This is a genomic window from Pseudomonas sp. B35(2017) (assembly GCF_002113645.1).
GTDB classification, from domain to species: Bacteria; Pseudomonadota; Gammaproteobacteria; order Pseudomonadales; family Pseudomonadaceae; genus Aquipseudomonas; species Aquipseudomonas ekonensis.
Map to the genome: position 1 here is coordinate 1 of NZ_NEIZ01000015.1, position 57,671 is coordinate 57,671.

The 57,671-nt window shown below is 67.6% G+C and carries 22 protein-coding genes (1 of these 22 running past the window's edge); 12 read left to right on the forward strand and 10 right to left on the reverse strand.

Features of this window, described 5'->3' with window-relative positions; translation table 11 throughout:
- Positions 1-145: 145 nt before the first annotated feature.
- Positions 146-1,279, reverse strand: coding sequence for a cupin-like domain-containing protein (locus CAG41_RS21200; protein ID WP_085577542.1), 1,134 nt, complete (start codon positions 1,277-1,279; stop codon positions 146-148).
- A gap of 138 nt (positions 1,280-1,417) precedes the next feature.
- On the opposite strand from CAG41_RS21200, the gene CAG41_RS21205 reads away from it, so the two are divergent.
- The 4 genes from CAG41_RS21205 (at position 1,418) to CAG41_RS21220 (ending at position 30,888) form a co-directional block, all read left to right on the forward strand.
- Positions 1,418-2,155 (forward strand): thioesterase II family protein, encoded by a 738-nt coding sequence (locus tag CAG41_RS21205; RefSeq protein ID WP_085638158.1) that lies wholly within the window; start codon positions 1,418-1,420, stop codon positions 2,153-2,155.
- 229 nt (positions 2,156-2,384) lie between these two features.
- Positions 2,385-14,795, forward strand: coding sequence for a non-ribosomal peptide synthetase (locus CAG41_RS21210; protein WP_085707447.1), 12,411 nt, complete (start codon positions 2,385-2,387; stop codon positions 14,793-14,795).
- The gene (locus CAG41_RS29035) at positions 14,795-29,866 is read left to right on the forward strand and encodes a non-ribosomal peptide synthetase (protein ID WP_085707448.1); all 15,072 of its coding nucleotides are present in this window, start codon (positions 14,795-14,797) and stop codon (positions 29,864-29,866) included. Before CAG41_RS21210 ends, CAG41_RS29035 begins: the two co-directional genes overlap by 1 nt.
- A gap of 65 nt (positions 29,867-29,931) precedes the next feature.
- A complete protein-coding gene (locus CAG41_RS21220; RefSeq protein WP_085656284.1) occupies positions 29,932-30,888 on the forward strand; it encodes an alpha/beta hydrolase in 957 nt (318 codons plus the stop codon).
- Positions 30,889-31,016: 128 nt separating this feature from the next.
- Here CAG41_RS21220 and CAG41_RS21225 read toward each other — a convergent pair whose 3' ends face one another.
- From CAG41_RS21225 to pvdM, 5 genes are all read right to left on the reverse strand, one after another.
- The gene (locus CAG41_RS21225; RefSeq protein ID WP_085577537.1) at positions 31,017-33,476 is read right to left on the reverse strand and encodes a TonB-dependent siderophore receptor; all 2,460 of its coding nucleotides are present in this window, start codon (positions 33,474-33,476) and stop codon (positions 31,017-31,019) included.
- Positions 33,477-33,593: 117 nt separating this feature from the next.
- On the reverse strand, positions 33,594-35,243 hold the full coding sequence (locus CAG41_RS21230) for a cyclic peptide export ABC transporter (RefSeq protein ID WP_085656283.1): 1,650 nt from the start codon (positions 35,241-35,243) through the stop codon (positions 33,594-33,596).
- Between the two features lie 148 nt (positions 35,244-35,391).
- Entirely contained in the window at positions 35,392-36,300 is a 909-nt protein-coding gene (locus tag CAG41_RS21235) for a formylglycine-generating enzyme family protein (RefSeq protein WP_085577535.1), read from the reverse strand.
- A gap of 51 nt (positions 36,301-36,351) precedes the next feature.
- Complete coding sequence (locus CAG41_RS21240) at positions 36,352-37,641, reverse strand: aminotransferase class V-fold PLP-dependent enzyme (RefSeq protein WP_085656282.1); 1,290 nt, start codon at positions 37,639-37,641, stop codon at positions 36,352-36,354.
- On the reverse strand, positions 37,638-39,008 hold the full coding sequence (gene pvdM / locus CAG41_RS21245) for a pyoverdine-tailoring dipeptidase-like protein PvdM (RefSeq protein ID WP_085638140.1): 1,371 nt from the start codon (positions 39,006-39,008) through the stop codon (positions 37,638-37,640). The genes CAG41_RS21240 and pvdM overlap by 4 nt, the downstream gene beginning before the upstream one ends.
- Positions 39,009-39,323: 315 nt before the next feature.
- On the opposite strand from pvdM, the gene CAG41_RS21250 reads away from it, so the two are divergent.
- Entirely contained in the window at positions 39,324-40,943 is a 1,620-nt protein-coding gene (locus CAG41_RS21250) for a PvdJ/PvdD/PvdP-like protein (RefSeq protein WP_085707449.1), read from the forward strand.
- 395 nt (positions 40,944-41,338) lie between these two features.
- Here CAG41_RS21250 and CAG41_RS21255 read toward each other — a convergent pair whose 3' ends face one another.
- Genes CAG41_RS21255 through CAG41_RS21265 form a run of 3 tightly spaced genes read right to left on the reverse strand, consistent with a single transcriptional unit; the run spans position 41,339 to position 45,887 of the window.
- On the reverse strand, positions 41,339-42,733 hold the full coding sequence (locus CAG41_RS21255) for an efflux transporter outer membrane subunit (RefSeq protein WP_085631410.1): 1,395 nt from the start codon (positions 42,731-42,733) through the stop codon (positions 41,339-41,341).
- Between the two features lie 7 nt (positions 42,734-42,740).
- On the reverse strand, positions 42,741-44,714 hold the full coding sequence (locus CAG41_RS21260) for a MacB family efflux pump subunit (RefSeq protein WP_085577530.1): 1,974 nt from the start codon (positions 44,712-44,714) through the stop codon (positions 42,741-42,743).
- A complete protein-coding gene (locus tag CAG41_RS21265; protein WP_085631412.1) occupies positions 44,715-45,887 on the reverse strand; it encodes an efflux RND transporter periplasmic adaptor subunit in 1,173 nt (390 codons plus the stop codon). It abuts the gene before it with no gap.
- A 323-nt stretch (positions 45,888-46,210) separates the two neighbouring features.
- On the opposite strand from CAG41_RS21265, the gene CAG41_RS21270 reads away from it, so the two are divergent.
- The 7 genes from CAG41_RS21270 to CAG41_RS21300 all read left to right on the forward strand — a co-directional run bounded on the left by CAG41_RS21270 (position 46,211) and on the right by CAG41_RS21300 (position 56,910).
- Complete coding sequence (locus CAG41_RS21270; protein ID WP_085577528.1) at positions 46,211-46,693, forward strand: sigma-70 family RNA polymerase sigma factor; 483 nt, start codon at positions 46,211-46,213, stop codon at positions 46,691-46,693.
- A gap of 133 nt (positions 46,694-46,826) precedes the next feature.
- On the forward strand, positions 46,827-48,164 hold the full coding sequence (locus CAG41_RS21275) for a lysine N(6)-hydroxylase/L-ornithine N(5)-oxygenase family protein (protein ID WP_085577527.1): 1,338 nt from the start codon (positions 46,827-46,829) through the stop codon (positions 48,162-48,164).
- A gap of 589 nt (positions 48,165-48,753) precedes the next feature.
- Positions 48,754-51,453, forward strand: a complete 2,700-nt coding sequence (mgtA, locus tag CAG41_RS21280; protein WP_085638128.1) for a magnesium-translocating P-type ATPase — start codon at positions 48,754-48,756, stop codon at positions 51,451-51,453.
- Positions 51,454-51,682: 229 nt separating this feature from the next.
- On the forward strand, positions 51,683-52,399 hold the full coding sequence (locus CAG41_RS21285; protein WP_085577525.1) for an MgtC/SapB family protein: 717 nt from the start codon (positions 51,683-51,685) through the stop codon (positions 52,397-52,399).
- 129 nt (positions 52,400-52,528) lie between these two features.
- The gene (locus CAG41_RS21290) at positions 52,529-52,921 is read left to right on the forward strand and encodes a hypothetical protein (RefSeq protein WP_085577524.1); all 393 of its coding nucleotides are present in this window, start codon (positions 52,529-52,531) and stop codon (positions 52,919-52,921) included.
- Between the two features lie 145 nt (positions 52,922-53,066).
- Positions 53,067-53,693 (forward strand): response regulator transcription factor, encoded by a 627-nt coding sequence (locus CAG41_RS21295; RefSeq protein ID WP_085577523.1) that lies wholly within the window; start codon positions 53,067-53,069, stop codon positions 53,691-53,693.
- Between the two features lie 10 nt (positions 53,694-53,703).
- Positions 53,704-56,910 (forward strand): ATP-binding protein, encoded by a 3,207-nt coding sequence (locus tag CAG41_RS21300; RefSeq protein WP_085707450.1) that lies wholly within the window; start codon positions 53,704-53,706, stop codon positions 56,908-56,910.
- 4 nt (positions 56,911-56,914) lie between these two features.
- On the opposite strand, the gene dkgB is transcribed toward CAG41_RS21300, so the two are convergent.
- Positions 56,915-57,671, reverse strand: partial view of a 2,5-didehydrogluconate reductase DkgB gene (dkgB, locus tag CAG41_RS21305; RefSeq protein WP_085577521.1) — the 3' portion only. 47 nt of this gene lie beyond the right edge of the window; the window shows 757 of its 804 coding nt (coding positions 48-804); the start codon falls outside the window, past its right edge; its stop codon occupies positions 56,915-56,917.

Consider the following 57,671-nt stretch of genomic DNA (forward strand, 5'->3'; position numbering starts at 1 on the left):
GGCGAAATCTCCCACGGGTCTGTACTGCGTCAACAGTCAGAATCCAGCCTAGTCCCTCCTCCTCCCTTCAAGTACCAGCATACAAGCCAGCCTGCTGGCGATGGCGTCAGCGAGGGCGCCGCCGGGCAGGGGCAAGGCTGCCGCTTCACCAGCCCCGGCCGGAATTCACCCAGAAGTTCACCGACAGCGACGTCGAGACCGACTCCACCTGATGGAACCAGCCCTCAGGCAGGAACAGCAGATCCCCGGCCTCCAGCACCACCCGCAGGAACGTCACGTCGCGGGCGGCGGGGAAGCGCCCGTAGTCCGGCGCGTCCGGGTTGAAGTCGCAGCCGTCCAGGCCGCCTTCCGGCGCGGTGGACCAGGTGCCCAGCGCTTCGCGGTGATGGGGCGCGGCGAGGGTGAACCGCTTCTGGCCCCAGACCTGGGCGAACAGGTTGTCGGTGTCGTCGCGGTGCAGCGGCGTGAGGGTGCCTTTGGGGCCGATCCAGATCCGGGGCGGGATGAACAGCCCGGCGTCGAAGTAGGCCGGCAGGCGGATTTGTTCCATCAGCTTGGCCGGCAGGATGTTGTTGCCCATGTAGGCCGGCGGTTCGCCGTTTTCGCCCTTGACCGCCGGGCTGTCGAGGGAGGCGATGAACTCGGCCATGGACGTGGAGCGAAAGTCCCGCTCCGTGGAGAACGTCTTCTTCACGTAGTCGCCGTGGCGGGTGATGCCTTGCAGCTCGGCGAAGTGCTCCAGCGATTCTTCACGGCTGAGGTTGAACAGCGGCCAGTCGTGCAATGCATTGCTGATCACCACGGGAATGCCCTGGGGCAGGTAGCGGCGCCTGAATTCGTCCACCGGCAATTCGCTGCGCGGGCGCCGTTCGATCTGGGTCTGCACCGGCAGCCCCGCGGTGAGTCGCTCGCTTACGCGCGCCGGCGTCGGGTAACGTTTGTTCATGTCGACCTTTTCGGTCGGGGCGCCGCCGTGCATGGCTTGGTCGATGATTTGCGGCAGCAGCGTGGCCAGGCCCATGTTGCCGCCGATCTTCAGGCGACCGCTGGCGAACAGTTCCTCGACGTTGGCCGTGCCGCCCATGATCCCGAGGAAATCCTGCTGCGCCACCTCGATGGTCACATCGGGGCTGGCATGGCGCCCGGGCCCGGTGCGGCTGGTGGTTCCGACCTCGGCCCAGTACGCCGCCTGCGGGCCGAACACGAATTGGAACACGCCTTCGATGCCGACGGCGCCGGCATTGGCGAACAGTTTGCCCAGAATGCTGTGCAGATCCACGGTGATTCCCCGCTGTGACGTTGTTGTTTTGGTCTGAACGGTTAACGAGCGCTTGTCGGGGGAATTTACCGGGCGCCGACTAATTTGCCGGGCGGGCCATCCGTCCCCCCTCTATAGAGACGTTCATGAGAGGGAAGCGTGGTGACCAAGTTGACCCTGCTGTGCCTGCCGTATTCCGGCGCCAGTGCCATGGTCTACAGCCGCTGGCGGCCCAAGCTGCCGCAATGGCTGCAATTGCAGCCGGTGGAACTGCCGGGGCGCGGCGCCCGGTTCGACGAGCCGCTGCACACCGACATGCGGGGGCTGGCGATGCAGTTGGCCAAAGAATTGCGCCCGACGCTCAAGACCCCGTACGCATTGTTCGGCCACAGCCTGGGCGCGTTGCTGGCCTGCGAACTGGCCCATGCCCTGCGCGCCTTGGGCTGCCCGGAGCCGGTGGCGCTGTTCGCCTCCGGCACGGCGGCGCCGACCCTGCGGGCCGACTACGACCGCGGCTTCGCCGACCCCAAGACCGATGCCGAACTGATCGAGCAGCTGCGCACGCTCAACGGCACCAGCGAAGAAGTGTTGGCCAACAAAGAGTTGATGAGCCTGACCCTGCCGATCCTGCGCGCGGACTTCCTGCTCTGCGGCACCTTCGAGCCTATGCAGCGCCCCTTGCTCAACTGCCCGGTGCACGTGCTGGGCGGCAAGGCCGACCGCGCCACCACCGAACAGCTGATCGGCTGGAGCAAGGAGACCCGCGGCAGCTTCTCGGTGGACATGCTGGCCGGCGGGCACTTCTTCATCCATGAGCACGAGGCCAAGGTGCTGAAGGTGATCAAGGACCAACTGGAGATCCATCACCGGCGGCATGCCCTGGCCGTGAGCGCCTGACATTCCCCTCCAGTCCGGCAGGCGGTGCCCTCACTGAAGCCATCGCCAGCCCGGGCGCCGCCGAGCAAGGCCAAGACAACCCCTCCCACCTTCAAGAATTCCCTCCTGCGCCCCCGCTTTACCTCCCCGCTGACAGTTGTTCTCAATCGCTAATTTTTCAGGTCTGGGTTCGTTTTATAGGGACGACGTGCCTTTGTGCTTCTTGCCTACTGAATCCGGATCCCAAGAAATGAATGCTGATGACTCCTTGAAACTCGCTCGCCGGTTTATCGGGTTGCCGCTGGAAAAGCGCCAGATGTTCCTCGCCGCCCTGCAACGCGAAGGCGTGGACTTTTCAAGGTTTCCGATTCCGGCCGGGGTCGAGGCCGAGGATCGCCAGGCGCTCTCCTACGCCCAGCAGCGCATGTGGTTTCTCTGGCACCTGGATCCGCAGAGCGGCGCCTACAACCTGCCGGCGGCGGTGCGCCTGACCGGGCGCCTGAACCGGCCAGCGCTGGAGCAGGCCTTCGCCAGCCTCATCGAGCGTCACGAGACCCTGCGCACCGTGTTCCGCCAGCAGGCCGACGACAGCCTGCTGCAAGTGCCGCTGCAACAGCCGCTGGAGATCCGCCGCATCGACCTGTCGGCCCTGCCGGCGGACGAGCGTGAGGTACAGGTGGCGGCCGCCGCCCAGGAACAATCGCTGCTGCCGTTCGATCTGGCCAACGGTCCGCTGCTGCGGGTGGTGCTGCTGCAACTGGGCGAGCAGGAACACGTGCTGCTGCTGACCTTGCACCACATCGTGTCCGACGGTTGGTCGATGAACGTGCTGATCGACGAGTTCTGCCGCTTCTACGACGCTCACGACCAGGGCATCGTCGCCGAACTGCCGCCGTTGCCGGTGCAGTACAGCGACTACGCACTGTGGCAGCGCCGCTGGCTGGAGGCCGGCGAGCAGCAGCGCCAGCTCGACTACTGGCTGGCGCAGATGGGCGACGAACACCCGGTGCTGGAACTGCCGCTGGACCGTCCGCGCCCGGTGCTGCCGAGTAACCTGGGCCGGCGCCTGGAGCACGTCGTCGAGGCCGGGCTGGTCGAGCAGTTGCGCGGCGTGGCCCGCCAGCACGGCGTCACCCTGTTCATGCTGTTGCTGGGCACCTTCAATGTGCTGCTGCACCGCTACACCGGGCAGACCGACCTGCGCGTCGGCGTGCCCATCGCCAACCGCAACCGCCGCGAGATCGAAGGGCTGATCGGCTTCTTCGTCAACACCCAGGTGTTGCGTGCGCAACTGGACGGCCAGACCCGCTTCGCCGACCTGCTGCGCGACCTCAAGGAAACCGCCCTCGGCGCCCAGGCCCACCAGGACTTGCCGTTCGAGCGCCTGGTCGAGGCGCTGAAGCTGGAGCGCAGCCTGAGCTACAACCCGCTGTTCCAGGTGATGTACAACCACCAGCCGGAAGTCGCCGACGTCACCGCGCTCAAGGTCGGCAACGGCCTGGAGCTGGGCGTCATCGAGTGGGAAAGCCGCAGCACCCAGTTCGACTTGAGCCTGGACACCTACGAGAAGGGCGGCCAGCTGCACGCGGCGTTCACCTACGCCAGCGACCTGTTCGATGCGCAGACCATTGAACGCATGGCGCGGCACTGGAGCGAGCTGCTGCGCAGCGTCGCCGCCGATCCGCAGCAGCGGGTCGGCGACATCGGCCTGATGCAGGCGCAGGAACACGAGCAGTTGATCCGCCAGTGGGGCCGTCATGACGCCGCATGGCCGAGCGAGCGCCCGGTGCATGAGCTGTTCGAGGCCGAAGTGGCGAAGACGCCGGACGCGGTCGCCCTGATCTTCGACGGCGAGCAACTGACCTATGCCCAGCTCAACGCCCGGGCCAACCGCCTGGCCCGCACGCTGCTGGCCGAAGGGGTCGGCCCGGAGGTGTTGGTGGGCATCGCGGTCGACCGGGGGCTGGAGCTGATCGTCGCCATCCTCGCCGTGCTCAAGGCCGGCGGCGCCTATGTGCCGCTGGATCCGCAATACCCGCGCGACCGCCTGCTGTGCATGATCGAAGACAGCGGCAGCCGCCTGCTGCTGACCCAAAGCCATCTGCTCGGGCGTCTGCCGGTGCCCGAGAACGTCCGGAGCCTGTGCCTGGACCAGGCCGAAGCCTGGCTGCACGACGAGGACGGCAACCCGCAACGCACCGTCTGGGCCGACAACCTGGCCTATGTGATGTTCACCTCCGGCTCCACCGGGCGCCCGAAAGGCGTCGGCATCAGCCATGGCGCCCTGAGCAAGCACGCCTTCGCTTCGCAGCACTACTACGGCCTGAGCGCCGCCGATTGCGCGCTGCAGTTCGCCACGTTCAACTTCGATGCGTTCGGCGAGCAACTGTTCGGCCCGCTGACTTGCGGCGCCCGCGTGCTGCTGCGCGGCAACGAGGTGTGGGACAGCGAAACCCTGTACCGCCAGATCGTCGGGCAGGGCATCACGGTGATGGACCTGACCACCGCCTACTGGAACATGATCGCCAAGGAGTTCGCCGCCGCAGGCCCGCGCGACTACGCCGCGCTGCGCCAGGTGCACAGCGGCGGCGAGGCGATGCCGCCGGAAGGCGTGCAGGCCTGGCGCGAGGCGGGCCTGGGGCACGTGAGGCTGCTCAACACCTACGGCCCGACCGAGGCCACCGTCACCGCCACCACCCTCGATTGCAGCGACTACGTCAGCGGGCAGCAGCCGCTGCCGCTGACGATGCCCATCGGCCGGCCGCTGCCGGGCCGCCATGCCTACCTGCTGGACGCCGAGGGCCAGCCGACCCCGGTCGGCGTGGTCGGCGAACTGATGCTCGGCGGCGAACTGCTGGCGCGGGGTTACTTCCAGCGCGCCGACCTGACCGCCGAGCGCTTCATCCCCGATCCGTTCTCCGCCGATGGCGCGCGCCTGTACCGCACCGGCGACCTGGCGCGCTACAACGCCCTTGGCCAGATCGAGTACGTCGGCCGGGTCGACCATCAAGTGAAGATCCGCGGCTTCCGGATCGAGCTGGGCGAGGTGGAGGCGCGCCTGCTGGCGCTGGACGCGGTCAGCGAGACTGTGGTGCTCGCGGTGCAGGGCGGCAGCAGCCTGCAACTGGTCGCCTACGTGGTGCCGGCGGACGCCGCCGTGGTCGACGCCTCGGCCGACGGCCAGGGCGCAACCCGCGAGGCGATCAAGGCGCAGCTCAAGGACAGCCTGCCGGACTACATGGTGCCGACCCAGATGGTGTTCCTGGCCGCGCTGCCCCTGAGCCCCAACGGCAAGCTCGACCGCAAGGCCTTGCCGGCGCCGGACGCCAGCCAGATGCAGCAGGCGTTCGTCGCGCCGCGCAGCGAGCTGGAACAGAAGATCGCGGCGATCTGGCAGGACGTGCTCAAGCTCGACCAGGTCGGCCTGACCGACAACTTCTTCGAGCTGGGCGGCGACTCGATCATTTCCATTCAGGTGGTCAGCCGCTCGCGTCAGGCCGGGATTCACTTCAGTCCGCGCGACCTGTTCCAGCACCAGACCGTGCAGGCGCTGGCGGCGGTGGCGCAGCAGGGCAGCGGCGGGGTGAGCATCGATCAGGGGCCGGTGACCGGCGAGCTGCCGTTGCTGCCGATCCAGCACACCTTCTTCGAAGACGACATTCCCCAGCGTCACCACTGGAACCAGGCGGTGCTGCTGCGCAGCCATCAGGCCCTGAATGCCGACGCGCTGCTGCAAGCGCTCAACGGGCTGGCGGCGCACCACGACGGCCTGCGTTCGCGCTTCGTCGAGGGCACCGACGGTTGGCGCGCCGACGTGGCGCCGGTGGCGGCCGACCCTGAACTGCTGTGGACGGCGGACGGCCTGACCGATGCCGACCTGCAAGCGCTGTACGGCAAGGCCCAGCAGAGCCTGAGCCTGCAACACGGCCCGCTGCTGCGTGCGGTGCTGGCCACCGTCGCCGACGGCAGCCAGCGCCTGTTGCTGGCGGTGCATCACCTGGCGGTGGACGGCGTGTCGTGGCGGATCCTGCTGGAGGACCTGCAACAGGCCTATCAGCAAGCGGCGCAAGGCACGGGCATCCAGCTGCCGGCCAAGACCAGCCCGTACAAGGCCTGGGGCGAGCATCTGCAGGCCTACGCCGCAACCGACGCGGTGCAGGCCGAACTGGGCTTCTGGCAACGTCAGCTCGACGGCGCCGAGCTGGCGCTGCCGTGCGACAACCCACAGGGCAGCCGCCAGAGCCGTCACGCCAAGGTTGTCCACAGCCGCCTCGACAAGCGCCTCACCCAACAGCTGCTGCAACAGGCCCCGGCGGCCTACCGCACCCAGGTCAACGACCTGCTGCTGACCGCCCTGGCGCGGGTGATCTGCCGCTGGACCGGCCACGCCGACACCCTGATCCAACTGGAAGGCCACGGCCGCGAAGACCTGTTCGACGACATCGACCTGACCCGCACCGTGGGCTGGTTCACCAGCCTGTTCCCGGTGCGCCTGACCCCGGCGCAATCCGTCGCGGCGGCGATCAAGCAGGTCAAGGAACAGCTGCGCGCGATCCCCAACAAAGGCATCGGCTTCGGCGTGCTGCGCCACCTGGGCGAGCCTTCTGTGCAGGCCAGCCTGAAAGCGCTGCCGATGCCGCGCATCACCTTCAACTACCTCGGCCAGTTCGACGGCAGTTTCGATGCCGAAGAGGGCGCGCTGTTCAGCCCGGCCGGCGAGGGCGCCGGCGGCGAGCAGAGCCCGGACGCGCCGCTGGACAACTGGCTGGGCGTAGAAGGCCAGGTCTACGACGGCGAGCTCGACCTGCGCTGGACCTTCAGCCGCGAGCAGTTCAACGAGGCGACCATCGCCCGTCTGGCCGCCGAATACGAAACCGAGCTCCAGGCCCTGATCCGCCACTGCTGCCTGCCGGAATCGATGGGCGTGACGCCGTCGGACTTCCCGCTGGCGCACATCGGCCAGGCGCAGTTGGACGCGATCCCGGTGCCGGCCGCCGCCATCGAAGACCTCTATCCGCTGTCGCCGATGCAGCAGGGCATGTTGTTCCACACCCTGTACGAGCAAGGCACCGGCACCTACATCAACCAGCTGTGCGTGGACGTCGACGGCCTCGACCCCGAGCGCTTCCGCGCCGCGTGGCAGGCGACGATGGATGCCCACGACATCCTGCGCAGCGGCTTCATCTGGCAGGGCGAACTGCAGGAGCAACTGCAGATCATCCACCGCCGCCTCGAACTGCCGTACACGCTGCTCGACTGGCGCGAACGCGACGACGTCGCCCAGGCGCTCAAGGACTTCACCGCCGCCGACCTGGCCCAAGGCTTCGACCTGACCCGGGCCGGGCTGCTGCGCGTGACCCTGATCCGCGTTGCTTTACACCGCCATCACCTGATCTTCACCAACCACCACATCCTGATGGACGGCTGGAGCAGCGCGCAGATGCTCGGCGAGGTGCTGCAGCGTTACGCGGGGCTTGAGCCGGCGCGTCCGGTGAGCCGCTACGCCGATTACATCCAGTGGCTGCAACGTCAGGACGCCGCCGTCAGCGAAGCGTTCTGGCTGGCGCAACTGGCGGACTTCCAGGAGCCGACCGTGCTGGCGCAGGCTGCGGCGGCCGGCGGCGAGGTGCGCACCGTAAGCGGTCATGCCCTCACGCATCACGACCTCGACGCGGCGCGCACCCGGCGCCTGAACGCGTTCGCCCGTGAACAGAAAGTCACTGTCAACACGCTGGTGCAGGCCGCCTGGCTGCTGCTGTTGCAGCGCTACACCGGCAGCGCCTGCGTGGCGTTCGGCACCACCGTGGCCGGGCGTCCGGCGGAGATTGCCGGCATCGAGCAACAGGTGGGCCTGTTCATCAACACCTTGCCGGTGATCGCCGCCAGCCGTCCGGACCAGACTGTGGCCGCGTGGCTGGCCGCCGTGCAGGCGCAGAACCTGGCGCTGCGTGAGTTCGAACACACGCCGCTGGCGAACATCCAGCGCTGGGCCGGGCAGGGCGGCGAGTCGCTGTTCGACACCTTGCTGGTGTTCGAGAACTTCCCGATCTCCGAAGCGCTGCAGCACGGCACCGCCGAAGGTGTGGTGTTCGGTCCTGTGGCCAACCAGGATCAGACCCACTACCCGCTGACCTTGGGCGTCACCCTGGGCGACACCCTGGCGCTGCACATGAGCGTCGACCGGGCGCACTTCAGCGCCGCCACCGTCGAGCGCCTCAGCGCGCAACTGCTGCACCTGCTGGAGCGGTTCGCCGAATCCGGCGAGCGCCGCCTCGGCGAGATCGCCCTGGCCACTGCCGAGGAACACGCCCGGCAACAGGCCGAGAACCGGCCGCAGGCCTACCCGATGGACATCGCCGTGCATCAGCGCTACGCCCGACTGGCGGCGCAGCAGCCTGAACGCACCGCCGTGATCTTCGACGGCCAGCACTACAGCTATGGCGAACTGGATGCCCGGGCCAACCGCCTGGCCCATGAGCTGGTGGCCCGTGGCGTGGGCGCCGAAGTGCGGGTCGGCGTGGCCATGCCGCGCAGCGAAGGCCTGATCGTCGCGCTGCTGGCGGTGCTCAAGGCCGGCGGCGCCTATGTGCCGCTGGACACCAGCTACCCGCGCGAGCGCCTGGCGTACCTGATGCAGGACGCCGGGCTGGCGCTGCTGCTGACCGATTCGCGGGTGTCGGCGCAGCTGCCGGTCGGCGAGGCGCTGAGCGTGCTGGAACTGGACCGCCTCGACCTCAGCGACCGTCCGGCCCAGGCGCCGGACGTGGCGCTGGATCCGGACAACCTCGCCTACGTGATCTACACCTCCGGCTCCACCGGCAACCCCAAAGGCGTGAGCGTCACCCACGGCCCGCTGTCGATGCATTGCCTGGCCATCGGCGAGCGCTACGAGATGCGCGACACCGACTGCGAATTCCACTTCATGTCGTTCGCCTTCGACGGCGCCCACGAACGCTGGCTGACCAGCCTGACCCACGGCGGCTCGCTGCTGATCCGCGACGACAGCCTGTGGACGCCGGAGCAGACCTACAACGCGATGCTCGAACACGGCGTGACCGTGGTCGCGTTCCCGCCGGTGTACCTGCAACAGCTGGCCGAACACGCCGAGCGCGTGGGCAACCCGCCGAAGGTGCGCATCTACTGCTTCGGCGGCGACGCGGTGCCGAACGCCAGCTTCGAACGGGTCAAGCGTGCGCTGAAGCCGGAGTACATCATCAACGGCTACGGCCCGACCGAGACCGTGGTCACCCCGCTGATCTGGAAGGCCGGCCGCGATGAACCGTGCGGCGCCGCCTATGCGCCGATCGGCAGCCGCATCGGCGACCGCAGCGCCTATGTGCTCGACGCCGACCTGAACCTGTTGCCCCAAGGCATGGCCGGCGAGCTGTACCTGGGCGGCAGCGGCGTGGCCCGCGGCTACCTGAACCGGGCGGCGATGACCGCCGAGCGTTTCGTTGCCGACCCGTTCGGCCAGGCCGGCGGCGTGCTGTACCGCACCGGCGACCTGGTGCGCCAGCGCGCCGACGGCACCTTCGACTACCTGCAACGCATCGACAACCAGGTGAAGATCCGCGGCTTCCGCATCGAGCTGGGGGAAATCGAGGCGCGCCTGCAAGCCCTGGAGGGCGTGCGCGAAGCGGTGGTGGTGGCCCAGGAAAGCGGCGGCAGCAAGCGCCTGGTGGCCTACGTGGTCGGCGACGCGCAGCGGGCGGACTTCGCCGAGGGCCTGCGCGAGCAGTTGAAGGCGACGATGCCGGCGCACATGGTGCCGGCCTACGTGCTGACCCTCGAACGCATGCCGCTGACGCCCAACGGCAAGCTCGACCGCAAGAACCTGCCCAAGCCTGACGTCAGCCAATTGCAGCAGGCTTACGTGGCGCCGCAGACGGCGCTGGAGCAGCAACTGGCGACGATCTGGCAGGACGTGCTCAAGCTTGAGCGGGTCGGCCTCGGCGACAACTTCTTCGAACTGGGCGGCGACTCGATCATCTCGATCCAGGTGGTCAGCCGCGCCCGCCAGGCCGGGCTGCGCTTCACGCCCAAAGACCTGTTCCAGCACCAGACCGTCCAGGCGCTGGCGGCCGTGGTGCAGACCGGCGAACCGTTGCAGGCGATCGACCAGCGGCCGGCCAGCGGTGCGACCGCGCTGCTGCCGATCCATCAGTGGTTCTTCGCCCAACCGATCCCGGACCGGCACCACTGGAACCAGTCGGTGATGCTCAAGGCCCGCCAGCCGCTGGACGGGCAGGTGCTGGAGCAAGCGTTGCAGGCCTTGGTGGCGCACCACGACAGCCTGCGCCTGGCATTCACCGAGCAGGCCGACGCCTGGTCGGCGCAGTACCGCAGCGCGCAGGCGCAGGCGGGCGAAGCCATCCTCATCCCGGCCGAGGTCGCTGACCTTGCGGCGCTGGAGGCCTTGGGCAACCAGGCCCAGCGCAGCCTGAAGCTGAACGGCGGCTCGCTGATCCGCGCCGTGCTGGCGGATCTGGCCGACGGCAGCCAGCGCCTGTTGCTGATCGTCCATCACCTAGTGGTCGACGGTGTGTCGTGGCGGATCCTGTTCGAAGACCTGCAAAGCGCTTACCGGCAGATCCTGGCCGGCGCCGCCGTGCAGTTGCCGGCCAGGACCAGCTCGGTCAAGGCCTGGGCCGAAGCGTTGCAGGGCTATGCCGCCAGCGAGCCGTTGCAGGCCGAGCTGGGCTTCTGGCAGCAGCAGTTGCAAGGCGCGTCGGTGGCGCTGCCGTGCGACAACCCTGAGGGCGGCCAGCAGCACTGTCAGGCGCAGGCGATCCGCACGCCGCTGAGCAAAGAGCTGACCCGCCAACTGTTGCAGGAGGCCCCGGCGGCCTACCGCACCCAGGTCAACGACCTGCTGCTGACCGCGCTGGCGCGGGTGATGGTGCGCTGGACCGGCGATGACAGCGTGCTGGTGCAACTGGAAGGGCATGGCCGTGAAGACCTGTTCGACACGGTCGATCTGACCCGCACCGTCGGCTGGTTCACCAGCCTGTTCCCGGCGCGCCTGACGCCGGCCGCAGACCTGGGGGCCTCGCTCAAGCAGATCAAGGAGCAACTGCGGGCGATCCCGAACAAGGGCATCGGCTTCGGCGCCCTCGCGCACCTGGGCGACGACCACGCGCGCCAGACCCTGCAAGCCTTGCCGACGCCACGCCTGACCTTCAACTACCTGGGCCAGTTCGACGGCGGTTTCGAGGCCGAAGGCGATGCGCTGTTCGCGCCGACCGCCGAATCCGGCGGCGAAGAGGTGAACATGCAGGGCCCGCTGGGCAGCCCGCTGGCCCTGGACGGCAAAGTGTTCGGCGGCGAACTGGACCTGAGCTGGACGTTCAGCCGCGAGATGTTCGAGCCGGCGACCATCCAGCGCCTGGCCGACGACTACCTGCAAGAACTGACCGCGCTGATCGCCCATTGCTGCGACAGCTCTAACCGTGGGGTGACGCCGTCGGACTTCCCGCTGGCCTCGCTGACCCAGGCCCAGCTCGACGTGCTGGCGCCGCAGCCGCAGGCCATCGACGACATCTACCCGCTGTCGCCGATGCAGCAGGGCATGCTGTTCCACACCCTGCTCGAACACGGCAACGGCGACTACATCAACCAGATGCGCCTGGACGTCGACGGCGTCGATCCCGAGCGTTTCCGTGCCGCGTGGCAGGCGGCGATGGATGCCCACGACATCCTGCGCACCGGGTTCGTCTGGCAGGGCGACCTGGAACAGCCGGTGCAAGTGGTGCAGCGCCAGGTGGCGGTGCCGTTCCGCGTGCTCGACTGGAACGGCCGGGACGACCTCGACACGGCCCTGCAATCGCTCGCCGACGAAGAGCGTGCCCAAGGCCTCGACCTGACCCGCGCACCGCTGCTGCGTCTGGTGCTGGTGCGCACCGGGGCCGGGCGCCATCACCTGATCTACACCAACCATCACATCCTGATGGACGGCTGGAGCAGCGCGCAGTTGCTCGGCGAAGTGCTGCAGCATTACAGCGGCGACGCGGTGCCGCGTCCGGCGGGCCGTTACCGCGACTACATCGCCTGGCTGCAGCGCCAGGACGCCGCAGCGGCCGAAGCCTGGTGGCGGGCGGCGCTGGACGACCTGCAAGAGCCGACCCGCCTGGCCGATGCCATGGCGCGTCCGGCGGCGGGGTTGCCGGCCACCGGTTACGGCGATCACTACCAGGTGCTGGACGCCGGGCTGACCCAGCGTCTGGGCGAGTTCGCCCGCGCCTCGAAAGTCACCGTCAACACCGTGGTGCAAGCGGCGTGGCTGCTGCTGTTGCAGCGCTACACCGGCAAGGACTGCGTGGCGTTCGGCGCCACGGTCGCCGGGCGTCCGGCGGATCTGCTGGGGGCCGAGCAGCAGATCGGCCTGTTCATCAACAGCCTGCCGGTGATCGCCGCGCCGCGTGCGCAGCAGAGCCTGGCCGATTGGCTGGCCGCCGTGCAGGCGCAGAACCTGGCGCTGCGCGAGTTCGAGCACACGCCGCTGGCGCAGATCCAGCGCTGGGCCGGGCAGGGCGGCGAGGCCCTGTTCGACAGCCTGATGGTGTTCGAGAACTACCCGATCGCCGAGGCGCTGGAGCAGGGCGCGCCCCAGGGCCTGCGGTTCGGCCCGGTGGTCAACCATGAGCAGACCAACTACCCGTTGACCCTGCTGGTGCACCTGGGCAGCGAGCTGTCGGTGCACTTCAGCTACCAGAACGACCGCTTCGCCAGTGCCGGCGTGGCGCAGTTGGGTGCGCACCTGCAGCGTCTGCTCAGCCAGATGACCGATGCGGGCGAGCGCTCGTTGAGCGAACTGACGCTGTGCGATGTCGAGCCTGCGGACAACCGCTTCGTCACCGACCGGTGCATCCACCAGGCCATCGGCCGTCAGGTGGCCGCCACCCCGGACGCGCTGGCCGTGACCTTCGCCGAACGGCAACTGAGCTACGCGGAGTTTGACGCCCGAGCCAACCGCCTGGCGCACAAGCTGATCGAACTGGGCGTCGGCCCGGAAGTGCGGGTGGGCGTGGCGATGCCGCGTTCCGAGCACTTGCTGGTGGCGTTGCTGGCGGTGCTCAAGGCCGGCGGCGCCTACGTGCCGCTGGATCCGGACTACCCGGCCGACCGCGTGGCCTACATGCTCGAAGACAGCCGCGCGCGGGTGCTGCTGACCGAGCGGGACATCGCCGCCACCCTGACCGTGGGCGCCGGCACCGACGTGGTGCTGATGGACGAGGTCGCGCTGGACGGCTATGCCCGGGAGACGCCGCGTACGCAGGTGACGCCGGACAACCTGGCCTACGTGATCTACACCTCCGGCTCCACCGGCAAGCCGAAAGGGGTGGCGATCGCCCACCGCAACGTCATGGCGCTGATCGACTGGTCGGCGCAGGTGTACCGCCGCGAGGACATCCAGGGCGTGCTGGCGTCCACGTCGGTGTGCTTCGACCTGTCGGTGTGGGAGCTGTTCGTGACCCTGGCCAACGGCGGGTCGCTGATCATCGCCCGCAATGCCCTGGAGCTGCCGCACTTGCCGGCGCGGGACCAGGTGCGCCTGATCAACACCGTGCCGTCGGCCATCGCCGCGCTGCAGCGTGCCGGGCAGATCCCGCCGGGCGTGCGGATCGTCAACCTGGCCGGCGAGCCGCTGAAGCAGGCGCTGGTGGAGGCGCTGTACCAAACGCCGGGCATCGAGCACGTCTACGACCTCTACGGGCCGTCGGAAGACACCACCTACTCAACCTGGACCCGCCGCCGCGCCGGTGGCCAGGCGCGCATCGGCCGGGCGCTCGACCATTCCGCCAGCCATCTGCTGGACGCCGATCTGCAAGCGGTGCCCCAGGGCGTGTCGGCGGAACTGTACCTGTCCGGTGCCGGCGTCACCCGGGGCTACCTGGGCCGTGCGGCGATGACCGCCGAGAAGTTCGTGCCCAATCCGTTTGCCGGCGACGGCGAGCGCCTGTACCGCACCGGCGACCTGATCCGCCTGCGCGAGGACGGCGAGCTTGAGTACATGGGCCGGATCGACCACCAAGTGAAAATCCGCGGCTACCGCATCGAGCTGGGCGAAATCGAGGCGCGCCTGCTGGCCCAGCCGGGCGTGCGCGAGGCGGCGGTGCTGGCGGTGGACGGCGAGGGCGGCGCGCAACTGGCGGCGTACGTGGCCGCCGCGCAACTGGATCTGTCCGACGGCGAGGCGCAACGCCGACTGCGCGAGGGACTAAAGACTGGCCTCAAGTCTTCGTTACCTGACTACATGATTCCCGCGCACCTGTTGTTCCTCGAACAGCTGCCCCTGACCCCCAACGGCAAGCTCGACCGCAAGGCGCTGCCGGCGGTGGATGCCAGCCAGATGCAGGCCGCGTACGTCGCGCCGCAGTCGGAGCTTGAGCAGCAGGTCGCGGCGATCTGGCAGCAGGTGCTGTCCGTCGGACGGATCGGTCTGAACGATCACTTCTTCGAACTGGGCGGGCACTCGCTGCTGGCGGTGAATGTCGTGTCGCGAATGGCCCTTGAACTGGGGCTGAGCCTGACTCCGCAACTGCTATTCCAGCACCCCGTCCTGGGCGACTTCGTCGCTCACCTCAATACAGGAGGCGGGGCTATCAATGAACAGAAACTGAGCAAGCTGGAAGCCCTGCTTGACGATATGGAGGAGGTCTGATGGACACGAGTGTTGCTTTGAGGATTGCCAAGCGCTTTATCACTCTGCCGCTGGACAAACGTAAGCTGTACCTGGAAAAGATGCTCGAAGAGGGCGTCTCGCCGGCCAACCTGCCGATTCCGGAAACCCGTACAGGCTTCGAGGCGATCCCGCTGTCCTATGCCCAGGAACGCCAGTTGTTCCTGTGGCAGATGGATCCGCACAGCACCGCGTACCACATCCCCAGCGCCCTGCGCCTGAAGGGCGCGCTGGACGTCGCGGCGCTGGAGCGCAGCTTCAATGTCCTGGTGGCGCGCCACGAGAGCTTGCGCACCACCTTCGTCGAGCACGATGAAAAGACCTGCCAGGTGATCCACCCGCACATGCCGTTGAGCGTGTCGGTGCAGCCGTTGGCGCCGGGGCTGGACGCGGCGGCGGTGGACGCCGCCGTCAAGGCGTTCGTCGAAGGCGAGACCGCGCGCCCGTTCAACCTCCAGCAGGGCCCGCTGCTGCGGGTCGCGCTGCTCAAGGTGGCGGACGACGACCATGTCATGGCGTTGATCCAGCACCACATCATTTCCGATGGCTGGTCGATGCAGGTGCTGGTCGGCGAACTGATCAAGCTGTACGCCGCCGACACCGCCGGCCAACCGCTGACCCTGCCGCCGCTGGCGGTGCAGTACGCCGACTACGCGATCTGGCAACGGCACTGGTTGGAGGCCGGCGAACGTGAGCGGCAACTGGCGTACTGGGTCAAGACCCTGGGCGGCGAGCAGCCGGTGCTGGAACTGCCGATCGACCATCCGCGCCCGGCGGTGCAGAGCTTCCGTGGCGCGCGCCTGGACCTGAACTTGCCGACGGACCTGGCCGACGGGCTCAAGCACCTGGCGCAGCGCGAAGGCGCCAGCCTGTTCATGGTGCTGCTGGCCTCGTTCCAGGCCTTGCTGCACCGCTACAGCGGCCAGCCGCAGATCCGCGTCGGTGTGCCGACCGCCAACCGCAACCGGGTCGAGACCGAAGGCCTGATCGGCTTCTTCGTCAACACCCAGGTGCTCAGCGCCGAGGTGCACGGGCAACTGCCGTTCAACCGTCTGCTGGCCGAGGTCAAGCAAGCGGCGATGGAGGCCCAGGCCCATCAGGATCTGCCGTTCGAGCAACTGATCGAAGCCCTGCAACCGGAGCGCAGCCTCAGCCACAGCCCGGTTTTCCAGGTGATGTACAACCACCAGGCGGTCAACGACCGGGCCCAGCGCCAGAGCCAGGTGCAGCTGCCGCAACTGAGTGTCGAGGACATCGTCTGGGAGGGCCGCACCGCGCAGTTCGACCTGACCCTGGGCACCTACGAATCCAGCGAGGGCGTGGCGGCGGAACTGACCTACGCCACCGACCTGTTCAAGCCTGAAACCATCGAGCGCCTGGCCCGTCACTGGCTCAACCTGTTGCGCGGCATCGTCGCCGCGCCAAACCAGCGTGTCGGCGAACTGCCGCTGCTGGACGACAGCGAACACAAAGTGCTGCTGCAGGACTGGAACCGCGTGGTCGACCACGCCGCGCCGGCGCCGTGCGTGCACCAGCGCATCGCCTTGCAGGCCCGGCAGACGCCTGACGCCGTCGCCCTGATCGTCGGCGACGCGCAGCTGACCTACGCCGAACTGGACAACCGCGCCAACCGCCTCGCGCACAAGCTGATCGAGCTGGGCGTCAGCCCGGACCGGCTGGTGGGCATCGCGGTCGAGCGCAGCGTCGAAATGATCGTCGGCCTGCTGGCGATCCTCAAGGCCGGCGGCGCCTACGTGCCGCTGGACCCGGCCTACCCGGAAGATCGCCTGGCCTACATGATCGAGGACAGCGGCCTTGAGCTGCTGCTGACCCAATCCCACCTGCAGACGCTGCTGCCGATCCCGGCCGGCCTGGCCACCGTGCTGCTGGACGGGCCGCAGGACTGGCTGGCGGATTACCCGACATCGGCCCCTGCCGTGGCGCCGGACGCCGAACACCTGGCCTACACGATCTACACCTCCGGCTCCACCGGCAAACCGAAGGGCGTGATGGTGCGCCACGGCGCCCTGAGCAACTTCGTCGTCAGCATGGTCGGGCAACCGGGGATCGCCGCTGCCGACCGCATGCTGTCGCTGACCACGTTCTCGTTCGACATCTTCGGCCTTGAGATCTACGGCCCGCTGCTGGCCGGCGCCGCCGTGGTGCTGACCGGCAAGGACGTGCACCAGGACCCGCAGGCGGTGCTGGAGCTGATCGCCCGCCACGGCGTGAGCATGCTGCAAGCCACTCCGTCCACCTGGCGCATGCTGCTGGACAACGAACACGCCGCCATCCTCGACGGCCGCACCTTCCTCTGCGGCGGCGAGGCGCTGCCTCAGGAGCTGGCGCAGCGCATGCTGGCGCGCTCGGCGAAGGTCTGGAACCTGTACGGCCCGACCGAAACCACCATCTGGTCGGCGCTGCATCCGCTGAGCCCGGACAGCAGCCGTCCGTTCCTCGGCAAGCCCATCGACAACACCGCGCTGTACATCCTGGGCAGCGACCTGGAACTGAACCCCCTCGGCGCGCCGGGCGAACTGCTGATCGGCGGCGACGGCCTGGCCCGCGGCTACTTCCAGCGTCCGGCCCTGACCGCCGAACGCTTCGTGCCGGATCCGTTCTCCGGCACCGGCGAACGCCTGTACCGCACCGGCGACCTGACCCGCTACCGCGCCGAAGGCGTGATCGAGTACATCGGGCGGATCGACCATCAGGTGAAGATCCGCGGCTTCCGCATCGAACTGGGGGAAATCGAAGCGCGCCTGCTGGCCCTCGATAGCGTGCGCGAAACCGTGGTCGTGGCCCAGGACGGCCCGACCGGCCCGCAACTGGTGGGCTACGTGGTGCCGGCCGACGGCGCAAGCCTGGACGCCGACGGCGAGGCCGCGTTGCGCGCCGCGCTCAAGGCCAGGCTCAAGGCCGAACTGCCGGAGTACATGGTGCCGGCGCATCTGCTGTTCCTCGCGCAACTGCCGCTGACGCCCAACGGCAAGGTGGACCGCAAGGCACTGCCGGCGCCTGACGCCAGCCAACTGCAATCGGCCTACATCGCGCCGCAGACCGCCACCCAGCACACCGTGGCCGGCATCTGGCAAGCGGTGCTGAAGCTTGAGCAAGTGGGCCTTGGCGACAACTTCTTCGAGCTGGGCGGGCACTCGCTGCTGGTGACCCAGGTGGTGTCGCGGGTGCGTCAGGCGCTGAACGTGCAGGTGCCGCTGCGCACCCTGTTCGAGCACAGCACCCTGGCGGACTTCGTCGCCGCGCTCGGGGTCGATCAGGCCCGTCAGGAGCCGCCGATCGTGGCGTTGCCGCGCCTGCAACCGCTGGCGCTGTCCTACGCCCAGGAGCGTCAGTGGTTCCTCTGGCAACTGGAGCCGACCAGCACCGCCTACCACGTGCCGGCGGCGCTGCGCCTGCGCGGCGAGCTGGATCTGGCGGCGTTGCGGCGCAGCTTCGATGCGCTGATCGCCCGCCACGAATCCCTGCGCACCTGCTTTGTGGAGGAGCAGGGCCAGACCCTGCAAGTGATCCAGGCGCAGAGGGCGCTGGAGCTGCCGGTCGAGGTGATCGACGGCGGCCTGGACGACGCCGCGCTGCAAGCGTTGGTCGCCGCCGAGACCCTGCACCTGTTCGATCTGCAGAAGGGCCCGCTGCTGCGGGTCAAGCTGCTGCGCCTGGCCGCCGATGACCATGCGCTGATCATCACCTTGCACCACATCGTCTCCGACGGCTGGTCGATGGGCATCATGGTCGATGAGCTGGTGGCGCTGTACGCCGCCTACAGCCAGGGCCAAAACGTCGAACTGCCGGCGTTGCCGGTGCAGTACGCCGACTACGCCGTTTGGCAACGCCAGTGGATGGACGCCGGCGAACGCGAGCGCCAACTGGACTACTGGACCGCGCAACTGGGCGACGGCGAACAGCCGCTCCTGGAGTTGCCGACCGACCGTCCGCGTCCGCCGGAGCAAAGCCACCGCGGCGCGCGTCAGGACATCCCGCTCAGCGCGGAACTGGCCGCCGGCCTCAAGCAGGTGGCGCAACGGGAGAACGTCACCCTGTTCGCGCTGCTGCTGGCCTCGTTCCAGACCTTGCTGCACCGCTACAGCGGCCAGGCCGACATCCGCGTCGGCGTGCCGGTGGCCAACCGCAACCGGGTCGAGACCGAAGGCCTGATCGGCTTCTTCGTCAACACCCAGGTGCTGAAGGCTGAATTCGACAGCCAGCAGACCTTCCGCAGCCTGCTGCAGCAGGTGAAGAACACCGTGCTCGGCGCCCAGGCCCACCAGGACCTGCCGTTCGAGCAACTGGTGGACGCCCTGCAACCGGAGCGCAGCCTCAGCCACAGCCCGCTGTTCCAGGTGCTGCACAACCACCAGAGCCAGGCCCGCCGCGCCTCGGGTGCCACGCGCCTGGCGAAGGTCGAGATCGAAGGCCTGGGCTGGGCGTCGCACACCGCCCAGTTCGACCTGACCCTGGACACGTTCGAATCGGTGGACAACGTCTGGGCCGAATTGACCTACGCCACCGACCTGTTCGATGCCGCCACCATGGCGCGCTTCGCGCAGCACTGGACGATGCTGCTGCACGGCATCGTCGCCGACTGCGGCCAGCGCATCGCCGACCTGCCGGTGCAGGACGCCGCTGAGCGTCAGACCACCCTGGCGCAATGGAACCCGGCGCTGACCGCGTTCCCGGGCGAGCGCTGCCTGCACCGCCTGATCGAAGACCAGGCCGAGCGGGCCCCGCACGCGGTGGCCGTGACCTGCGACGGACAGGCCCTGACCTACGGCGAGCTCAACGCCCGCGCCAACCCGCTGGCGCACAAGCTGATCGCTAGTGGCGTGGGGCCAGACGTGCGCGTCGGCCTGGCGGTGGAGCGCAGCCTCGACATGCTCGTCGGCCTGCTGGCGATCCTCAAGGCCGGCGGCGCCTACGTGCCGCTCGACCCGACCTATCCGCAGGACCGTCTGGCCTACATGATCGGCGACAGCGGCATCGGCCTGCTGCTGACCCAGAGCCATCTGCTCGGCCGCTTGCCGGTGCCGGAATCGGTGCGCAGCCTGATGCTCGACCAAGAGCGCGACGGCCTGGAAGGCTACAGCGACGCCAACCCGAACGTGGACATGAGCCCGGACAACCTGGCCTACGTGATCTACACCTCCGGCTCCACCGGCCAGCCGAAGGGCACCTTGCTCGCGCACCGCAACGTGCTGCGTCTGTTCGAGGCCACCGACGCCTGGTTCGGCTTCGGTGCCCAGGACGCCTGGAGCCTGTTCCATTCCTACGCCTTCGACTTCTCCGTGTGGGAGATCTTCGGCGCGCTGCTGTACGGCGGCAAACTGGTGGTGGTGCCTTACGAGGTCAGCCGTTCGCCGGAAGACTTCTACGCCTTGCTGTGCCGCGAAGGCATCACCGTGCTCAACCAGACCCCGTCGGCGTTCAAGCAGCTGATGCAAGTGGCGTGCGCCCCGGAACACGCGGCGCTGCAACCGGCGCTGCGCTACGTGGTGTTCGGCGGCGAGGCGCTGGAGGTCAAGAGCCTGCGGCCGTGGTTCGACCGCTTCGGCGACCGCGCTCCGCAACTGATCAACATGTACGGCATCACCGAAACCACGGTGCACGTGACCTACCGGCCGATCTCGTTGGCGGATCTTTCGCGTGACGCCAGCAGCCCGATCGGCGAGCCGATCCCGGATCTGTCGTGGTACTTGCTCGACGGCGACCTCAACCCGGTGGCCAAGGGCTGCATCGGCGAGCTGTACGTGGGTCGAGCGGGCCTGGCCCGGGGCTACCTGAACCGGCCTGACCTGACCACGCTGCGCTTCATTCCCGACCCGTTCGCCGCCGACGGCGGTCGCCTGTACCGCACCGGCGACCTGGCGCGCTACCGCGCCGACGGCGTGATCGAATACATCGGGCGGATCGACCATCAGGTGAAGATCCGCGGCTTCCGCATCGAGCTGGGCGAGATCGAAGCACAACTGCTGGAGCAGGCGGCGATCACCCAGGCCGTGGTGCTGGCGCAGCCAGGCCCGAGCGGCCAGCAACTGGTGGCGTACCTGGTGCCGGCCGATGCCGCGCTGCAGGACGCCGACGCGACGGAGCAAGCTCGCTGGCGTGACGACGTGCGCGCCGCGCTCAAGGAAAACCTGCCGGACCACATGATCCCGGCGCACCTGTTGCTGCTGGCGCAGCTGCCGCTGACCGCCAACGGCAAGCTCAACCGCAGTAGCCTGCCGTCGCCGGACGCGAACCAGGCGCAGCAAGCCTACCAGGCCCCGCAAAGCGAGCTGGAGCGGCGTCTGGCCGACATCTGGCAGGACGTGCTCAAGCTTGAGCAAGTGGGCCTGAACGACAACTTCTTCGAACTGGGCGGCGATTCGATCATCTCGATCCAGGTGGTCAGCCGCGCCCGTCAGGCCGGCATCCGCCTCAACCCCAAAGACCTGTTCCAGCACCAGACCGTGCAGCGTCTGGCCCTGGTGGCGCAGATCGGCGAGGACGTGTCCGGCATCGACCAGCAAGCGGTCACCGGTGCAGCGTCGCTGCTGCCGATCCAGCAGCAGTTCTTCGAGGATGACATCCCCGAGCGTCACCACTGGAACCAGTCGGTGCTGCTCAAGCCGCGTCAGCCGCTTCAGGCCGACAAGGTCGAGCAGGCGCTGCAGGCCCTGGCGGTGCATCACGATGCCCTGCGCCTGAGTTTCCGCCGGGAGGGCGAGGCCTGGCAGGCCGAGCACCTGGCGGTGGAGGCTCTGCCGCAAGCCTTGCTCTGGCAGGAAGACATCGCCGACATCGCGGCGCTCGAAGCCCTGGGCAACCGTGCCCAGCGCAGTCTTGACCTGCAAGACGGCCCGTTGCTGCGCGCGGTGCTGGCCACCCTGGCCGACGGCAGCCAGCGTCTGTTGCTGGTGATCCATCACCTGGCGGTGGACGGCGTGTCGTGGCGGATTCTGTTGGAAGACCTGCAGAACGCCTACCGGCAAGCGGTCGACGGCCAGACGCCGGAACTGCCGGCCAAGACCACGGCGTTCAAGGACTGGAGCGCGCACTTGCAGCGCTACGCCAACGGCCCGGTGCTGCAGCAGGAACTGGCCTACTGGCAGGCCTGCCTCTGCGGCGCCGCCACCGACCTGCCGTGCAAGCGTCTCGACGCCGGCCAGCAGAACCGTCTGGCGCAGACCGTGCAGACCCGCCTCAGCGCCGAGCTGACCCGGCAACTGCTGCAAGAAGCCCCGGCGGCCTACCGCACCCAGGTCAACGACCTGCTGCTGACGGCGCTGGCGCGGGTGATCGGACGCTGGAGCGGCCAGCCGTCGACACTGATCCAGCTGGAAGGCCACGGCCGTGAAGAACTGTTCGACGGCGTCGACCTGACCCGCACCGTGGGCTGGTTCACCAGCCTGTTCCCGGTGCGCCTGACCCCGGCCGAAGGGGCGGGCGAGTCGATCAAGCGCATCAAGGAGCAACTGCGCGCGATCCCGAACAAGGGCATCGGCTTCGGCGCCCTGCGCCACTTGGGCGATGCCCAGGCCCAGGCCAGCCTGCGGGCGCTGCCGAGCCCGCGCATCACCTTCAACTACCTGGGCCAGTTCGACGGCAGCTTCGAGGCCGACGACGGCGCGCTGTTCGCGCCGGCTCCGGACAACGCCGGCCTGGAGCAGAGCCCCGATGCGCCGATGGGCAACTGGCTGACCCTCAACGGTCAGGTGTACGGCGGCGAACTGAGCGTCGGCTGGACCTTCAGCGGCGAGCGCTTCGACAGCGCCACCATCGAACAACTGGCCCAGGACTACGCCGACGAACTCGCCGCGCTGATCGCCCATTGCGTGACGCCGGGCGCCGAAGGCCTGACGCCGTCGGACTTCCCGCTGGCCGGGCTGACCCAGGCGCAGCTCGACAGCCTGCCGTGGCCGGCCCAGCAGATCGCCGACATCTACCCGCTGTCGGCGATGCAGCAAGGCATGCTGTTCCACAGCCTCTACGAGCAAGCGTCCGGCGACTACATCAACCAGGTGCGCCTGGACGTCGAAGGCCTCGACCCGCAACGCTTTTGCCAAGCCTGGCAGGCGGCGGTGGACAGCCACGACATTCTGCGTACCGGGTTTGTCTGGCAGGGCGACCTGGCGCGGCCGGTGCAGGTGGTGCACAAGCAGCTGCCGATGCCGTTCCGCGTGCTCGACTGGCGCGGTCGCGACGACGCCGAAGCCGCGCTCGACGCGCTGGCGGCCGACGAGCAGGCCGAGGGCTTCGACCTCGGCCAAGGGCCGCTGCTGCGCATGGCGGTGGTGCGTCTGGATGACCGGCGCTGCCACCTGATCTACACCAACCATCACATCCTGATGGACGGCTGGAGCAACTCGCAGTTGCTCGGCGAAGTGCTTCAGCGCTACGCCGGCGAAACGCTGCCGGCGCCGACCGGCCGCTACCGCGATTACATCGAATGGCTGCAGCGTCAGGACGCCACGGTCAGCGAACGGTTCTGGACGGCGCAACTGGCCCACCTGCAAGAGCCGACGCGCCTGGCCCAGGCGATCACCGCTCCCCATGGCGACGCGCCGCGCGACGGTCACGGCGAACGCTACGTGTTCATCGACGCCGCGCAGACCCGCCGCCTGGGCGAGTTCGCCCGGCAGCAGAAGGTCACCCTCAACACCTTGATCCAGGCCGCGTGGCTGTTGCTGCTGCAACGCCTGACCGGGCAGGAGAGCGTGGCGTTCGGCGCCACCGTGGCCGGCCGCCCGACCGAGCTCAAGGGCGTCGAGCAGCAGATCGGCCTGTTCATCAACACCTTGCCGGTGATCGCCAGCCCGCGTTCAGAGCACAGCGTCGGCCAGTGGCTGCAGAGCGTGCAGGCGCAGAACATCGCCCTGCGCGAGCACGAGCACACGCCGCTGTTCGACATTCAGCGTTGGGCCGGGCAGAGCGGCGAGGCGCTGTTCGACAACATTCTGGTGTTCGAGAACTACCCGGTGTCCCAGGCGCTGGAGGAGGGCGCACCGCAGGAGCTGCGCTTCGGCGGCGTCGACAACCACGAGCAGACCAACTACCCGCTGACCCTGGCGGTGAACGTCAGCGATGAGCTGTCGCTGCACTACAGCTACCGGCGCGGGTCGTTCACCGATTCGGTGATCGAACGCCTGAGCGCGCAACTGAACAACCTGTTGTCGCAAATGGTGCAGTCGGGGGACGCCCGCCTCGGCGCCCTGGACCTGCTGGACGCCGCCGACCGCCGCTTGATGGTCGAGCAGTGGAACGCCACCGGCATCGACTATCCGCTGGAGCAGGGCGTGCACAGCCTGATCGAAGCCCAGGCTCTGCGCACCCCGGACGCCCCGGCGCTGGTGTTCGCCGGCCAGACCCTGAGCTACGCCCAGCTCAACGCCCGGGCCAACCAGTTGGCCCACGGGCTGATCGCCCGGGGCGTCGGCCCGGACGGGCTGGTGGGCATCGCGGTCGAGCGCAGCCTGGAAATGGTCGTCGGCCTGCTGGCGATCCTCAAGGCCGGTGGCGCCTACGTGCCGCTGGATCCGGAATACCCGCGCGACCGCCTCAGCCACATGATCGGCGACAGCGGCATCGGCCTGTTGCTGACCCAGCCGCATTTGCTGGCCAGCCTGCCGATCCCCGAGGGCGTGCAGACCGTGTGCCTGGAGCCTACGGGCGCGGACTTCGCCGACCTGTCGACCCACAACCCGCAGGTGCCGTACGACGCCGCCAACCTGGCCTATGTGATCTACACCTCCGGTTCCACCGGGATGCCGAAAGGCGCCGGCAACTCGCACCGGGCGCTGACCAACCGCCTGATGTGGATGCAGCAGGCTTATGGCCTGGACGCCGCCGACACCGTGCTGCAAAAGACCCCGTTCAGTTTCGACGTGTCGGTGTGGGAGTTCTTCTGGCCGCTGATGACCGGTGCGCGGCTGGTCGTCGCCGCACCGGGCGACCACCGCGATCCGGCGAAGCTGATCGCGCTGATCAACGCCGAGCGCGTCACCACGCTGCACTTCGTGCCGTCGATGCTCCAGGCCTTCCTGCAGGACGCCGGGGTGTCGAGCTGCACCGGCCTGAGCCGCATCGTGTGCAGCGGTGAAGCGCTGCCGGTGGATGCGCAGGTGCAGGTGTTCGCCAAGCTGCCGCAGGCCGGCCTGTACAACCTGTACGGCCCGACCGAGGCGGCCATCGACGTGACGCACTGGACGTGCCGCGACGAGGGCCGCGACGGTGTGCCGATCGGCCAGCCGATCGCCAACCTGTCGACCTTCATCCTCGACAGCGGGCTCAATCCGCTGCCGGCGGGCGTGGCCGGCGAGCTGTACCTGGGCGGCGTGGGCCTGGCCCGCGGCTACCACCGCCGGCCGGGACTGAGCGCCGAGCGTTTCGTCGCCAGCCCGTTCGGCGCCGGCGAGCGCCTGTACCGCACCGGCGACCTGGCGCGCTACCGCGCCGACGGCGTGATCGAGTACGTCGGCCGGATCGACCATCAGGTCAAGCTGCGCGGCCTGCGCATCGAGCTGGGCGAAATCGAGGCGCGGCTGGTGGAACACACCGCCGTGCGCGAAGCCGTGGTGGTCGCCCGTGACGTGCTGGGCAGCCAGCAACTGGTGGCCTACCTGGTGCCGAGCGATCCGGCGACCGTGGACGCCGCCGAGGCCGTGCGCAACGCGCTGCACGACAGCCTGTCGGACTGGCTGGGCGCGAGCCTGCCGGACTACATGGTGCCGGCGCACCGGGTCTGGCTGGCGCAGATGCCGCTGAGCCCCAACGGCAAGCTGGACCGCAAACGCCTGCCGGCCCTGGAATTCTCGGCGGCGCAGCACCACGTCGAGCCGTCCGGTGCGGTGGAGCAGGCGCTGGTGGACATCTGGAAAGAGGTGCTGGGCCTTGAGCGGGTCAGCACCACCGACAGTTTCTTCGCCTTGGGCGGCGATTCGATCGTCTCGATCCAGGTGGTCAGCCGCGCCCGTCAGCAGGGCATCGAACTGAGCCCGAAAGACCTGTTTCAGCAGCCGACCATTCAGCAACTGGCCCTGCGTGCCCAGGCCGCCGAAGGCACACCTGCGCCGCAGACCGCGCTGGTGGACATGCCGCTGCATGGCCTGAGCGAGGCTCAGGTCGCCGCGCTGCCGTTGCCGCAAGGCCGGCTCGATGGCCTGTACCGGTTGTCGCCGATGCAGCAGGGCATGCTGTTCCTGGGCCTGAACTCGCCGGAAGCCGACCTGTACATCAACCAGGTGAGCATTCCGGTGCAGGGTCTTGAGCCTGCGCGGTTCAAGGCCGCGTGGGAGGCGGTGAGCCGCCGCCACGACATCCTGCGCACCGGTTTCCTCTGGCAGGACATGGCCGAACCGCTGCAGTTCGTGCTGGCCGATCCGCAGTTGCCGGTCAGCCTGCTCGATTGGCGCGACCAGGACCATTCTGAAGCGGCCTTGCAGGCGCTGGCCGCCGACGAGCGGGCCAAGGGCTTCGACCTCGACCGTCCGCCGCTGCAACGCCTGACGCTGGTGCGGGTGGGCGAGGACAGCCATCAGCTGATCTGGACCTATCACCACATCCTGATCGACGGCTGGAGCAGTTCGCAGCTGATCGGCGAGGTGCTGAGCCAGTACTCCGGCCAGCCGCTGGCTGCGGCCGTGCCTTACCGTCGCTACATCAACTGGCTGCAACAGCAGGACGCCAACGTCAGCGAAGGCTTCTGGCGCGGGCACCTGAGCCTGCTCGACGAACCGACGTACCTGGCCGACACCGTGGCGCGCACCGGCGAGGGGCGCGGTCACGAGGCGCTGTACAGCCGACTGGGTGAAGCCCGCACCGAACGGCTCAAGGCATTTGCCCAGGCCCAGCAGGTCACCCTCAACACCCTGGTGCAGGGCGCGTGGCTGATGCTGCTCAGTCGCTACAGCGGCCAGCGCACCGTGACGTTCGGCGCCACCGTGGCCGGACGGCCGGCGAGCCTGCCGGCGTCGGAGTCGATCCTGGGCCTGTTCATCAACACCTTGCCGGTGATCAAGGACGTGCCGGCCGAACAGGCGGTGGGCCCGTGGCTGCGCGATCTGCAGGACTTCAACCTTGAAATGCGCGAGCGCGAGTACACGCCGCTGTCCGACGTCCAGCGTTGGGCCGGGCGCACCGGGCAGTCGCTGTTCGACAGCATCATCGTGTTCGAGAACCATCCGATCGACCAGGCGCTGCGCGAGTGGCGCGACGATTCGCTGACGTTCGGCGAGAGCGACAGCGCCGGCCTGACCAACTTCCCGATGGACCTGATGGTCACGCTCGAAGACGGTCTGGTGATCGAATACATGTTCCTGCGCGAGCACTTCGACCGGGCGACCGTGGAAGGCATCCGCAGCGACATGGAAGGGCTGCTGGAAGCGTTGGCGCATGACGCCGCGCAACCGCTGGGCCGCATCGGTCTGCCGACCGCCCAGGCTGTGGCGCCGGCCGAAGCCGCGCCACAACCGCCGGCACCGGCGGTGCATGAGCGCATCGCGCAGTGGGCGGTCCAGCGCAGCGAGCAGACCGCCGTGGTCTTCAATGACCAGGCCTTCAGCTACGGCCAGATCGAGGCCCGGGCCAACCGCCTGGCCCATGCGCTGATCGCCGAAGGCGTCGGCCCGGAAGTGCGGGTCGGCGTGGCGCTGCCGCGCAGCGAAAACATGATCGTCGCCCTGCTGGCGGTGCTCAAGGCCGGCGGCGCCTATGTGCCGCTGGACGCGACGTACCCGCGTGAGCGCCTGAGCTACCTGATGCGCGATTCGGGCATCGCGTTGCTGCTCAGCGATTCGGGCCTGCGGCAGGTGATGCCGGTGCAGGACGGCCTGCGGGTGCTGGAGCTGGATCGCCTGGCGCTGGGCGACCGGCCGGACCGCGCGCCAAAGGTCGCGGTGCAGCCGGGCAACCTGGCCTACGTGATCTACACCTCCGGCTCCACCGGCCTGCCCAAGGGCGTCGGTGTCGCCCACGGGCCGCTGGCGATGCATTGCCGGGCCATCGGCGAGCGCTACGAGATGAGCGAAGCGGACTGCGAGCTGCACTTCATGTCGTTCGCCTTCGACGGCGCCCATGAGCGCTGGCTGACCACGCTGACCCACGGTGCGCGCCTGCTGATCCGGGACGACAGCCTGTGGACCGCCGAGCAGACCTACAACGCGATGCACCGGCACGGCGTGACCGTGGCGGCGTTCCCGCCGGTCTACCTGCAGCAGTTGGCCGAACACGCCGAGCAGGACGGCAACCCGCCGCCGGTGCGCATCTACTGCTTCGGCGGCGACGCGGTGCCGGTGGCGAGCTTCGAACTGGCCAAGCGCGCGCTCAAGCCGCAGTACATCATCAACGGCTACGGCCCGACCGAAACCGTGGTCACGCCGCTGATCTGGAAGGCCGGCGCGCAGGATGTGTGCGGGGCGGCGTACGCGCCGATCGGCAGCGTGGTCGGTGAGCGCAGCGGGTATGTGCTCGACAGCGACCTCAACCGCTTGCCGGTCGGGGTGGCGGGCGAACTGTACCTGGGCGGCGCGTTGGCCCGGGGTTACCTGGGACGCGCCGGCGGCACCGCCGAGCGCTTCGTGGCCAACCCGTTCAGCGCCGACGGCAGCCGTCTGTACCGCACCGGCGACCTGGTGCGCCAACGGGCGGACGGCACCGTCGACTACCTGGGCCGGATCGACCATCAGGTGAAGATCCGCGGTTTCCGCATCGAGCTGGGTGAGGTCGAGGCGCGGCTCAAGCAACTGCCGGGCGTGCGCGACGCCGCCGTGGTGGCCCGCGAAGGCGCCGGCGGCAAGCAATTGCTCGGCTATGTGCTGGCCGCCGCCGATGCACCGGCGGACGGTTTGTGCGAACGCCTGCGCGAACAGCTCAAGGCCAGCCTGCCGGACTACATGGTGCCTGCGCACCTGATGCTGCTCGAACGCATGCCGCTCACCCCGAACGGCAAGCTCGACCGCAAGGCATTGCCGGATCCTGGCGCCGAACAGCGTCAGGACTACGTGGCGCCGCGCACCGAGCTGGAAAAGGCCTTGGCGGGCATCTGGCAGGACGTGCTGAAGATCGAACGCGTCGGCCTGACCGACAACTTCTTCGAGCTGGGCGGCGATTCGATCCTGAGCCTGCAAGTGGTGGCGCGCAGCCGCGTGCTGAAGGCCCAGGGCCTGAGCCTGAAGCTGCGCGACCTGATGCAGAAGCCGAGCATCGCGGAACTGGTGGCCAGCGTTCAGGGCAGCGCCGAAAAGGCCTCCGGGCTGCTGGCGATGAACGCCGAGGTCAAGGGCGGGGCGCCGCTGTTCTGCATTCACGCAGGCTTCGGCACGGTGTTCGACTACGAGCCGTTGGCCCGTCGTCTGGGCGGTCGGCGCCAGGTGCTGGCGATCCAGTCGCGGATGCTGCTGGACCCGGCCTTCAGCGATGTGTCGCTGGAGCGCATGGCCAGCGACTACGTGGCGCAGATCCGCGCGAAGCAGCCGCAGGGGCCGTATCACCTGTTGGGCTGGTCGCTGGGCGGGACGCTGGCGATGCTGATGGCCGCGCAGTTGGAGCAGGCCGGCCAGCAGGTCGAGTTCGTCGGCCTGGTGGACAGCTTCGTGCCGTCGGCGGCCGTGAACGCCGGGGCGGTGGACGACTGGCAGGCCGACCTGCGCGACTTCCTGCGGGTGACCCTGCCGCAGGCGGCTGCGGGCGCGGCCATCGACGGCGAAGAGTCGGCGCAGGCGGTGCGGGCGGTGTTCGAGGCCGCCCTGGGGGCCGAGCGTGGGGCATCGACCTACGTGGCCCTGGGCGCCGATGAACTGGCCCATGTGTTCAGCGTCGCGCGCCGGCTCAAGCGCTTGTCGCTGGAGCTGGAGCGCTGCCCGCCGCTGGCCGTCTCGCCGGTGTGCTGGTGGACGCTGGGCCGGGAAGAGGAGGCCATGGAGCTGGCGGCGCAACTGCAGCAGCCGGGCATGGGCGGGGAATGGCTCGATTGCGGGCACTTCGAGATCCCGCGCCATGAAACTTTCCTGTCGGAGGCTGAAGAAATGCTCGGCGAGATCGTTGAACCTGTAGTCATGTCCTGAAACCTGTCCTGAAACCGGAAACACCGAACGGGCGCCCATGGCGCCCGTTCGGTTTGGAGAATTGAATGTCGTTGAATCCTGATATCGCCGCGTTCCTGCAACTGGTCGGCAACGGCCGGGCCAGCGGCAAGCGCGTGGGCATGCATGAGCTGACCCCGGAGCAGGCCCGTGAGCAGTTCGATCAATCGTCGCTGCTGATGGACGCCGGCGGCGAAGACCTCGCCGTCGTCGACGAGCTGCGCTTGCCGGTGCGCGACGGCGCGCTGCTGGATGCGCGGATCTACAGCGATAAACCGCTGCAGCCGGCGGCGAAGCGCCCGGCGCTGTTGTACTTCCATGGCGGCGGCTACGTGGTCGGCAGTCTCGATTCCCACGATTCGCTGTGCCGGGCCTTGGCGTCGATGGCCGGTTGCGTGGTGCTGTCGGTGGCTTACCGGCTGGCGCCGGCGTTCCGTTTCCCGACCGCCGCCGACGATGCGCGGGACGCCTGGGACTGGCTGGTGGGCAGCGCCCAGGACCTGGGCATCGACACCGCCCGCCTGGCGATCGCCGGCGACAGCGTCGGCGGCAGCCTGGCGACGGTGCTGGCCGCGCAACTGACCCAGGCGCCGGTGCGGCCCCTGTTGCAGGTGCTGATCTATCCGGTCACCGACGCCAGCCGCAGCACGCCGACCATCGAGCGTTACGCCGAGGGCTATCTGCTGGAGAAGGCGTCCCTGGAGTGGTTCTACAGCCATTACCAGCGCAGCGCCGAAGACCGCCTCGACCCGCGCTTCTCGCCGCTTTTGGGCGAGCCGTCGGCGCAGGTGGCGCCGGTGCTGCTGGTGTTGGCCGAATGCGATCCGCTGCACGACGAGGGCGTGGCGTATGCCCGTCATCTGCAGGCGGCGGGGGTGGCGGTGGAGCTGAAGGTCTACGAGGGCATGACCCACGACTTCATGCGCATGGGCGCGATCGTCGATGAGGCCGAAGAGGCGCAGCAGCACATCGCCGAGCGGTTGAGGGCGGTATTCGGCCTGTAGGCTGCATGTTGAGGGACGGAGAAGGCCGCTGACAGCGGCCTTTTTTGTGGGCGGGGCTTTTGTGGCCGGTGGAATCGCAGACAGCAAAACGCCGGCAGATGCCGGCGTTTTGCATGACGCGGGACGTGTTACCAGTTGTAGGTCACGTCGGCGGTCATGGTGCGGCCTTCGCCGTAGTAGCAGTCCAGCGTGCTGTTGCAGCTGGCGACGTATTTCTCGTCGGTGAGGTTTTCCAGGTTCATCTTCACTTTCACGCCTTTGATGTGCAGCGGCGATTTTTCCAGGTCGTAGGAGACCATGGCGTCATACACGGTGTACGACGGGATCTGGAAGGAGTCCTCTTCGTAGTCCGAGCCGTAGCTGCTGCGCACGTAGCGGGTGCCCAGGCCCATGCCCAGACCGGCCAGCGAGGTGGAGAGGTCGAAGTCGTAGTTGATCCAGGCCGACGCGGTCAGCGGCGGGCTCATGGCCAGGGTGCGGCCTTCGCGGCCGTCGTTCACGCTGCGCCATTTGATCTGGTTGCGCGACACGGACGCCAGCACGCGCACGTTCTGGGTCACGTTGACCTTGCCTTCCAGCTCAACGCCGCGCGAACGCACCGAACCGCTCTGGATGCTGAAGCCAGGGTTGAGCAGGTCGTTGGTGAGCATGTTGTTCTGGTCGATCTGGTACGCCGACAGCTGGATGAAGCCGTCGATGGACTTCGGCTCGTACTTGATGCCGACTTCGTACTGCTTGCCCTCGGTCGGTTCGAACCCGCGGCCGTTGAGGTCGGCGCCGGTCTGCGGCAGGAACGACTCGGCGTAGCTCACGTACGGCGTCATGCCGTTCTCGAATTCGTAGCCGAAGCCGGCGCGGCCGGTGAACTTCTCGTCCTTGATGTTGGAACGGTTGCCGCCCAGCGGCTCCTTGTTGATGGTCTCGGCCCAGTCGTAGCGGCCGCCCAGGGTCAGGAACCACTGGTTCCAGCGCATCTGGTCCTGGGTGTACAGGCCGGTCTGCTTGACGGTGTTGTCCCACTTGTACGGCTGGCGGAAGTTGAACTGGCTGCCGTAGACCGGGTTGTACAGGTCGATGGCGGGGCCGGTGCGGTCGTAGCGGCCGAGGAACTTGGAGTTGAAGTGGTAGTAGTCCACGCCCAGCAGCAGGGTGTGGTCCACGTCGCCGGTCTTGAACTTGGCCTGGGCGATGTTATCGATGCCGTAGACCGTGTTGTGCTGGGCCCAGTCCACGCCGTAGCGGGTCTGGTAGCTGCCGTCATTGATGCCGGTGTTGGGGTTGGGCAGGAACGAGTAGCCGTGCAGCGGCGCGACGTAGCGGTCGTTGAGGTCGGCGTAGCGGGCGTTCTGCTTGAGGGTCCAGACGTCGTTGAGCTCGTGGGCCAGCTCGTAGCCGACCACGAACTGCTCGCGGTCGTACTTGTTCAGGCCCGGCTCGCCGAGGAACAGGCTGCGGCTGATGCGGCCGTTCGCGCTGCGGTGCACGGTGCCGTCGGCCGGCAGGCCTTGCGCCTCGGGGGTGTCGCGGTCTTTCTGGTACTGGCCGTAGACGGTGAGGCTGGTGCTGTCGTTCGGCAGCCAGGTCAGGCTCGGCGCGAGCAGCATGCGGTTCTGGTCGGCGTGGTCGATCTGCGAGTTGCTGTCGTTGATCACGCCGGTGAGGCGGTAGAGGAACTCGCCCTGGTCGTCGATCGGGCCGCCGAGGTCGAAGGCGCCGTATTTGCGGTCATAGCTGCCGCCGCCGATGATCACTTCGTGCAGCGGCGTGGCGGTCGGGCGCTTGCCGACCATGTTGACGATGCCGCCGGGCTGGTTCTGGCCGTACAGCACCGACGCCGGGCCCTTGAGCACTTCGATGCGCTCCAGGGTGTACGGGTCGATCTGCAGCGAGCCGCCGGTGCTGCCGCCGCCGTAGGGCAGGTGCAGGCCGTCGAGGTACAGCGGGGTCGGCGAGAAGCCGCGGGAGGTCGGTTCGTCGAAGATCTTCACCCGGTCGGAGAAGCCGCCGCCGGTCATGCCCGCGGTGTAGCGCAGGGCCTCGGTGACCGACTGCGAGCCGCGCATCTTGATCTCGTCCTGGGTGACGACGTTGATGGTCTGCGGGATCTCGTTGAGCGGAGTGTCGGTCTTGGTGCCGGTGGCGCTGCGCTTGGCCACGATCCCGTCGACCGGGCCCCAGGCCGATTCCTGTGCGGCGGTGATGCTGGTCGGCGCCAGGTCCAGGCTGGCGCCGCTGCTGCGCACGCGCAACGCGACGCTGTTGCCCTGGACGCTGTAGGCGATGTCCGTGCCTTGCAGCAGTTGCGCCATGGCGGCGGTCGGTTCCAGGTTGCCGCTGACGGCGGTGCTGCGCAGGCCGCTGACTTCGTCCGGGCTGTAGAGCACTTGCAGGTTGGTCTGGCGGCCGAATTCCTGCAAGGCGCTTCCCAGCGACTGGGCAGGAATGTCGATCGCCACGGCGGCGGCCTGGGCCATGCCGGCCATCGGCAGGGTCATGGCCAGCGCGCAAAGTGCCGGAAGCGTCGGGCGGAAGGAGCGGCGGATCAGCAGAGCCTTGGCGAGCGGGTGGAGTCCGTGCGGTGCGGGCATTGTTCTTCTACTCTTCAAAGTGTTGACTGAGAACTATTTCTATTAACTGTAAGTAAGACGTTGAGCCTCCGGAAAACCGGAAAGGCTCAACGCACTTTTTTTACGAATGTTTCACAGTCAGGCGGGTTGCGGCTCGGTGGCCACTTTGCCGGCGTTCATGCGCACCAGTTGGTCGGCGATGTCGAAGTAACGGTCGTCGTGGGAGATGACGATGATGGTCTTGCCCAGGCGCTTCAGGTCCGGCAGCAGTTCCGTGTAGAAGATCCGGCGGAAGGTCGGGTCCTGGTCGGCGGCCCACTCGTCGAACACCAGCACCGGACGCTCTTCGAGCCAGGCGTTGATCAGCGCCAGGCGCTTGCGCTGGCCGGTGGACAGGTCGGTGGTGGTGAACGAGCCGTCGCGCACGCTGACCTTGTGGGCGATCTCCAGGCGCTGCAGGTATTTGTTGGCGTCGTCGGGAATGTGCGTGTCGCCCTGCACCACATCGTCGAACAGGTAGTAGTCGGCGAAGATGGTGGTGAACAGTTGGCGGTAGTCGTCGCGGGTGAGGGCGGTGACCGGCTGGCCGTTGAGGCGGATCTCGCCTTGCTGCGGCGCGTACAGGCCCAGCAGCAGCTTGATCAGCGTGGTCTTGCCGCAGCCGTTCTCGCCGACGATGAAGATGATGTCGCCCTGTTCGATCTTCAGGTTCACGGGGCCCAGGCGGAACGGCGCGGCGCCTTCCACGGTGGGGAAGCTGTACGACACGTCGGACAGTTCCAGGCTGTGCACCGGCGTCTTGCGGTTGCCTTGGTCGCTGAGCAGCAGGTGCGGCTCCGGCGAGGAGAACTGCTCGGACAGTTCGGCGATGCGGCGGAACGCGATCTGCGCGCGGCTGACGATCGGCAAGGTGCCGATGATGTGCTCCAGCGGGCCTTTCATGTACAGCAGCACCAGCACGAAGCCGCTCATCACCGCCTTGTCGGCGCTCGGCCACAGCGATTGCAGGGCCAGCGCCAGGCCGATCACCACGAAGAACAGCATCGAGCCCAGGGTCTTGGCGACCACGAAGATGTTCACCGAGCGCACCTGGGTGTCGCAGATGCGGTCGGCGGTGGCCTCGATGCCGGAAACGAACATGCGGTGCCGGCGCGGGCGGTGGATGCGCAGTTCCTTGGCGCCTTCGGCGACGGCGTTGTAGTGCTTCTGCAGCTCGTCCTCGTGGTCGCGGGCCTTCATGAAGCCCTGCATGCCGCGCCCGCGGGCGATGTACTGGATGACGGTGCCGATCAGGATCGCCGCCGCCATCAACAGGAACATCGGCCACGACAGCATCGCCAGGTAGCCCATGCAGCCGAGGGTGACGGTCAGGGAAATGGCCAGCGGCGCGAAGGCGAAGGCGAAGTCGCTGATGGTGTCGACGTCGTGGGTCAGCACCGGGATCAGGCGGTGGCTGCGGTAGCGTTCGATCTGCTCGATGGGCGCCGACAGCACCTTTTCGCCCAGCTCTTTGCGCAGCTTGGCGATGATGTGCTGGCCGACGAAGTTGGTGCCGATGTCGGAGAAGATCGAGCTGGCCAGCGCCAGCAGGCACAGGCCGGCGAAGGCGGCGACCACGGTGCTGGTCAGGCCGCCTTCGTCGTGCAGGGCGCCGTTGATCGTCGCCAGCAGGGCGGTGACGCTCAGGCCGCCGACCATGCCGAGCAGGATCGAGCCGGCGACGATCAGCCGAAAGGGTTTGAGCAGGGCGAACAATTCATTGATCACCCCGCGTGTTGGTTTGCTCATGGAGGTTCCCTGCTTGAAAAAGCGGCGAAGGCCGACAGCGGTGGCGGCTTCGCCTGGGTGACGTAGAAGAGGGCGGGGGCGCGCCGCAACGGATCGCGCCCACCTGTAGAACGACTGGAGGGAGGGTTAATTTAGCGGTGCTGCGGGCTCACAGGTCCCGGGCGACGCGGAAGCCGATCCAGTCGCCGCGCTCGGTCGGCACCAGCGCGTTGCGGTTGCCGGAGCGGGAGAACACCGGCGCTTCGCCCCAGTCGTTGCCGCGGATGCGCTTGAATTCGCACTTGCCGGTCTGCCAGGCGCTGCCGTCGTTCGGTGCGCCGACGTAGTTCTCGTTGTAGCAGTCGGCGGTCCACTCGTAGACGTTGCCGTGCATGTCGTACACGCCGAAGGCGTTGGCCGGGAAGCTGCCGGCCGGGGCGGTGAAGTTGTAGCCGTCCGCCGCGCCGTAGGTGTTGGCGTGCTTGGCGATGCTGTATTCCTTGCCTTCATCGAACGGGAACGGGAACGGTCCTGCGGTGCCGCCGCGGGCGGCGTATTCGCGCAGGGACTCGCTGACCAGGCGGTACTGCTTGCCGGTCTTCTTCGACAGCCACGCCACGTAGGCGTTGGCCTCGGCGAAGTCCATGCACACCGCCGGGTGGCGGTCGGTGTACTGCTTGCGCGGGTCGCTGCCTGCGTAGTCCGGAATCCCGGCCTTGCATGCGCGGCCCGGGCGGTCGTCGCCGTCGGGCATGCGGTAGCCGGTCTCTTGGAGGTAGGCGAACCATTCGCCCTTGAGCACCTGGAAGCGGCTGATGGCCAGCGGCTTGGCGAACGTCACCTCGTGCATCGGGCCTTCGTCGGGTTCGCGGCCGACCTCATCGTCCGGGGTGCCCATGGTGAAAGTGCCGGTGGGCAGCACGACCATTTCCGGGCAGTCCTTGCAGTCCTTGAACACCTTGCCCGGCGCCGGCGGGGTGGCGGCTTGGGCGGCGCCCGGCAGGAGGGCGGCGGCCAGGGCGGTCAGCGCCAGGGCCGGCAGGGCCTTCAGGGAAAAACGTCGCGGTTCGCGGTTCATTTCATGCCTCTCAAAAAAGGAAATCGCCAAAAGGAAGCGGGAAGGGCGGGGTCACAGGGCCCGGTCGAGCACGGCCAGCAGGCGGTCGATCTGCGCCTCGTCGTTGAGCAGCCCCGGCGCGGTGCGGATCACCGGGCCCACGTCACGGTGCACGGCGTCGGCCACCACCCGGTTGGCCATCAGGTGCGCGGCGACCTTGTCGCTGTCCTTGCCCTTGACCCGGAAGAAGGTGAAGCCGGCGGAGAACGCCGGGCTCAGCGGCGTGACCAGTTCGATCTGCGGCCGCTGCAGCAGGCGTTGCTTGAGGTAGCTGTTGAGGGCGTGGATGCGCGCCTGCACATCGGCCTTGCCCAGCCGCAGGTGCAGCTTGAACGCCTCGCTCAAGGCCCAGCGGTGCTCGAAGGCGTGGAAGCCGCCGGGGGTCATGGTGGTGGAGAAATGCTCGGCTTCGGAAAACGTCGGAATGATCGGGGTGACGTACTTCACCTCCGGCGTGCGGCTGACCACGATCCCGGTGCCGCGCGGGCCGAACATCCACTTGTGGGTGCCGGCGATGAAGAAGTCGCAGTTCATCGCCGGGAAGCTCAGGTCTTCCACGCCGAAGCCGTGCACGCCGTCCACCACGTAAACGATGCGGTCGGCCTCGCTGCGGCCACGGTTGTGCTTGTCGACGAGGGCGCCGATGTCGGCCAGCGGCAGTTTCACGCCGCTGCCCGAGTGCACCCAGCACATGCCCAGCACGCGGGTTTCGGGGCGGATGCTGCGGTCGATGGTGGCCAGCAGCTGTGCCTTGTCGATTTTCTGCGGGTCGTCGAACAGGCGGATCTTGCGCACCCGGGTGCCTTCGCGCTCGGTGCGCAGCTCAAGGATGGTGTGGGTGGCGTAATGCTCGTGTTCGGTGGTGAGGATCTCCTGGTCGGCGCGCACCCGCACGCCGCCGTAGATCATCGCCAGCCCCTGGGTGGTGCTGCCGGTCAGGGCGATCTGCCGGGCGTCGGCCTGCACGTACTTGCCGGCCCAGGCACGGACTTCTTCCTCGCGCTGCTCGGTGACGCCCAGGTCCCAGTCCATCGACAGGCCGGGGTTCTTGTCGATCGCCGCCCGGTGCAGGGCGATGGCATCGCGCACCGGGCGCGGGTGGGTGGTCACCAGAAAGTTGGAGAAGTGCAGGTAATCCGGATCCTGGTCGAACAGCTGCCGCAACTGCGTCCACTTGTCACCCAATGTCGGTGCCGATGCCGGCGACTGGGCAGCGGCGGCCAGTTCCGGCAGGCCGGCGCCCAGCGGCAGTGCGGCGGCCAGCAGCCCGGCCTGTTTCAGGAATTCGCGACGGTTGCTCATGGCTTGGCGGCTTCCCGGTTCTGGGCCAGCGCAGGCCTGGCGGATTTCTCGACCTGATCCCACACCCGCAGGAAGTTGCCGCCCCACAGTTTGGCGATGTCCGCCTCGGAGTAGCCGCGCGACAGCAGTTCGGCGGTCACGTTGCGGATCTCGCCGACGTTCTCCCAGCCTTTGACGCCGCCGCCCTCGTTGAAGTCGGAACTGATGCCGACGTGGTCGATGCCGATCTTGCGCACGGTGTAGTCGATGGCGTCGCCCAGATCCTTGAGGCTGGCCTTGGGTTCCTCTTCGAGGATCGCGTAGAGCTGGCCGGCGTACTCGCCGAAGCGTTGTTCGGGCCACGCGGCGATGATCGGGTCGCCCGGCATCAGGGCCACGGCCAGGTTCGGCAGCGGCGGCAGGTCGAAGCGCTTGCGCAGTTCGTTGAGCTTGTCCTGGGTCTGCTGGGTCAGCGGGCGCAGGTACTGCGAGAAGCCGACGATCTGCACCACGCCGCCGCTGTTCTTGATCAGTTGCAGTTCCTTGTCGCTGAGGTTGCGCGGAATGTCGACCATGGCCCGCGGCGCCGAGTGCGACGCCACCAGCGGCGTACGGCTCAGTTGGGCGACCTGTTCCAGGGCCTTGGTGGACATTTGCGAGACGTCGATGATCACGCCCAGGTCGTTCAGGCGCTTGACCGCCTGCTTGCCCAGGTCCGAGAGGCCGTCGAGGGCGTCGGGCGAGTCGTTGAAGAACGGCAGCGGCCGCGAGGAGTCGGCCCAGTCGTTGTTGCCGATGTAGCTGAAGCCGAACATGCGCATGCCGCGGGCGGTCCACAGGTCCAGCTGGTTCAGGTCGTGGCCCAGCGGGTAGGCGTTGAGCATGCTGATGAAGATCGCGAACTTGCCTTCGCCGTGCAGGCGGCGGAAATCGTTGGCGGTGTAGGCGATGCCGACCTGGTTGGGGAAGTCGCGCACCATGCCGGAAATGATCTTGTAGCGGATTTCCTGCTGGTTGCGCGCCTCGTCGACGAAGCCGGCGGTGGGGCGGTGCGGGGCGTTGGCGCCGTTCCAGATCTCCGGCCAGCCGAAGATGGTCAGCGCCGCGCCCGACAGCCGCCCGCGGTTGGCCTTGACCAGGTCGAACTGCTCGCTGCCGTCCTTGTCGATCTCGTTGCCGGTGGTGCCGAAGCTCTGGGTGATGGTGATGTGGCTGTCGAACGACAGCATGTGCTCGTGCAGCGCCTCGGCCTGTTGCATCACTTTGTGCGGGTAGCCGGGATTGTCCTTGAATAAAGTGTCCCAGACCGCGAAGCCGGCGCCGGCGGCGACCGCCAGGGCCAGCGGCAGGCCGATGAAAAGAGCCTTTTTCGAACGTGGTTTTGTCATTGCCGTCTCAGTCAGGTTCGCTGTCGGGATGCAGGCGCAGAGGCCTTCGCTATCTGGGAAGAACGAGCGGTCGGCGACGGAATTTAGGCTGGCCGGCGAAGTGCCCGGCGCGGTGGGCCTTATGGGAGCGAGCCTGCTCGCGATGAGGGTCTGTCGGTGACATCGAGGTGGCTGATGCATCGCCATCGCGAGCAGGCTCGCTCCCACAGGGGGGGGAGGTGCGGCGGCCCATTCGCGCGCGCACCGTAAATTTGTCCGCGCAGCAAACGTTCTTGCTGGGATAAGGCCTGCTTCAAGGCTGACACAGGTAGGGCAATGAGAATTTCTCGACGATGGTTCATGGCAGGCCTGGCGCTGACCGGCGCTGCCGTACCGGCGGCCTATTTCGGGCATCGCGAATGGACGAAGCCGGATCCGACGGTCACCCCCGGCGAGGCGTCGTTCGACGTGGCCGACGTGGCCGGGCAGCGTCTGGCCAATGCGCTGCGCGGGGTCTGGAAGATCCGTTTCACGGGGGCCGACGCCGGCCTCGAAGGGTTGCCGCCCAAGGGGCTCGAAGTGTTTCTGGACATCGGTCAGAAAGGCCGGGGTGTGTGCGGCTTTCTCGACACCCCGGAGCGTCTGCGCTCGGATGAAACACCCCGTTACCGAATTCTCGGCGACCTGGCCGGGGCTGACGCCTCGACGCTCAGTTGGCGCCTGATCGGCGCGGGCGGGCGGGTCGATTATGAACTGAACATGGTGCTCGACGAGGTCTGGGCCGATTTCGGCAATGCCGGCAGCGGCAGCCTCAGCGGCACGGTGCAGCGGCTGGACCGTTCGCTGGCGCTGCCGGCCCAGGATCACCGCTTCATCGCGGTCAAGTGCCTGTTCCCGGAGGCGCGCCAGCGCACGCCGCTGAACCCGACGCTGCTGGCCTGGCTGGTGTCGCCTGAGCATCGCCTGTTCCATCAGGTCTGGCATGCGACCCGGGATAAGTGGCACACCTTGTCCGAGGACAAGCGCAACGCCCTGCGCGGCCTCGGCTGGCAGCCCGGCCCGCGCGACCAGGAGCGTGACGCCCGTGGTCCGCGCAAGGACCGCAACGGCTCGGGGATCGATTTCTTCTTCATGCACCGGCACATGCTCGGCACGGCCCGCTCCATGCAGGACCTGCCGTCATGGGCATTTTTCCCGTTGCCGCAGCCGGAGCTGGTGCGTGACCGCCAGGGCTTCGCCCGCTACTTCGACAACCACGACGGCACCGCGCTGCCGCCGACCTGGCTGGCCGAAGGCGACGACGAGTACAGCCAGTGGGTCAGCGACATCAAGACGGCCGAGACGTACCAGAGCAATTTCGAGGTGTGGGAATCGCAGTACCGCGATCCGCAGTACCTGTCGAAGCTGACCCTGGGGCAGTTGGGCTCGGAGATGGAACTGGGCCTGCACGACTGGCTGCACATGCGCTGGGCCTCGGTGCCGCGGGATCCGTCCAACGGTCAGCCGGTGCCGCTGGCCCGGGACCTGGACGACTTCGCCGCCCGCTGGTTCGCGCCGGAGAACGATTTCCTCGGCGATCCGTTCTCTTCCCATGTGAACCCGGTGTTCTGGCATTTCCACGGTTGGATCGACGACCGGGTCGAGGACTGGTTCCGCGCCCACGAGCGCTTCCATCCGGGCCAGGTCGAGCGGCTTGAGGTCAACGGCGTGCAGTGGTTTGCGCAAGGGCGTTGGGTCGAGGTGGCCGATCCGTGGCTGGGGCCGACCACCCATGGCTGCAGCACCACGCCGGGGCTGCAGGTGGGCAAGTCGGTGGAGATGGATCCGGAGACCATGAAACTGGCGCTGCGCATCACTTTCGGCGAAGACGAGAAGAAGCTCGCCGAACTGTTCCGGCGCGTGCCGCAGCGGCCGTGGTATGCGCGCAACCTGAAGGCCAAGCAGAGCCAGGCCTGACCCGCGCGTCACCGTCGGCATCGCAGATGTCGGCAGTGCCGGCCTCATCGCCAGCAGGCTGGCTCCCACAGGGTTTTGTGGTGTGCATGGCATTTGTGGCTTGCCTCGGATCCCTTGTGGGAGCCAGCCTGCTGGCGATGGCGGTGGAGCAGGCAACAGAGATGCCGACAGTTCGGGCCTCATCGCTAGCAAGCTAGCTCCCACAGGTTTTTGGGGTGTGCAGTGCATTTGTGGCTGCCCCGGATCCCTTGTGGGAGCCAGCCTGCTGGCGATGGCGATGGCGGTGGAACAGGCAACAGAGATGCCGACAGTTCGGGCCTCATCGCTAGCAAGCTAGCTCCCACAGGTTTTTTGGGTGTGCAGGGCATTTGTGGCTGCCCCGGATCCCACAGGAGTTACAGCGCCCGCCACCCGCCTCCGAGCGCCTTGTACAGGGCAATGCTCGCCTGTAGTCGCGACAGCCGCAGTTGCACGTTCGAATCCTGGGCCGCGTACAGGGTGCGCTGGGTCTCCAGCACTGTCAGCAGATCCTCGGCGCCGGCCTGGTAGCGGCTCTGGGCGATGTTGAACGCGGTCTGGGCCTGGTTCAGTTCTTCGGTCTGCCACTGGCGCTGTTCGTCGAGCCCCCGAATGCTGTTGAGGGCTTTTTCGACGTCGGCAAAACCGCTGACGATCGCGCCGCGGTAGGTTTCCAGCAGTTCTTCCTGGCGGGCCGTGGCCTTGTCGCGCTCGGCGCCCAGGCGGCCGTTGTTGAAGATCGGCGCCACCAGCCCGGCGGTCAGGTTGTAGAAGGGGCTGCGAACCAGGTTGCTGAACCGGTTGGCGCCCGAGCCGAGCTGGGCGGTCAGGGTGACGGTGGGCAGCATGGCGGCGCGGGCCACTTTCACGTCGGCTTCGGCGGCGGCCAGTTGCGCTTCGGCGCGGGCGATGTCGGGACGGCGGCTGAGCAGGTCGCTGGGGACGCCGGCCGCGATGGTCGGCCAGGTCAGCCGGTCGAACGGTTCCGGCGACGGCGCCAGCGCCTGCACGGGTTGGCCGAGCAGGACGGCGAGGCTGATCAGCGCTTCCTGGGCCTGTTGCTGCACCAGGGGCACCTGACGCTCCTGGGCGGCCACCAGGCTTTTTTGCTGGGCCAGTTCCAGGGCGGTGGCCGAGCCTGCGTCGAAGCGGGTCTGCACCAGCTTCAGCACGCTGCGGGCGTTGGTCAGGTTCAGTTCGGCGATGCGGCTGCGTTCGCCCAGGGACAGGGCCTGCGCGTAGGTGTCGGCGACGTTGCCCAGCAGCGTCAGCTCGACGGTCGCCCGGTCGAACTCGCTGGCTTGCAGGCTGAACCGTGCGCTGTCCCGGGAGGCGCGCTTGCCGCCCCAGAAATCGATCTCGTAGCTGGCGCTCAGGTTGGCGTCGAAGTAGTCCACAGCCTTGTTGCTGTTGTCGGCGTCGAGCTGGCTGTAGCCGTTGCCGCGCAGCAGCTTCTGCCGGTTGGCGTTGGCCCCGGCCTTGATCTCGGGCAACTGCGAGCCGCCGGCGATCACCGTGGCGGCACGGGCCTGACGCACCCGGGCCATGGCGGCGGCCAGGTCGTGGCTGCCGAGCCGGGCCTGTTCGATCAGACGGTCCAGCTCGGGGCTGCCGAATTGCGTCCACCACTGCGCGTCGTGGCGGGCGGTGGCATCGGAGTGGGGCGATTGCCAGGCGGCAGGCGGTTGCAGGCCGCTGTCCGGACGCTGGACGGGGCTGGAGCAGGCGCTGAGCATCAGGCACACGGTCAACAGGCTGAGGCGTGGTTTCATCAAGCGATCATTCACTGGTAAGGGCCGTGACCGGATCGAGCCGGGCGGCTTTGCGGGCGGGCATGAAGCCGAAGACGACACCGGTCACGAGGGCGCAGCCGAAGGCGCCCAGCACCGCCATCAGGGAAAACGCGACGGCGACTTCGCTGAGGATCAGCACGCCGCCGATGATCAGCGCCAGGGCGATCCCGGCGAGGCCGCCGACCACCGACAGCATCACCGCCTCGGTGAGGAACTGGCGCAGGATGTCGCGCTGGCGGGCGCCGGTGGCCATGCGGATGCCGATCTCGCGGGTCCGTTCGCGCACGGTCATGAGCATGATGTTCATCACGCCGATGCCGCCCACCAGCAGCGAGATCGCCGCGATCGAGCCGAGCATCAGCGACAGGGTGTTCTGCGTGCGGGCCTCGGCCTGGATCATCGCGGCGTTGTTGGTCAGCTCGAAGTCCTTCTTGCCGTTGTGCAGGCGCAGCATCAGTTGCTCGATGGCGTGCTCCGCTTCCTTGACCTTGCGCGCGTCGGCGGCGGCGATGGCCACGTATTCCGGATTGCGCGTGCCGAACAGCCGGACGCTGGCGGCGGAGTAGGGGATGGCGATGCGGTCGTCGCTGTCCTGGTCGCCGGAGCTGGCGCCCTTTTCCTGGAGCACGCCGACCACCTGGAACGGCACGTTCTCGATCAGGATGTACTGGCCCAGCGGGTTGGCGACATCCTTGAGCAGCTTGTCGCGCACCTTCTTGCCGATCACCGCGACGGCCGTGGCGTTGCGTTCGTCGGCCTCGGTGAAGTAACTGCCCTCGACCACCGGCCAGTTGAAGATCGCCGGGAAGTTGGTGTCGTTGCCGCCGACATAGCTCAGGTGGTCGACGTTGCCGAAGCGCACCCCGGCCTCGGCGCCGTTGACCGGCATGATGCGTTTGACCTGCGGCAGGCTGGCCAGCGCCGCGACGTCGTCCAGGGTGACGATGCCGGGCGGCGTGCGCGGGTTGGGGGCCGAGCCGCTGAGGTAAATGATGTTGGAGCCGAACGCGCCCATCTGCGCCATCACCTGGCGCTTGCTGCCTTCGCCGACCGCCAGCATCACCACCACCGAGGCCACGCCGATGATGATGCCGAGCAGGGTCAGGGCGGTGCGGAAGCGGTTGATCCACATCACCCGCCAAGCGGCGTGCAGGGCGTCCACCAGTTCGCCTTTCCAGGCGCCGTTGGCTTGCGCGCCTTCGGCCAGGCGCTTGCGCAGGTCCACCGCCTGCAGGGCGCCGGGGTTGGCGGCGGCCTGGACGGCGGGGTCGTCGGCGGCGCTGTCACTGATGATCAGGCCGTCACGGACTTCGATGATGCGCTTGGCCCGGGCCGCGACTTCGCGGTCGTGGGTGATGAGGATCACCACGTGGCCCTGGCCCGCCAGTTCATCGAGCAGCGCCATGACTTCCTTGCCGCTGTGGCTGTCGAGGGCGCCGGTGGGTTCGTCGGCAAGGATGATGTGGCCGCCGTTCATCAGGGCGCGGGCGATGGACACCCGCTGCTGCTGGCCGCCGGAGAGCTGGTGCGGACGGTTGCCGGTGCGCGAGGCCAGGCCGAGGCGGTCGAGCAGGGCGGCGGCGCGGGCGTGCCGCTCGGCCGCTGGCGTGCCGGCGTAGATCGCCGGCATCTCGACGTTTTCCTGGGCCGAGCCGGACGGGATCAGGTGATAGCCCTGGAACACGAAACCGAACGCTTCGCGGCGCAGCCAGGCCAGTTCGTCGCTGTCCAGGCCGGCGACGTTTTCGCCGGCGAAGCGGTATTCGCCGGACGTCGGCCGGTCGAGGCAGCCGAGGATGTTCATCAGCGTCGATTTGCCGGAGCCCGACGCACCGACGATGGCCACGAACTCGCCGGCGTGGATCGACAGGTCGATGCCGCGCAGCACGTGGACTTCAGGGGCGTCGCCGCCGCCGTAGGCCTTGCGGATGTCCCGCAGTTCGATCAGGGGCGTCTGCATTCAGCCTCCGTTGCCGTCGGCGGGGCCGATCAGCAGGTGATCGCCCTCGTTCAGGCCTTCCAGCACCTGCACGTTCAGGCGGTCGCTGATACCGGTGCGCACTTCGCGGGGCTGCACCTCGCCGTTGGCGGCGACCACCCGGGCGGTTTGCAGGCCGGCGGCGGCACTGCCCTGCAGGGCGGCGACCGGCGCGGTGAGCACGTCCTTCGCCTGGCCGGCGACAAAGAACACCTGGGTGGTCATCTCGGCCATCAGGGCGTTGTCGGCGTTGTCGACATCCAGCAGCACGGTGTAGAGCACCACCCGGGCGCTTCCGCTTTTGCTGGTGCTGGCGGGGCTGCCGCCGCCCTGGCTGGTCTGGTCCAGCGGCTTGGGCGGCACCGGCAGGATCTGCCGCACCGTGCTGCTCCAGCGCCGCTGGCCGCCGCTCAGGGTGGTGAAGTAGGCGCTCATGCCCGGTTTGACGTGGCCGATGTCGGCTTCCGAGACTTCGGCCCAGACCGTCATCGGCGACAGCTTGGCGATGCGCAGGATCAGCGGCGTCTGCTGCTGGGCGTTGAGGGTCTGGCCTTCGCGGGCGTCGAGGGCGACGACGGTGCCGGCCATCGGCGCGAAGATGCGCGTGTAGCCGAGTTCGGCCTGGTCGCTGCGCAGGCTGGCTTCGGCCTGGCGGATCTGTGCCTGGATCATGTCGATGCGCGCCTGGGTGGCCTTCAGCTCGGCGCGGGCGGTCTGCACGTCTTCTTCGCGGGTGGCGCCGCCGGCGGCGAGGTGCTGCTGGCGTTGGTGCTTCTGCTGCGCCAGTTCGTGCTGGGCCTTCTGTTCCTGCAGCTGCGCCTTGAGGTTCTCGATGGAGAAGCGCCCGGCGTCGAGCTTGGCCTTTTGCGTGGACGGGTCGATCTCCACCAGCAACTGACCTTCCTTGACCGTGTCGCCGACCTCCACATGGATCTTCTTGATCTGGCCCGAGGCCTGGGCGCCGACGTCCACGTAGCGTCGCGGCTGCAGGGTGCCCAGGGCGGTGACGCTGCTTTCGATGTCGCCGCGGGTGACTTGCACGGTGGCGAACTTGTCCCGGCCGGGGGGCAGCATCTGCCAGGCCGCATAGGCGGCGACGGGGATCAGACAAAGGGTGGCGAGCAGGGCGCGTCGGGCGGGGCGGGGACGTTTCATGCAGGGTTCCGGCCAGTGGGAATCGGCCCGTCGTTCACGGGGGTGCGCAGGATCGGGCACCGCTGAACACTGTCGCAGGGCGCGGCAGAGACGGGGAGCTGTCCTGTTAACGAGAGGTGGGCGAGGGAATTTAAGCGGGGACACACGATGTTACAGGTATAGGACGGGACTATTTGTCGGGCAACGTGAAACATCACTTTAAATCTATATGAGAATTACTATAAATTACGCGCCTCAAGCTGCCACTATCTTGCTAGCGCCCGTCGCGGGTTCCCGGATCAGTGTGCCCAAGGACAGAAACCGCACCGCTGCGGCGGGGAGCCATGTTGGAAAACTACTATCGCGAGCTGGTGAGTTTCCTGAATGCCAGACTCGGCAACCGTCAGGTCGCCGAAGATGTGGTGCATGACGCCTATGTGCGGGTGCTGGAGCGCTCCAGCGACACACCGATCGAGCAGCCCCGGGCCTTTCTCTACCGCACGGCCCTGAACCTGGTGATCGACGACCACCGGCGCAACGCCTTGCGTCAGGTCGAGTCCCTTGAGGTGCTCGACAGCGAAGAGCGCTATTTCACCCCGTCCCCCCACAGCACGCTCGACCACGGCCAGCGCCTGGAGATGCTCCAGCGTGCATTGGCGGAACTGCCGCCGCTGTGCCGCGACAGTTTCCTGCTGCGCAAGATCGAAGGCCTGTCGCACCCCGAGATCGCCGAGCACCTGGGCATTTCCAAGGCGCTGGTGGAAAAGCACATCGTCAACGCCATGAAGCACTGCCGGGTGCGCATCAAACAATGGGACGCCCATTGAGCCGCCGTCGTTAAATTTTATTTCACTGTCCTCGTTCCTACTCAACAGACGACCTGCTGTCCCGCTCGGGGCCGGCCGGTCACGTAGGCTCTTCCTCCCCGCTGCGTTGGGGTTCATCCAGAGGACACTGGAAATGACACAGGCAATTGCATCGCCCATCGTTCACGATCTGATCGGCGTCGGTTTCGGCCCTTCGAACCTGGCGCTGGCCATCGCTCTGCAAGAGCGCGGCCCGACCCAGGGCGAACTGGATGTGCTGTTCCTCGACAAGCAGGCCGACTACAGCTGGCACGGCAACACCCTGTCGACCCAGAGCGAGCTGCAGATCTCCTTCCTCAAGGACCTGGTGACCCTGCGCAACCCGACCAGCCCGTACTCGTTCGTCAACTACCTCAAGCAGCACGGGCGCCTGGTGGACTTCATCAACCTCGGCACCTTCTACCCGTGCCGCATGGAGTACAACGACTACCTGCGCTGGGTCGCCGGGCAGTTCACCGAGCAGAGCCGCTACGGCGAAGAAGTGCTGACCATCGAGCCGGTGCTGCACAACCAGCAGGTCGAAGCGCTGCGGGTGATCTCCCGTGACGTCCAGGGCCAGCAGTTCGTGCGCACCGCCCGCTCGGTGGTGGTCAGCGCCGGCGGCACGCCGCGCATTCCGGAGGCGTTCAAGGGCCTGAAGGGCGACGCCCGCGTGTTCCACCACTCCCAGTACCTGGCGCAGATGGCCAAGCAGCCGTGCGTCAACAACCAGCCGATGAGCATCGCGATCATCGGCGGCGGGCAGAGCGCGGCGGAAGCGTTCATCGACCTCAACGACTCCTTCCCGTCGGTGCAGGTGGACATGATCCTGCGCGGTTCGGCCCTGAAGCCGGCCGATGACAGCCCGTTCGTCAACGAAGTGTTCTCCCCGGAATTCACCGACCTGATCTTCCAGCAGAAGAGCAGCGAGCGTGAGCGTCTGGTCAACGAGTACCACAACACCAACTATTCGGTGGTGGACATCGACCTGATCGAACGCATCTACGGCATCTTCTACCGCCAGAAGGTCTCGGGCGTCGCCCGTCACATGTTCCGCACCCTGACCACCGTCGAGAAGGCTGTCGCCACCGACCGCGGCATCGAGCTGACCGTGCGCAACAACGCCACCGGCGAAGTCACCGTGCGCCACTACGACGCCGTGGTGCTGGCCACCGGTTACGAGCGCCAGTTGCACCGCCAGTTGCTGGCGCCGCTGGAAGAGTACCTGGGCGACTTCGAGGTCGACCGCAACTACCGCCTGATCACCGACGAGCGCTGCAAGGCCGGCCTGTACATGCAGGGCTTCTGCCAGGCCAGCCACGGCCTGAGCGACACGCTGCTGTCGGTGCTGCCGGTGCGGGCGGACGAGATCGCCGGTTCCCTGTATGAGCACGGCAAGCACCGCGGGCACAGCCGTTCGGTGGCGGACCTGCTGTTGGCGACCGCCAGCTAAGACGGCGGCGGCTTCAAGGCCGTCATCGCGAGCAGGCTCGCTCCCACAGGGGATCTCCAGCGGACACGGAAGGTGTGTCGAACGGCGATCCGGTGTGGGAGCGAGCCTGTTCGCGTTCGGCCCCCGGCAATCCCAACCTGAACCTTTCCTGAACCCTTCCTGAAAAGCGGTGACATTCCCCGTCACACTTTCCTTTGCGGGTTTACTCTCCAGATACCGGGGCGTAAGCTTCGCGCGTTTTCATCAATAGCGGAGACCCACAGTGGGTACTTGTTCGAGTGACAGTTGTCGGCCGGTCTCGGTAACCGGCAGATTCTCGGCAAGATAACGCGCATTCCCTGATGCCGTTGTCTCGCCGAACAGCGAGCGGCGGCATCCCGATCATGGCCGGTTGAGGCCATGTCCCGACGTCCTTCTCATCGACGCTGAACAGAGCGTGGCCGTGACCTTTGCGTCGCCGCCGCAGCCCTATCGACACGCCTGTCTTGGCTGACCGGCGTGCCAGGCCCTGCCTTGCCGGTGTTTCCGGCGGCCGGGGCGTGGACGTGCCTGCTCGACGGTTTCCCGGCTGACCAGAGGGGTAGCAGCCATGAAACTGACGCTCAAGGAATTCTTCGCAGGCTTCCTGCGGACCCGCCACATCGCCCGCCACTTCCGGCGCCTGGCGCTTTTGGAATCGATCAGCGACACCACGGTCAGCCGTGAAGTGCCGCCCAGCCTGGCCAACACCCTGGTGGACGCCGCCCACTGCGACAGCGGCGCGCTGCTGTCGTCGCTGGGCACCCACGCCGACGGCCTCACGGATTTCGAGGTCGATGCGCTGCGTGCGCAGCACGGCCTGAACGAAGTCGAGCACGAACAGCCGCTGCCGTGGTGGACGCACCTGTGGCACTGCTACAAGAACCCGTTCAACCTGCTGCTGACCCTGTTGGCGGTGATCTCGTGGCTGACCGAGGACCTGAAGGCGGCCATCGTGATCTTCTCGATGGTGGTGCTGTCGACCCTGCTGCGCTTCTGGCAGGAAAGCAAATCCAACCAGGCCGCCGACGCGCTCAAGGCCATGGTGAGCAACACCGCCACGGTGATCCGTCGGGATGCGCCGCGCATCGAATTGCCGATCAAGCAACTGGTGCCGGGCGACCTGATCGTGCTGTCGGCCGGCGACATGATCCCCGCCGACTGCCGGGTGCTCAGCGCCAAGGACCTGTTCGTCAGCCAGGCGGCGATGACCGGCGAATCGATGCCGGTGGAGAAATTCCCGCGCCAGCAGGACCGCGACACGCGCAACCCGCTGGAACTGGACAACGTCCTGTTCATGGGCACCAACGTGGTGTCCGGCACGGCGGTGGCGGTGATCCTGACCACCGGCAACAACACCTATTTCGGTGCGCTGGCCCAGCGGGTCGGGGCCACCGACCGGGCGGTGACGTCGTTCCAGCAAGGCGTCAACAAGGTCAGTTGGCTGTTGATTCGCTTCATGTTCGTGATGGCGCCGCTGGTGCTGTTCATCAACGGCTTCACCAAGGGCGACTGGACCGAGGCGCTGCTGTTCGCGCTGTCGATCGCTGTGGGCCTGACCCCGGAAATGCTGCCGATGATTGTCACCTCGACCCTGGCCAAGGGCGCGGTGTTCCTGTCGCGCAAGAAAGTCATCGTCAAGCGCCTGGACGCGATCCAGAACTTCGGCGCCATGGACGTGCTGTGCACCGACAAGACCGGCACCCTGACCCAGGACAAGATCTTCCTGGCGCGCAACGTCGACGTCTGGGGCGAGGACTCCGACGACGTGCTGGAGATGGCGTACCTGAACAGCTACTACCAGACCGGCCTCAAGAACCTGCTGGACGTGGCGGTGCTGGAGCATGTGGAGGTCCACCGCGAGCTGAAGGTCGGCACGGCGTTTCGCAAGGTCGATGAGATCCCGTTCGACTTCAACCGCCGGCGCATGTCGGTGGTGGTCGAAGGGCGGGGCCAGCCGCACCAGTTGATCTGCAAGGGCGCGGTGGAGGAAGTGCTCGCGGTGTGCAGCCATGTGCGCCACGGCGAAGCCGACGACGTGCTGAGCGCGGACCTGCTGGCCCGCATCCGCCAGGTGACCGCTGCGTTCAACGCCGAAGGCCTGCGGGTGGTGGCGGTGGCGGCGCGGTCGATGCCCCAGGGGCGTGACACCTACAGCCTGGCCGATGAACAGGACCTGACGCTGATCGGCTACGTGGCGTTTCTCGATCCGCCGAAGGAAAGCACCGCGCCGGCGCTCAAGGCCCTGGCCGAGCATGGCGTGGCGGTGAAGGTGCTGACCGGCGACAACGAACTGGTGACGGCCAAGATCTGCCGCGAGGTGGGCCTCGCCCAACAGGGCCTGCTGCTGGGCAACGACGTGGAGCGCATGAGCGATGCCGAACTGGCGGTGGCGGTGGAGACCACCAACGTGTTCGCCAAACTGACGCCGTCGCACAAGGAACGCATCGTCCGCATCCTCAAGGGCAACGGCCATGTGGTCGGGTTCATGGGCGACGGCATCAACGACGCGCCGGCGCTGCGCACCGCCGACATCGGCATTTCGGTGGACAGCGCCGTGGACATCGCCAAGGAAGCGGCGGACATCATCCTGCTGGAAAAGAGCCTGATGGTGCTGGAGGAGGGCGTGCTCGAAGGGCGGCGCACCTTCGCCAACATGCTCAAGTACATCAAGATGACCGCCAGCTCCAACTTCGGCAACGTGTTCTCGGTGCTGGTGGCCAGTGCGTTCATTCCGTTCCTGCCGATGCTGCCGATGCACCTGTTGGTGCAGAACCTGCTCTACGACATTTCGCAGATCGCCATCCCGTTCGACAACGTCGATGACGAGATGCTGAAGCAGCCGCAGCGCTGGCAGCCGGCGGACGTGGGCCGGTTCATGCTGTTCTTCGGGCCGATCAGTTCGATCTTCGACATCACGACGTTCGCCTTGATGTGGTACGTGTTCGATGCCAACACCCCGGACCACCAGACCCTGTTCCAGTCGGGCTGGTTCGTGGTGGGGCTGCTGACCCAGACGCTGATCGTGCACATGATCCGCACGCCGAAGATCCCGTTCCTGCAAAGCCGCGCGGCCCTGCCGCTGCTGGTGATGACCGGGATCATCATGGCGGTGGGGATCTTCCTGCCGATGGGGCCTTTGGCGAACTACTTCAAGCTGCAGGCGCTGCCGTCGCTGTACTTCGTGTTCCTGCCGGTGATCCTGCTGGCGTACATGGCCCTGACCCAGGCGGTGAAGGGCTTCTACATCCGCCGGTTCGGCTGGCAGTAAGACTGGGGACGCTGTGCGAGCAAGGGGCTTCTCCTTGCTCTGCGATGTCTGTGCCGGCCTCATCGCTTGCAGGCAAGCTCCTACAGGTTTTGCGGTGCGCAGGGAGCTTGCAGGCACCAGAAATACCTGTGGGAGCCAGCCTGCAAGCGATGAGGCCGGCACAGCCAACATCTGCGGTGACCGAACCGCTGCTCCCACAAAGGACAACAGATTTTTCAAGGAGCTGGACATGCAAGCCATCGACAACCTCAACCTGACCTCGCTGCTCGACACCCTGGTCAGCCTCAGCGCGGCGTTCATCCTCGGCGGCCTGATCGGCTTCGAGCGCCAGTACCGCCAACGCACGGCGGGCCTGCGCACCAATGTGCTGGTAGCGGTGGGCGCGGCGATCTTCGTTGACATGGCCAACCGCCTCGGCGGCGCCGAAGGGGCGGTGCGGGTGGTCGCCTACGTGGTGTCGGGCATCGGCTTTCTCGGCGCCGGGGTGATCATGCGCGAAGAGGGCAACGTGCGCGGCCTCAACACCGCCGCCACCCTTTGGACCTCGGCGGCGGTGGGGGCCTGCGCCGGGGCGGACCTGCTGGCCGAGGCGGTGCTCGGCACGCTGTTCGTGCTGGCGGCCAACACGCTGCTGCGTCCGATCGTCAACAACATCAACCGCCAGCCGCTGGATGTGGTCTCGGCGGAAGTCACCAACATCGTCTACGTCATCGCCCGGCGCTCGCAGCAGAAGGCCGTGCTGGCCTTGCTCGAGGCGGAACTGGAACGCAGCAACTACCCGGCCAGCGACGTCGACGTGCATGCCTTCGGCAGCGATGAGGTGGAGATCGAGGCGACGCTGGCCACCACCTCGGTGGACGGCGATGAGCTCGACGCGCTGGTGGCGCGGGTCTCGACGTCGGCTCTGGTGGTGCAGGCCTTCTGGAGCCCGAGCACCACCGAGTGAGGTCGCTGCGCGCGGCGGTGCGGCCTGCGGATGGGCGGCCGGATTTTTCGGAAAAGTCCTACAGAGTGTTCCGTGGCGCTTGCGTAACCTTGGCGCCTCGTGAAGCCGACACCGACCGGGAAGTCCACCGTGCCCCAAAAAGCCTTGCGCATCCTGATTGCCGATCCGCAGCATTTTCACCGGATGACCCTCGAGCGATCGTTCAATCGCCTCGGGTACTTTCGCATCGCGCCGGTGCGCAACCTGGCCGAACTGCTGACCTTGGTCGAGCGTGACTGCGGTGCCTTCGACGTGGTCGCCGCCAATGCCGGGCTGGCGGCGGGCTCGATGGACCTGGCGGACTTCCTGTGCGGCAATCCTCGTGTCCGCCATGCCCTGGTCTACAACGCGCCGGCGTCGACGGTGGCCGGGTTTGCCTGCAAGCCCATCGGGATCAGCGAGGCGCAGCTGCCGGACATCCACCGGATCGAGCGCCTGATGGCACAGATCGAGGGGGCGGTCGGGCAGGCTGTCGGCGTTTGAGCACGGTTATCCGTTTGTCGCAACTGTCAGATCTGACAGGTAGATTCCTCCCGCATCCCGTGCAACAGTCTTGGCGCAGCCAGGGTCTGTCCGAGCCGGGCGATGCCTGTGGCACCGGCGTCCCGACATTGCACTGGGAGTGGTCATGAAGAGAGCGCTCATCGTCGACGATCACCCGGTGGTGGGGGCCACCCTCGGCCTGATCCTGGAGTCGGAGGGCTTCAGGCAGGTGGAGGTGGTCGCCAGCGGCGTCGAAGCGGTGCCGGCGATCCGCAGGCTTTCGCCGGAGCTGGTGATCCTCGACCTCAACCTCAAAGGGATGAGCGGCCTGGAGGTGCTGGAGCGCATCCGCGCCAACGGCCTGGACTGCCGCGTGGTGGTGTTCACCTCCCACGAGCCGGCGCACTACCAGATGCGCTGCATGCGCGCCGGCGCGATGGCCTATGTCACCAAGTCCGATTCCCTGCACCAACTGCGCAACGCCATCAAAGCCGTGCGCTCCGGCTACACCTACTTTCCCGGCTCCACGGACCTCGCCGCCGGCAGCGGCATGCTGCAGAACAACGAGCGACAGCTGATCGACCTGCTCTCCGACCGCGAACTGCACATCCTGGTGCAGTTGGCCCAGGGCCGGGCGAACAAGGACATCGCCGAAGGCATGAGCCTGAGCCACAAGACCGTCAGCACCTACAAGACCCGCCTGATGACCAAGCTGGGGGTGGGGTCGCTGGTGCTGCTGCGCGAATTCGCCCTGCGCAACCAACTGATCTGAGGGGGCTGGCATGGGGTCGTGGCGTCTTTTCCTTCTGTCGTTGGTGCTGGTCGCGGCCCACGTTCGGGCAGGCGAGCCGCCGCAGGTGCTGGAGGTGCTGGCCCGCAGCAGCCCCGACACGGCCCCGATCCGCCTGGACGATGCGGATCGGCAATGGCTGCGCGAGCACCCCGTGCTGCGGGTGGGCGTGTCCGGCGCCGACTACCCGCCGTTCGAACTGACGCGCAACCGGCATGAGCTGGAAGGCATCACCGCCGACTACGCCGACCTGTTGGGGCGCCTGCTCGGCGTCGCGGTCACGGTGCAGCGCTACCGCGACCGCGCAGGGGCGATGGCGGCGCTCAAGGGCGGCGAGCTCGACCTGCTCGGCACCTCCAACCTTTTCGAGCTGGCCGACCCGCAAGTGGTGCTGTCCCGCGCCTACGCCGAAGACCAGCCCATGTGGGTGACCCGGCTCAGCGAGCCGCTGCCGGCGGACCTGACCGGCAAGCGTATCGCCATGGCCGAGGACTACCTGCCGGAGGCGACCGTGCGCAAGGCGTACCCCACCGCGACCCTGGTGCGCTATCCCGCCATCCTCGACGCGCTCGGTGCGGTGGCGTTCGGCCAGGACGACCTGTACCTGGGGGACCTCATCAGCGCCAACTACCTGATCAACATCAATTATCGCAACGACCTGCAACTGGCCGGGCCTTCGGGGCTCGACGCCAACCCCTTCGGCTTTGCCCTGGCCCGGGGCAACGGGCGGTTGCAGCGTCTTGTGGACCGGGCGCTGGCGGCCATTCCCCTCGAACAGCGGCTGCTGATGGAGCAACGCTGGAGCGCCGGCCTCGCCGACATGAGCGGGCAGGCGAGCGTCACCCTGAGCGCCGCCGAACAGGCGTGGCGCGACGGGCACCCGGTGGTGCGGGTGGGGGCCGTGGAGGACTTCGCGCCCCTGACGTTCTTTGATGCGGACGGGCAACTGCACGGGCTCACCGCACAGTTGCTGAATATGATCGGGCAACGCACCGGGTTGACGTTCGACATCGTGCGGGGGCAGTCGCTGGACCGGCAGATGGCGCAACTGAAAGCGGGCGAACTCGATGTGCTGCCGGTGGTGACGCCGAGCAGCGAGCGGGAGCTGGAACTGCGGTTCACCCGGGCCTACCTGAACAACCCGTTCGTGCTGATCGCGGCGGCGGACGGCCGTCTGCGTTCGTTGGGCGACCTGGCTGGCAAGCGGCTGGCGATCTACCGCGGCCATCCTTTGCACGACTACCTGGTCGAGCAGGTGCCGCAGATCAGGCTGATCGACGTGGCCAGCCCTGCCGCAGGGATGGCGGCCATCGCCAACGGACAGGCGGACGCGACGCTGGGCTCGCTGCTGGTGGCCCGCTACCTGATCGCCCGCCAGTACAAGGGACGCATGCGCATCGTCACTACGGTGGGGGATCAGCCGGCCCGGATCGCGCTGGCCACGGCGCCGGACGCGGCGTTGCTGCATTCGCTGCTGAACAAGGCGTTGCTGAGCATTGCGCCCCAGGAGATGGACGAGCTGGTCGAGCGCTGGAGCCACGGGGTGGTGGTCGAGGACAGCTATTGGCAACGCCATCGCCGGGAAATCCTCTCGGGGTTCGCGGCGGCCGCCGTCCTGCTGATGCTGGCGTTGGCGTGGATCGGCTGGCAGCGGCGCCAGCTCCGTCAGCGCCAGGGCTGGTTGCGCAGGCTGCAGCAGGCCAAGGAGGCGGCCGACGAGGCCAACCGGGCCAAGACCACGTTCCTGGCGACCATGAGCCATGAGATTCGCACGCCGATGAACGCCCTGATCGGCATGCTCGAACTGGCGCTCAAGCGGGCCGACGAGGGCGTGACCGATCGCCTGGCCATCGAGATCGCCTCCAGCGCCGGGCAGCAACTGCTGGCGCTGATCGGCGACATCCTCGACATCGCCCGCATCGAGTCCGGGCACCTGGAGCTCGCCCCGCAGCGCGCCAACCTGCGTGGCCTGGTGGCCTCGGTCTGCCGGGTGTTCGAGGGGCCTGCGCGGCAGAAGCAGCTGCTGTGGCACGTCGAGCTGGATCCGCGCAGCGATGTCGATGTGCTGGTCGACCCCACGCGCTTCAAGCAAGTGCTGTCGAATCTGTTGAGCAACGCGGTCAAGTTCACCGCCAACGGTGAGGTCAGCCTGGTGCTGCGGGTGACGTCGCTGCACGACCGTCGGCTGGCCCTGAGCGTGACCATCGAAGACAGCGGCATCGGCATCGGCGCCGATGACCGGCGACGCCTGTTCAGTCCTTTCGTGCAGGCCCGCGACGCTGCACAGCCGGTGCGCAGCGGTGCCGGCCTGGGGCTGGTGATCAGCCGGGACCTGTGCCGGATGATGGGCGGCGACCTGCAACTGGCCAGCGAACCTGGGCGCGGCACGCAGGTCCGGGCGCTGCTGCAGTTTCCGGTGCTGGATCCGCTGCCTGCGCCTGAGGCCGATGGGGAGGTGGCTGAATCGTCGGCGCCGCTGAACGTGCTGGTGGTGGACGACCACCCGGTGAACCGCTTGCTGCTGGGCTGGCAGTTGAGCGAGCTCGGGCACCGGAGCGTGGGCGCGGAGGACGGCGAACAGGGCCTGGCCGCGTGGCGCGGGCAGCCGTTCGATGTGCTGATCGTCGACATCAACCTGCCGGGGCTCAGCGGCCATCAACTGGCGCGGGCGATCCGCGCGGAGGAGGCCGCGACGGGCCGGCGCCGCTGCTTGTTGCTCGGGTTCACCGCCAACGCCCAGGCCGAGGAAAAACAGCGTTGCCTCGCCTCAGGGATGGATGATTGCCTGTTCAAGCCTATCGGCCTGGGCGACCTGGGCCGGGCGCTGTCTGTTGCCGAGCCTGGTGCAGAACCCATGGGGCAGGAGCAGGCATCCGCCGCGCTCGACCTGAGCACCCTGGAACGCCTGGCGGGCGACAACCGCGGGCTGATCCTGCGCTTGCGCGACCAGGTGTCGCAGAGCCTGCGCGACGACCTGAAGCGGCTGGATGACCTGGGCCGGGCGTCCGACCGTGGCGGCTTGCGCGACCTGGCCCATCACATCAAGGGCGGTGCGCAAATGGTCGGTGCCGGGCAGGTCGTGGCGGCGTGCCACGCCCTGGAACAGGCGTGCCGCGATGCCGAAACCGTGGCGCTGACGGGCGCCGTCGAATCGCTGCGCCAGGCCATGAACGGCCTGGCGCAGCACCTTCAGGGGTAGCGGGTCAGTCCCACTCGGGGGCGATGCCGTCGGGGCTGGTCAGGCGCTGGCCGCGGTCCAGGGTCGCGATCAAGGCCATGTCGGCCTCGCTCAGGGTCAGGGCCGTGGCGCCGAGGTTGCTTTGCAGGTTGGCGCGCCGGGTCGACGACGGGATCACCGCATAACCCGACTGCATCGCCCAGGCCAGCGTCACCTGCGCCGGGGTGGCGCCCAGCCGTTCGGCGATCTGCTGGATCAGCGGATCCTTCAGCGCTTCGCCGTAGGCCAGGGTCATGTACGAGGTGGTGTGGATGCCCTGGCTCTGGGTGAAGGCGATCACCTTGCGGTTCTGCAGGAACGGATGCACTTCGATCTGGTGGGTGGCGATGTGCTCGGCGCCGACCGCCGCGATGGCTTGTTTCAGCAGGCCGATGGTGAAGTTGGACACGCCGATCCGGCGGGTCAGGCCCAGGCGCTTGGCTTCGAGCAGGGCGCCCATGAATTCCTCCACCGGCACTTGATCGTCGGGGGACGGCCAGTGGATCAGCGTCAGGTCGAGGTAGTCGGTCTGCAGTTTGCGCAGGCTCTCCCGGAGGCTGTCGATCAGGCGGTCCTTGGCGTAATTGGCGACCCAGATCTTGCTGGTGATGAACAGCTCTTCACGGGGGATGCCGCTGACGGCGATGGCGTGGCCGACCTCGGCTTCGTTCTCGTAGATCTGGGCGGTGTCGATGGCCCGGTAGCCCAGCTCCAGGGCGGTGCTCACCGAATCGATGACCACC

Excerpts from the sequence above, each read along its gene's own strand:
- CAG41_RS21210 (WP_085707447.1), top strand. The coding sequence starts at position 2,385 with ATGAATGCTGATGACTCCTTGAAACTCGCTCGCCGGTTTATCGGGTTG.
- CAG41_RS29035 (WP_085707448.1), top strand. The coding sequence starts at position 14,795 with ATGGACACGAGTGTTGCTTTGAGGATTGCCAAGCGCTTTATCACTCTG.
- CAG41_RS21220 (WP_085656284.1), top strand. The coding sequence starts at position 29,932 with ATGTCGTTGAATCCTGATATCGCCGCGTTCCTGCAACTGGTCGGCAAC.
- CAG41_RS21225 (WP_085577537.1), bottom strand. The coding sequence starts at position 33,476 with ATGCCCGCACCGCACGGACTCCACCCGCTCGCCAAGGCTCTGCTGATC.
- CAG41_RS21230 (WP_085656283.1), bottom strand. The coding sequence starts at position 35,243 with ATGAGCAAACCAACACGCGGGGTGATCAATGAATTGTTCGCCCTGCTC.
- CAG41_RS21235 (WP_085577535.1), bottom strand. The coding sequence starts at position 36,300 with ATGAACCGCGAACCGCGACGTTTTTCCCTGAAGGCCCTGCCGGCCCTG.
- CAG41_RS21240 (WP_085656282.1), bottom strand. The coding sequence starts at position 37,641 with ATGAGCAACCGTCGCGAATTCCTGAAACAGGCCGGGCTGCTGGCCGCC.
- pvdM (WP_085638140.1), bottom strand. The coding sequence starts at position 39,008 with ATGACAAAACCACGTTCGAAAAAGGCTCTTTTCATCGGCCTGCCGCTG.
- CAG41_RS21250 (WP_085707449.1), top strand. The coding sequence starts at position 39,324 with ATGAGAATTTCTCGACGATGGTTCATGGCAGGCCTGGCGCTGACCGGC.
- CAG41_RS21255 (WP_085631410.1), bottom strand. The coding sequence starts at position 42,733 with ATGAAACCACGCCTCAGCCTGTTGACCGTGTGCCTGATGCTCAGCGCC.
- CAG41_RS21260 (WP_085577530.1), bottom strand. The coding sequence starts at position 44,714 with ATGCAGACGCCCCTGATCGAACTGCGGGACATCCGCAAGGCCTACGGC.
- CAG41_RS21265 (WP_085631412.1), bottom strand. The coding sequence starts at position 45,887 with ATGAAACGTCCCCGCCCCGCCCGACGCGCCCTGCTCGCCACCCTTTGT.
- CAG41_RS21270 (WP_085577528.1), top strand. The coding sequence starts at position 46,211 with ATGTTGGAAAACTACTATCGCGAGCTGGTGAGTTTCCTGAATGCCAGA.
- CAG41_RS21275 (WP_085577527.1), top strand. The coding sequence starts at position 46,827 with ATGACACAGGCAATTGCATCGCCCATCGTTCACGATCTGATCGGCGTC.
- mgtA (WP_085638128.1), top strand. The coding sequence starts at position 48,754 with ATGAAACTGACGCTCAAGGAATTCTTCGCAGGCTTCCTGCGGACCCGC.
- CAG41_RS21285 (WP_085577525.1), top strand. The coding sequence starts at position 51,683 with ATGCAAGCCATCGACAACCTCAACCTGACCTCGCTGCTCGACACCCTG.
- CAG41_RS21295 (WP_085577523.1), top strand. The coding sequence starts at position 53,067 with ATGAAGAGAGCGCTCATCGTCGACGATCACCCGGTGGTGGGGGCCACC.
- CAG41_RS21300 (WP_085707450.1), top strand. The coding sequence starts at position 53,704 with ATGGGGTCGTGGCGTCTTTTCCTTCTGTCGTTGGTGCTGGTCGCGGCC.